At 72.5% G+C, this 57,671-nt stretch carries 49 protein-coding genes, 2 pseudogenes and 1 riboswitch (1 of these 52 running past the window's edge); of the genes and pseudogenes, 2 read left to right on the top strand and 49 right to left on the bottom strand.

The annotated features are described in order from the left end of the window. From argH to pyrR, 36 genes and pseudogenes are all read right to left on the bottom strand, one after another. Nucleotides 1-766, bottom strand: partial view of an argininosuccinate lyase gene (argH, locus tag KBI5_RS09730; protein WP_085015055.1) — the 5' portion only. Its footprint begins 629 nt before the window's first position; 766 of the gene's 1,395 nt are visible here — the first part of the coding sequence; it begins with the start codon at nt 764-766; its stop codon lies off the left edge, out of view. A gap of 77 nt (nt 767-843) precedes the next feature. Next, nucleotides 844-2,046 carry an argininosuccinate synthase gene (locus KBI5_RS09725; protein WP_011437554.1) on the bottom strand — a complete coding sequence of 401 codons (1,203 nt, stop codon included), beginning with the start codon at nt 2,044-2,046 and terminating at the stop codon, nt 844-846. Between the two features lie 165 nt (nt 2,047-2,211). Then, the gene (argR, locus tag KBI5_RS09720; RefSeq protein ID WP_085015049.1) at nt 2,212-2,898 is read right to left on the bottom strand and encodes an arginine repressor; all 687 of its coding nucleotides are present in this window, start codon (nt 2,896-2,898) and stop codon (nt 2,212-2,214) included. Continuing rightward, entirely contained in the window at nt 2,895-3,899 is a 1,005-nt protein-coding gene (gene argF / locus KBI5_RS09715) for an ornithine carbamoyltransferase (protein WP_085015048.1), read from the bottom strand. Before argF ends, argR begins: the two co-directional genes overlap by 4 nt. Further along, complete coding sequence (locus KBI5_RS09710; RefSeq protein ID WP_011437557.1) at nt 3,896-5,230, bottom strand: acetylornithine transaminase; 1,335 nt, start codon at nt 5,228-5,230, stop codon at nt 3,896-3,898. Before KBI5_RS09710 ends, argF begins: the two co-directional genes overlap by 4 nt. Further along, nucleotides 5,227-6,342, bottom strand: a complete 1,116-nt coding sequence (argB, locus tag KBI5_RS09705; RefSeq protein WP_085015047.1) for an acetylglutamate kinase — start codon at nt 6,340-6,342, stop codon at nt 5,227-5,229. Before argB ends, KBI5_RS09710 begins: the two co-directional genes overlap by 4 nt. Continuing rightward, entirely contained in the window at nt 6,339-7,505 is a 1,167-nt protein-coding gene (gene argJ, locus KBI5_RS09700; RefSeq protein ID WP_011437559.1) for a bifunctional glutamate N-acetyltransferase/amino-acid acetyltransferase ArgJ, read from the bottom strand. The genes argB and argJ overlap by 4 nt, the downstream gene beginning before the upstream one ends. A gap of 140 nt (nt 7,506-7,645) precedes the next feature. Then, nucleotides 7,646-8,674, bottom strand: a complete 1,029-nt coding sequence (argC, locus tag KBI5_RS09695) for an N-acetyl-gamma-glutamyl-phosphate reductase (RefSeq protein WP_011437560.1) — start codon at nt 8,672-8,674, stop codon at nt 7,646-7,648. A 64-nt stretch (nt 8,675-8,738) separates the two neighbouring features. Next, nucleotides 8,739-11,285 (bottom strand): phenylalanine--tRNA ligase subunit beta, encoded by a 2,547-nt coding sequence (gene pheT, locus KBI5_RS09690; protein ID WP_011437561.1) that lies wholly within the window; start codon nt 11,283-11,285, stop codon nt 8,739-8,741. A gap of 3 nt (nt 11,286-11,288) precedes the next feature. Then, a complete protein-coding gene (gene pheS, locus KBI5_RS09685) occupies nt 11,289-12,392 on the bottom strand; it encodes a phenylalanine--tRNA ligase subunit alpha (protein ID WP_085015054.1) in 1,104 nt (367 codons plus the stop codon). Nucleotides 12,393-12,557: 165 nt separating this feature from the next. Further along, entirely contained in the window at nt 12,558-13,703 is a 1,146-nt protein-coding gene (locus KBI5_RS09680) for a PAS domain-containing sensor histidine kinase (RefSeq protein ID WP_011437563.1), read from the bottom strand. Continuing rightward, entirely contained in the window at nt 13,703-14,596 is an 894-nt protein-coding gene (locus tag KBI5_RS09675; protein WP_241882784.1) for an RNA methyltransferase, read from the bottom strand. Before KBI5_RS09675 ends, KBI5_RS09680 begins: the two co-directional genes overlap by 1 nt. Nucleotides 14,597-14,616: 20 nt before the next feature. Continuing rightward, nucleotides 14,617-14,997 (bottom strand): 50S ribosomal protein L20, encoded by a 381-nt coding sequence (gene rplT, locus KBI5_RS09670; protein WP_011437565.1) that lies wholly within the window; start codon nt 14,995-14,997, stop codon nt 14,617-14,619. A 125-nt stretch (nt 14,998-15,122) separates the two neighbouring features. Continuing rightward, nucleotides 15,123-15,317, bottom strand: a complete 195-nt coding sequence (gene rpmI / locus KBI5_RS09665) for a 50S ribosomal protein L35 (RefSeq protein ID WP_085015046.1) — start codon at nt 15,315-15,317, stop codon at nt 15,123-15,125. Between the two features lie 97 nt (nt 15,318-15,414). Beyond that, on the bottom strand, nt 15,415-16,005 hold the full coding sequence (infC, locus tag KBI5_RS09660; RefSeq protein WP_085015045.1) for a translation initiation factor IF-3: 591 nt from the start codon (nt 16,003-16,005) through the stop codon (nt 15,415-15,417). A gap of 343 nt (nt 16,006-16,348) precedes the next feature. Next, nucleotides 16,349-17,242, bottom strand: coding sequence for an SseB family protein (locus tag KBI5_RS09655; RefSeq protein ID WP_085015044.1), 894 nt, complete (start codon nt 17,240-17,242; stop codon nt 16,349-16,351). A gap of 10 nt (nt 17,243-17,252) precedes the next feature. Continuing rightward, complete coding sequence (locus KBI5_RS25190; RefSeq protein ID WP_023841501.1) at nt 17,253-18,827, bottom strand: ATPase involved in chromosome partitioning; 1,575 nt, start codon at nt 18,825-18,827, stop codon at nt 17,253-17,255. A 731-nt stretch (nt 18,828-19,558) separates the two neighbouring features. Continuing rightward, nucleotides 19,559-20,041: a 6,7-dimethyl-8-ribityllumazine synthase gene (ribH, locus tag KBI5_RS09645; protein WP_011437570.1), complete on the bottom strand. Its 483-nt coding sequence runs from the start codon at nt 20,039-20,041 to the stop codon at nt 19,559-19,561. Next, nucleotides 20,038-21,559 (bottom strand): annotated as a pseudogene (locus tag KBI5_RS09640) (bifunctional 3,4-dihydroxy-2-butanone-4-phosphate synthase/GTP cyclohydrolase II). Before KBI5_RS09640 ends, ribH begins: the two are co-directional and overlap by 4 nt. Next, nucleotides 21,556-22,272: a riboflavin synthase gene (locus KBI5_RS09635; protein ID WP_085015043.1), complete on the bottom strand. Its 717-nt coding sequence runs from the start codon at nt 22,270-22,272 to the stop codon at nt 21,556-21,558. Before KBI5_RS09635 ends, KBI5_RS09640 begins: the two are co-directional and overlap by 4 nt. A 127-nt stretch (nt 22,273-22,399) precedes the next feature. Beyond that, a riboswitch (FMN riboswitch) is annotated at nt 22,400-22,529 on the bottom strand. A gap of 69 nt (nt 22,530-22,598) precedes the next feature. Then, nucleotides 22,599-23,309: a ribulose-phosphate 3-epimerase gene (rpe, locus tag KBI5_RS09630; protein WP_085015042.1), complete on the bottom strand. Its 711-nt coding sequence runs from the start codon at nt 23,307-23,309 to the stop codon at nt 22,599-22,601. A 33-nt stretch (nt 23,310-23,342) separates the two neighbouring features. Then, nucleotides 23,343-24,818, bottom strand: coding sequence for a transcription antitermination factor NusB (locus tag KBI5_RS09625; protein WP_011437574.1), 1,476 nt, complete (start codon nt 24,816-24,818; stop codon nt 23,343-23,345). Beyond that, the gene (fmt, locus tag KBI5_RS09620) at nt 24,815-25,828 is read right to left on the bottom strand and encodes a methionyl-tRNA formyltransferase (protein WP_011437575.1); all 1,014 of its coding nucleotides are present in this window, start codon (nt 25,826-25,828) and stop codon (nt 24,815-24,817) included. The genes KBI5_RS09625 and fmt overlap by 4 nt, the downstream gene beginning before the upstream one ends. A gap of 293 nt (nt 25,829-26,121) precedes the next feature. Then, nucleotides 26,122-28,353 carry a primosomal protein N' gene (locus KBI5_RS09615; RefSeq protein ID WP_085015041.1) on the bottom strand — a complete coding sequence of 744 codons (2,232 nt, stop codon included), beginning with the start codon at nt 28,351-28,353 and terminating at the stop codon, nt 26,122-26,124. 128 nt (nt 28,354-28,481) lie between these two features. Further along, nucleotides 28,482-29,678 carry a methionine adenosyltransferase gene (metK, locus tag KBI5_RS09610; RefSeq protein ID WP_011437577.1) on the bottom strand — a complete coding sequence of 399 codons (1,197 nt, stop codon included), beginning with the start codon at nt 29,676-29,678 and terminating at the stop codon, nt 28,482-28,484. A 41-nt stretch (nt 29,679-29,719) separates the two neighbouring features. Then, a complete protein-coding gene (coaBC, locus tag KBI5_RS09605) occupies nt 29,720-31,030 on the bottom strand; it encodes a bifunctional phosphopantothenoylcysteine decarboxylase/phosphopantothenate--cysteine ligase CoaBC (RefSeq protein WP_116289883.1) in 1,311 nt (436 codons plus the stop codon). Between the two features lie 18 nt (nt 31,031-31,048). Next, complete coding sequence (gene rpoZ, locus KBI5_RS09600; protein WP_023841498.1) at nt 31,049-31,333, bottom strand: DNA-directed RNA polymerase subunit omega; 285 nt, start codon at nt 31,331-31,333, stop codon at nt 31,049-31,051. Nucleotides 31,334-31,488: 155 nt separating this feature from the next. Next, on the bottom strand, nt 31,489-32,034 hold the full coding sequence (gene gmk, locus KBI5_RS09595; RefSeq protein ID WP_085015052.1) for a guanylate kinase: 546 nt from the start codon (nt 32,032-32,034) through the stop codon (nt 31,489-31,491). A 250-nt stretch (nt 32,035-32,284) separates the two neighbouring features. Then, nucleotides 32,285-32,602: an integration host factor, actinobacterial type gene (gene mihF / locus KBI5_RS09590; protein ID WP_011437581.1), complete on the bottom strand. Its 318-nt coding sequence runs from the start codon at nt 32,600-32,602 to the stop codon at nt 32,285-32,287. A gap of 227 nt (nt 32,603-32,829) precedes the next feature. Further along, entirely contained in the window at nt 32,830-33,654 is an 825-nt protein-coding gene (pyrF, locus tag KBI5_RS09585; RefSeq protein ID WP_085015039.1) for an orotidine-5'-phosphate decarboxylase, read from the bottom strand. Then, on the bottom strand, nt 33,651-37,058 hold the full coding sequence (gene carB, locus KBI5_RS09580) for a carbamoyl-phosphate synthase large subunit (RefSeq protein WP_085015038.1): 3,408 nt from the start codon (nt 37,056-37,058) through the stop codon (nt 33,651-33,653). Before carB ends, pyrF begins: the two co-directional genes overlap by 4 nt. After that, complete coding sequence (gene carA / locus KBI5_RS09575) at nt 37,045-38,265, bottom strand: glutamine-hydrolyzing carbamoyl-phosphate synthase small subunit (RefSeq protein WP_198537613.1); 1,221 nt, start codon at nt 38,263-38,265, stop codon at nt 37,045-37,047. The genes carB and carA overlap by 14 nt, the downstream gene beginning before the upstream one ends. A 35-nt stretch (nt 38,266-38,300) precedes the next feature. Next, complete coding sequence (locus KBI5_RS09570; protein WP_035911615.1) at nt 38,301-39,356, bottom strand: hypothetical protein; 1,056 nt, start codon at nt 39,354-39,356, stop codon at nt 38,301-38,303. Then, nucleotides 39,353-40,729, bottom strand: a complete 1,377-nt coding sequence (locus KBI5_RS09565) for a dihydroorotase (protein ID WP_241882783.1) — start codon at nt 40,727-40,729, stop codon at nt 39,353-39,355. The genes KBI5_RS09570 and KBI5_RS09565 overlap by 4 nt, the downstream gene beginning before the upstream one ends. Beyond that, nucleotides 40,726-41,649, bottom strand: a complete 924-nt coding sequence (locus tag KBI5_RS09560) for an aspartate carbamoyltransferase catalytic subunit (protein ID WP_085015035.1) — start codon at nt 41,647-41,649, stop codon at nt 40,726-40,728. Before KBI5_RS09560 ends, KBI5_RS09565 begins: the two co-directional genes overlap by 4 nt. A 49-nt stretch (nt 41,650-41,698) precedes the next feature. Beyond that, complete coding sequence (pyrR, locus tag KBI5_RS09555) at nt 41,699-42,319, bottom strand: bifunctional pyr operon transcriptional regulator/uracil phosphoribosyltransferase PyrR (RefSeq protein WP_085015034.1); 621 nt, start codon at nt 42,317-42,319, stop codon at nt 41,699-41,701. Between the two features lie 427 nt (nt 42,320-42,746). Here pyrR and KBI5_RS09550 point away from each other — a divergent pair, with 427 nt between their 5' ends. Further along, nucleotides 42,747-43,244 carry a transcriptional regulator gene (locus tag KBI5_RS09550; RefSeq protein WP_011437589.1) on the top strand — a complete coding sequence of 166 codons (498 nt, stop codon included), beginning with the start codon at nt 42,747-42,749 and terminating at the stop codon, nt 43,242-43,244. Between the two features lie 179 nt (nt 43,245-43,423). On the opposite strand, the gene nusB is transcribed toward KBI5_RS09550, so the two are convergent. The 13 genes from nusB to KBI5_RS09485 all read right to left on the bottom strand — a co-directional run bounded on the left by nusB (nt 43,424) and on the right by KBI5_RS09485 (nt 56,682). Beyond that, nucleotides 43,424-43,888: a transcription antitermination factor NusB gene (gene nusB, locus KBI5_RS09545; RefSeq protein WP_085015033.1), complete on the bottom strand. Its 465-nt coding sequence runs from the start codon at nt 43,886-43,888 to the stop codon at nt 43,424-43,426. Next, entirely contained in the window at nt 43,885-44,448 is a 564-nt protein-coding gene (gene efp, locus KBI5_RS09540) for an elongation factor P (RefSeq protein WP_011437591.1), read from the bottom strand. Before efp ends, nusB begins: the two co-directional genes overlap by 4 nt. A gap of 232 nt (nt 44,449-44,680) precedes the next feature. After that, nucleotides 44,681-45,769 carry a 3-dehydroquinate synthase gene (aroB, locus tag KBI5_RS09535; protein ID WP_085015032.1) on the bottom strand — a complete coding sequence of 363 codons (1,089 nt, stop codon included), beginning with the start codon at nt 45,767-45,769 and terminating at the stop codon, nt 44,681-44,683. Between the two features lie 2 nt (nt 45,770-45,771). Further along, nucleotides 45,772-46,449 (bottom strand): shikimate kinase, encoded by a 678-nt coding sequence (locus KBI5_RS09530; protein WP_347272490.1) that lies wholly within the window; start codon nt 46,447-46,449, stop codon nt 45,772-45,774. 78 nt (nt 46,450-46,527) lie between these two features. Next, the gene (aroC, locus tag KBI5_RS09525) at nt 46,528-47,712 is read right to left on the bottom strand and encodes a chorismate synthase (RefSeq protein ID WP_011437594.1); all 1,185 of its coding nucleotides are present in this window, start codon (nt 47,710-47,712) and stop codon (nt 46,528-46,530) included. 99 nt (nt 47,713-47,811) lie between these two features. After that, nucleotides 47,812-48,477 (bottom strand): A24 family peptidase, encoded by a 666-nt coding sequence (locus KBI5_RS09520; protein WP_023841493.1) that lies wholly within the window; start codon nt 48,475-48,477, stop codon nt 47,812-47,814. Nucleotides 48,478-48,479: 2 nt separating this feature from the next. After that, nucleotides 48,480-49,451 (bottom strand): shikimate dehydrogenase, encoded by a 972-nt coding sequence (locus KBI5_RS09515; RefSeq protein WP_108913579.1) that lies wholly within the window; start codon nt 49,449-49,451, stop codon nt 48,480-48,482. A gap of 120 nt (nt 49,452-49,571) precedes the next feature. Then, the gene (gene mltG, locus KBI5_RS09510) at nt 49,572-50,813 is read right to left on the bottom strand and encodes an endolytic transglycosylase MltG (RefSeq protein WP_085015051.1); all 1,242 of its coding nucleotides are present in this window, start codon (nt 50,811-50,813) and stop codon (nt 49,572-49,574) included. A gap of 20 nt (nt 50,814-50,833) precedes the next feature. Beyond that, nucleotides 50,834-51,427 (bottom strand): Holliday junction resolvase RuvX, encoded by a 594-nt coding sequence (gene ruvX / locus KBI5_RS09505; protein ID WP_023841491.1) that lies wholly within the window; start codon nt 51,425-51,427, stop codon nt 50,834-50,836. After that, on the bottom strand, nt 51,424-54,069 hold the full coding sequence (gene alaS, locus KBI5_RS09500; protein WP_011437599.1) for an alanine--tRNA ligase: 2,646 nt from the start codon (nt 54,067-54,069) through the stop codon (nt 51,424-51,426). The genes ruvX and alaS overlap by 4 nt, the downstream gene beginning before the upstream one ends. 123 nt (nt 54,070-54,192) lie before the next feature. Beyond that, nucleotides 54,193-54,585 carry a hypothetical protein gene (locus KBI5_RS09495; protein ID WP_085015030.1) on the bottom strand — a complete coding sequence of 131 codons (393 nt, stop codon included), beginning with the start codon at nt 54,583-54,585 and terminating at the stop codon, nt 54,193-54,195. After that, entirely contained in the window at nt 54,586-55,116 is a 531-nt protein-coding gene (locus tag KBI5_RS09490) for a DUF948 domain-containing protein (protein WP_011437601.1), read from the bottom strand. Nucleotides 55,117-55,260: 144 nt separating this feature from the next. Next, nucleotides 55,261-56,682 carry a replication-associated recombination protein A gene (locus KBI5_RS09485; protein ID WP_085015050.1) on the bottom strand — a complete coding sequence of 474 codons (1,422 nt, stop codon included), beginning with the start codon at nt 56,680-56,682 and terminating at the stop codon, nt 55,261-55,263. 762 nt (nt 56,683-57,444) lie between these two features. On the opposite strand from KBI5_RS09485, the pseudogene KBI5_RS09480 reads away from it, so the two are divergent. Beyond that, a pseudogene (locus KBI5_RS09480) lies at nt 57,445-57,671 on the top strand (GntR family transcriptional regulator); the annotation flags it as partial.

Raw genomic sequence — 57,671 nt, 5'->3', positions numbered from 1 at the left:
CGATCTCCTCGCCGAGCCGCGACAGGTGCACCCCGATCAGGGCCGCCACGAACAGGAACTCGGCGGCGAAGTCCCGGTCGGAGACCGCGTCGAGGGAGTTGGCGAACGCCCGGTCGAACCCCAGCTCCGCGGCCACCCCCTGCGGGTCGAGCGGCAGCGAGGAACCGGCCAGTGCCCCGGCCCCCAGGGCGCTCACCGACGCCCGGACGTCCCAGTCGCGCAACCGGTCGATGTCCCGGACGAACGCCTGCACGTGTGCCAGCAGCTGATGACCGAAGGAGATCGGCTGGGCGTGCTGCAGGTGGGTCATCCCGGGGGCCGGGGTGTYGACGTGCTGCTCGGCAAGCACGACCAGCGCGTGGGACAACTCGGTCAGCCGCGCGGCCACCTCGCGGGCCGAGTCCCGCAGGTAGAGCCGCAGGTCGGTGGCGACCTGGTCGTTGCGGCTCCGGCCGGCCCGCAGCTTTCCGCCCAGCGTTCCGAGCCGTTCGAGCAGACCACGTTCGAGGGCGGTGTGGACGTCCTCGTCCTCGACGGTCGGGCGGAACCGGCCCTGGGCGACCGCGTCGGAGAGCTCGTCCAGGGCGGCGAGCATCGCCGCGAGCTCGTCGGCGTCGAGCAACCCGGCCCGGTGCAGGACCCGGGCGTGCGACTTCGACGCGAGCAGATCGTAGGGCGCCAGCCGCCAGTCGAACTGGACGCTTATCGACAGCCGGGCGAGCGCCTCCGCCGGGCCGCCGGCGAAGCGCCCGCCCCACAGCCGCATCGGCGCCCCGTCACCGGGCGCCCCGTCACCGGGCCCTCTGCGCGTCGTGTCGTTCCCGCCGGGCGGGTGCGTCGCGGTCACGGGTTCAGCCGCTGCTCGCGCGCCGCCCAGACCTTCGTCGGCAGACCCCAGAGCTCGATGAACCCGCGGGCGTCGCGCTGGTCGAACTGGTCGCCGGCGTCGTAGGTGGCCAGTGCGTGGTCGTACAGACTGGCCGGGCTGCGCCGGCCGACGACCTGGGCGACGCCACCCACGAGCCGGATCCGCACCTCCCCGGACACTCCGGCGCTGGCGGAGTCGACGAAGGCGTCCAACGCGCTCTTCAGCGGCGAGTACCACAGACCGTCGTAGACGATCTCACCCCACCGCTGGTCGATGCCCCGCTTGAACCGGGCGACGTCCCGCTCAAGCGTGAGGTCCTCGAGGTCCCGGTGGGCCGTTAGCAGCGTGATCGCCGCCGGGCACTCGTAGATCTCCCGGCTCTTGATGCCGACGAGCCGGTCCTCGATCAGGTCGATCCGGCCCACGCCGTGGGCGCCCGCCCGGACGTTGAGCTCGGCGACGAGATCGGCGAGCGGGAGGGAGCGCCCGTCCAACCCCACCGGGACACCGTCGATGAACGAGATGGTCACCTCGTCGGGGATCCGCGCGACGGTGGGGTCCGCGGAGTAGACGAAGACATCCTCCGGCGGCTGGGCCCACGGGTCCTCGAGGACGCCGCACTCGGCGGTGCGGCCCCACAGGTTCTGGTCGATGGAATACGGCGATTTCTTCGACACGTCGATCGGCAGGCCGCGTTCCTCCGCGAAGGCGATCGCCTTGTCCCGGGTCATCCCCGAGTCGCGCACCGGGGCGAGCACGCTCAGCCCGGGGGCGAGCGCCGCCACCCCGACCTCGAAGCGCACCTGGTCGTTGCCCTTGCCGGTGCAGCCGTGCGCGATGGCGTCCGCCCCGTGCTCGCGGGCCGCGGCGACCAGATGCCTGACGATGACGGGTCGCGACAGGGACGAGATCAACGGATACCGGTCCATGTAGAGCGCATTGCTCTTAATCGCCGGAGCGACGAAGGACTCGGCGAACTCCTCACGGGCGTCGACGACGATCGACTCGACCGCGCCACAGGTGAGGGCGCGCTGCCGGATGGCCTCGAGGTCCTCGCCGCCCTGGCCGACGTCAACCGCCAGCGCGACGACGTCGGCGCCGGTCTCGGCGCCGATCCAACCGATGGCCACGGACGTGTCGAGGCCGCCCGAGTAGGCAAGCACGACGCGTTCGGTCACAGTACTTATCTCCTTATGTCGTTTTATATCAGAATCATGTTGAATTATTGAAAATCACGCCAGGCTGGTTAAAGAAAAACCGATGAGTGCTATTTTTAGCAAAAATTAGCGCTATGTTCATCAAGGATGCCGGGAAGGCCGGTTCACGGCGTCGCCGGCGCACCGCTACGCATCCTGGTCTGGCACGGCGGACGATCCCGTCGACGCTCCCCGCGCCCGGCCGTCGGCGAGCCACAGGAGATGAGCGGCGAGTGCCGGACCCCTCGGACCAGCATGCCCTCCCTGACCAGCGGGATCTCCCGGACCGACCGAACTCTCCGGACGGACCGAGCTCTCCGGACGGACCGAGCTCTCCGGACGGACCGAGCTGTCCGGACGGACCAGGGCCTCGGCTGCGGGAGCCGACCGGCAGACGACGAGCACCGTGTCATCCCCCGCGATCGTGCCCATGACCCCCGGAAGCGCCTCCCGGTCGAGCACCGAGGCGAACAGCTGCGCGGCGCCCGACGGTGTGCGCAGCACGACCAGGTCGCCGTTGGCCTCCGCGGAGACCAGCAGTTCCTCGCAGAGCCGGGTGAGCGACAACCGGACGATCTCCGCCGGCGCGAGGTTCGCCTCGACCGCGTAGACCAAGCCGCCGTCCGGACCGCGCACCTTGGTCGCCCCGATGTCCTCCAGATCACGGGACAGGGTTGCCTGGGTAACCTGGACGCCCTCGGCGGCCAGCAGACGCGCGAGCTCGGTCTGTGAACGCACGCCGCGCTGACCGATCAACGCCGCCAGCCGAGCCTGGCGGGCGTGCTTGGTCAACGGCGCGGCACGCGCGGCCTCCGCGCCTGCTTCCGAGGTCATCGCCCGGTGCCCCCCACCGACGATGCGCCCCCCACCCCGGACGCGCTTCCGGCGGTGCCGGTCGGACCGACGCCCTCGGACAGCAGGATCGACAGCAGGGCCTTCTGGGCGTGCAGCCGGTTCTCGGCCTGGTCGAACACGACCGAACGGGGTCCGTCGATCACCGACGTGGTGATCTCGAGCTCCCGATGCGCGGGCAGGCAGTGCATGACGATCACGTCGGGCGAAGCGGCCTCGACGGCCTTCTCGTCGAGGCGGTAYGGCTGGAACACCAACGCGCGGCTGTCCGACTCACTCTCCTGACCCATCGACGCCCACACGTCGGTGTAAAGCACGTCTGCCCCGGCGGCGGCCTCCAGCGCGTCGTGCATCACCAGCGCCTCCCCCCCGGTCACCATGCCGATCTCATTGGCGTGCCGCACCACCTGCTCGAACGGCTCATAGCCGGGCGGCGAGGCCACGTGCACCCGCATGCCGGCCGACGCGCCGGCGAGCAGCAGCGAGTGCGCGACGTTGTTGCCGTCGCCCAGGTAGGTCAGGGTCAGCCCGGCCAGGCGGCCCCGCCGCTCCCGGATCGTCTGCAGGTCGGCCAGGGCCTGGCAGGGATGGGCGTGGTCGGACAGCGCATTGATCACCGGAACGGTGGCCGCCGCCGCCAGCCGCTCCAGCCGCTCCTGCGCGAAGGTACGCACGACGATCGCGTCGACGTACCGGCTCAGCACGGCGGCGGTGTCCTCGATGGTCTCCCCCCGGCCAAGCTGCGCGCTCGCCGCGTCGATCACCACCGGGTGGCCGCCGAGCTCAGCGACGCCCACGTCGAACGACAGTCGGGTGCGCGTCGACGGCTTCTCGAACAGCAGCGCCACCGAGCGCCCGGCGAGCGGACGCTCCGTCAGCCGGGTGACGCGGCGGCGTGCCTTGAACCCGTCGGCGAGGTCGAGCAGAGCGGTCTGCTCCGCGGGGGTCAGGTCGGTGTCGAGAAGGAAGTGTCGGACCGTCATGCGCTGACCCTAGAGCCCGGGGCTGACGCGGACTGCGCCGACGCGGACTGCGCCGACGGAACCCGGGCGGCGAGCGCGTCGCCGACGATGCCGGGCAGGGCCGCGACGAAGGCGTCCACCTCGGCGGCGGTGAGGATCAGCGGTGGGGCGAGCCGGATGGCGTCGGGGGCGACGGCGTTCACCAGGTAACCGGCCTCGCGGGCGGCCTTCTCCACCGCCGGCGCGAACGGGCCGTCGAGCTCGATCGCCCGCCACAGCCCCTGTCCCCGGACCCCCGCCACGCCGGGCACGCCCGCCGCCCGGATCGCCGCGGCCAGCCGCTCCCCGAGCCGCGACGCGTGTTCAAGCAGGCCCTCGGCGGCGATCGTGTCGAGCACCGCGAGCGCCGCCGCGCAGACGATCGGGCCGCCGCCGAAGGTGCTGCCATGATCCCCCGGGCGCAACAGCGTCCCCGCCGCGCCGATGCCGACGCAGGCGCCGACGGGCAGGCCACCGCCGAGTCCCTTGGCCAGGGTGATCACGTCGGGCAGCACGCCCTCGGCCTGGTGAGCGAACCACGAGCCGGTCCGGCCGATGCCGCTCTGTACCTCGTCCAGGACCAGCAGCGCGCCGGCGGAGTCACAGACAGCCCGCGCGGCGGCGAGGTAGCCGGTCGGCGGCGGCACGACACCGCCTTCACCGAGGGTCGGTTCCAGGAACACCGCCGCGGTCGCCTCGCTGACGGCGGCGCGCAGGGCCGCGCCGTCTCCATAGGGCACGAACCGGACGCCGGGCAGCAGTGGCTCGAACGGTGCCCGCTTGGCCGGCTGACCGGTAATGGACAGCGCGCCCAGGGTCCGACCGTGGAACGAGCCCTCGGTGGCGATAATCTCCGGACGGCCGGTCCGGCGGGCGATCTTGATTGCTGCCTCGTTGGCCTCCGCCCCCGAGTTGCAGAAAAAGACCTTCGCCCCCTCGGGCGGAAGCCCGGGGCTCGGCGCGCCGACCCGCAGCAGCTCGACGAGCCGTTCGGCCAGCAGCACCTGAGGCTCGTTGGCATAGAGGTTCGACACGTGGCCGAGAGCGCCGAGCTGGCCGACGACGGCGTCCCGGACCGCCGGGTGGCAGTGACCGAGCACGCTGACGGCTACCCCGCCGACCAGGTCGAGATATTCGCGGCCGTCATGGTCCCACACCCGGCTGCCGGCCCCCCGGGCCAGGGAGATCGCGGGTCGGCCGTAGGTCGCCATCACGACGGCGTCCCGCCGGGCGATCAGATCGGCGTCCTTAGCGATCTCGGCGTTCACTGGGTTCACTGGGTTCACTGGGTTCTCAGCGATCTCGGCGTTCATGGCGTTCCTCCGGTCGGTTCGCCGGCCGGAACGATCCCGGCCGGGCGCGCGGCGGGTGCGGGGGGCGTACCCGGCTCAGGCGAGGTGCCCGACTCGGCCATGATCAAGGTGCCGATGCCATCGTCGGTGAAGATCTCCAGGAGCACCGCGTGCGGCACCCGTCCGTCGAGCACGTGCGCCTGCGGAACACCGCCACGCACCGCCCGCCGGCAGGCCTCCATCTTGGGAATCATGCCGGCGGTGAGCGAGGGGAGGAGCTGTTCGAGCTCGGTGATGCTCAGCTCACTGATCACCTCGTCGCTCGCCGGCCAGTCCGCGTAGAGGCCCTCGACGTCGGTCAGGACGACGAGCTTCGTAGCCCCGAGCGCGACGGCGAGTTCGGCGGCGGCGGTGTCGGCGTTGACGTTGTAGACCCCGCCGTCGACGCCGCGGGCGACCGACGCGACCACCGGCACCTTCCCGGAGCCGAGCAGGGCGTTGATCGTCTCCGGTCGGACCTCGACGATGTCGCCGACCAGGCCGACGTCGACCTCCCGGCCATCGACGATCGCCGGGCGGCGCCGCGCGGTGAAGAGGTTGGCGTCCTCACCGGACAGCCCGACGGCGAACGGGCCGTGGTCGTTGACGAGCCCCACGACGTCCCGATTGACCTGGCCGAGCAGGACCATCCGCACGACGTCCATGGTCTGTGGGGTGGTGACCCGCAGGCCGCCGACGAACGTTGAGGGGACACCGAGGCGCTCCAGATGCGCGGTGATCTGCGGACCGCCGCCGTGCACGACGACCACCCGCAGCCCCGAGTGGCGCAGGAACACGACGTCGGCGGCGAAGGCCTCGCGCAGCGCCGGCTCCGTCATCGCGTTGCCGCCGTACTTGACGACGATGGTCGCGCCCTGGAACCGCGACAGCCACGGGAGCGCCTCGATGAGGACCTGGGTCTTCGCGAGCGCCGCATGGCCGCGGGCGGTGGCGGCCGGGCCCCGCCCGGTGCCCCCGCCCGGGGCGGCGTCGCCGGTGCTGCCGGTGCTGCCGGTGCTGCCGGTGCTGCCGGTGCTGCCGGTGCTGCCGTGCCCACCGTTCGAAGGCGGCGGCGTCCGGGTCGGGGCGTTCATGTCGAGTACGCCGAGTTCTCGTAGACGTACCCGTCGGTCAGGTCGTTCGTCCAGACGGTGACCTCGGCATCGCCGGCGTGCAGATCGACGCCGATGCGCACCTCACGGCCGGACAGGTCGACGAGGTCGCGGTCCTCGCCGGGGGCCCCGGCCCGGCAGACCCGCACCTCGTTGATGGACACGTCCAGCGCGTCGGGCTCGAAGACGGCCTTCGTGGTGCCGATCGCGGCGAGCACCCGTCCCCAGTTCGGGTCCTTGCCGTACAGAGCGCACTTGAGCAGGTTGTTGCGGGCGACGGCCCGGCCGACCTCCAGCCCGTCGTCCTCGGTCGCGGCTCCGGTCACGGTGATGGCGATGGTCTTCGTCGAACCCTCGGCATCGCCGAGCATCTGCTGGGCGAGGTCGATGCACACCTCGGTGACCAGCCCCGTCAGCTCCGCCTCGGGCAGGCTCACCCCGGCGGCGCCCGAGGCCAGCAGCAGCACGGTGTCGTTGGTRGACAGGCAGCCGTCGGAATCGACCCGCTCGAAGCTGACCCGCGAGGACGCCCGGATCACCCGATCGAGGGTGGCGGCGTCCGCGACGGCGTCGGTGGTGACCACCACGAGCATCGTCGCGAGCGACGGCGCCAGCATCGCCGCGCCCTTACCCATCCCGCCGATGGTGACACCCGGGGTCGTTGACGAGGTGCGGACCGCGGCCTTCGCGACGGTGTCGGTGGTGCGGATCGCCTCCGCAGCCGCGGCGCCGGCGGTGTCGGTGTCAGCGAGGTCCGCCACCGCCTTGGTGGCGCCGGCGAGCAGGTTGTCCATGGGCAGGCGGACGCCGATGAGACCGGTCGAGCAGACCGCGACGTCGCCGGCACCGAGGCCGAGCGCCCCGGCGACGTGCTCGGCCGTGGCATGGGTATCGGCGAATCCGGCCGGACCGGTGCAGGCGTTCGCCCCGCCGGAGTTGAGGATGACGGCGCGCAGCCGGCCGTCGGCGAGGACCTGGCGGGTCCAGAGCACCGGAGCCGCCTGAACCCGGTTGGCGGTGAAGATCCCGGCGGCGGCGTCGGACGGCCCGTCGTTGACGACGAGCGCCACGTCCGGACGGCCGGACGGCTTCAACCCGGCCGCCACTCCGGCGGCGCGGAAGCCCCGTGGGGCGGTAACGCTCAACTCAACCCTCTCCTGTCTCCTGGCCGCGTTGCTGATCGATGTTGCTGATCGATGTTGCTGATCGATGCTCCCGCGTCCTTACCGACCTACCGATCTACCGACCGATCTACCGACCTACCGATCTACCGGGCCGAAAACGGTCAGGGGGCGATGCCCTGAGCGGTCAGCCCGGCGGTCTCGGGCAGGCCGAGCATCAGGTTGGCGCACTGCAGCGCCTGGCCGGCCGCGCCCTTGCCGAGGTTGTCGATCGCGGTGACGACGATCGCCCGGCCGGTCTCCGGGTCGAAGGTCCCTTGCACATGAACGGCGTTCCCGCCGAGCGTCGCCGCGGTGTGCGGCCAGCGCCCCGGCGGCAGCACCCGGACGAACGGCTCCCCCGCGTAGGCGGCCCGCAGCGTCTCGTACACGGCGTCCGCGTCGGTGCCCGGGGTGGCCCGGCCGGTGCTGGTCGCGAGGATGCCGCGGGGAAGCGGGGCGAGCACCGGGGTGAAGGACACCGTCACGGTCATACCGGCGGCCCGGGAGAGGGTCTGCGTGATCTCGGGTCTGTGCTGGTGGGTGCCCACCTTGTAGGCGGTCAGGTCACCCATCACCTCGCTGCCGAGCAGGTTCACCGTGGCCGAGCGCCCCGCGCCGGACGTGCCGCTCGCCGCGACAACGACCAGGTCGGCGGGCTCCACGAGGCCGCCGACCAGCAGCGGCACGAGCCCGAGAGAGGTCGCCGTGGGATAGCAGCCCGGAATCGCCACTCGCCGGCTCGCGGCGATCTCCGCCCGTGCCCAGGGGAGCTCGGGCAGGCCGTAGGTCCAGGTCCCGGCGTGCTCCCCCCCGTAGGCGCGCCGCCACGCCTCCGGGTCGACGAGCCGATGATCGGCACCCAGATCGGCGACCCGCACGGTGTCGGGCAGGGTGGCCGCCACCGCGGCCGACTGACCGTGCGGCAGCGCCAGGAAAACGATGTCCGCGTCGGTCCCGGCCAGCGCGGCCGCGTCCGTGAACACCCGGCCCTCCAGGTCGGGCAGGTGGGGATGCACCTCCGTCACCGGCAGGCCGGCGGACGCGTTCGCGGCCAGCGCACCGATCTTGATTTCGGGATGGGCGAGGAGCAGGCGCAGCAGCTCTCCGCCGCCGTACCCACTCGCCCCCGCAACTGCTACCGTCACACCCATGATTGCAATTTTATACACGCCAACTCATGATCATGCAATGATGCTGGCGTAACCCGTCTCGGCCTCAGGCGCGCAGGGACGCGCCGGTAAGCTCCGCCGCCCGGGCGACCGCCGCGTCCCGCACCGCGTTCGCCTCGGCGGCCGTCAGCGTCCGGTCCCCGGCGCGCAGCCGCAGGCCGAAGGCCAGCGAGCGCTGACCGACCCCGACCTGGGCGCCCTCGAAGACGTCGAAGAGGGTCAGGGACTCCAGCAGGTCACCGGCTCCGGCCCGCAGTGCCGCCGTCACATCGGCGACCGGCACCTCGATCGGCACGACGAGCGCCACATCCCGGTCGGCGGGCGGATAGGTGGAGATCGTCGGCGCGATCATCGGCGGCGCCGCCGACGCGACCTCGATCAGGGCATCGAGGTCCAGTTCCATCGCGCCGGCCCGAGGCGGAAGCCCGACGTCGCTGAGCACCCGGGGGTGCAGCTCACCCGCGTGGCCCACGACCCGGCCGTCGATCGAGAGCTCCGCGAGGCGGCCCGGGTGCCAGGGCATGACATTGCCGGCTCTGACCGTGAGGGTCACGCCCACCGCCTCGGCGACCACGTGCGCGGCGTCCACCGCGTCCGCCCAGTCCGCGTCCCGGGCCGGCGTGGACCAGCCACCTGGCTCACGGCGCCCGGTGAGGAGCGCGGCGACGTGGCGGGGCTGGCCGGGCAGGGTCGAGTCCAGAGCGGCGATCTCCGCGGCGGAGGGCCGACGATCCACCGGCGGGGTGACGACGTCCGTCGGGATCCGTTCGCGTTCCCGGAACACCAGACCGCTCTCGAACAGGGCGAGATCGCGCTGCCCCCGGCCGATGTTGCGCACGGCCGCCGCGATCAGTCCGGGTAGCAGGGTCGTCCGCAGGTAGCCGGCGTCCTCGGCGATCGGGTTCGCGATCCGGACCGCCGCACGCCGCGGGTCGGCCGCGGCCAGGCTGAGCGCGTCGGCGGCGTCCTCGGGTACGAACGGCAGGGTAAGCACCTCGGCGAACCCCGCATGGGCCAGCGCCCGGCCCACCGCGCGGTGCATCCGCTGCGCGGCGGTGAGCCCGCGCCCCGCGGGCAGCGACGGCAGGGTCACCGGGATGGTGTCGTACCCCTCCAGCCGCATGATCTCCTCGACGAGATCGGCGGGCCGGGTCAGGTCGGGACGCCAGGACGGCGGCGTCGCGATCAGAACACCGGGCAGGTCCTCGGTCGCCGACCCGTCAGCCACCGCGCAGCCGACGTCGACGAGCCGGCGCCGCACCACCTCGGCGGGGTAGGGCCGGCCGGCGAGGCGTTCCGGTTCCGTCAGCGGCAGGGTCACCGGCGCCGGGGCGGGGCGGTGGTCCAGGTCGGTCACGCCGGGCTCGGGACGGGCGGCGGCGAGCTCGGCGAGCAGGTCGACGGCCAGCGCCGCGGCGACCGGCGCGAGTGCCGGGTCGACGCCGCGTTCGAAACGCCGCGACGCCTCCGAGGACAGCCGGTGCCGGCGGGCGGTGCGGGCCACCGTGATCGGGTCGAAGTGCGCAGCCTCGAGGACGATGTCGGTGGTCGTCGCGGACACCTCCGTGCTGGCCCCGCCCATCACCCCGGCGAGCGCGATCGGACCGGTGTCGTCGGCGATGACCAGATCCTCGGGGTCGAGAGTGCGGTCGACCCCGTCGAGGGTGCGCAGCGTCTCTCCGGCGACGGCCCGGCGCACAATGATCGCGCCGGCCAGCTTCGCCCGGTCGAAGGCGTGCAACGGCTGGCCGAGGCCCAGCAGCACGGCGTTGGTGACGTCGACCGGCACCGAGATTGACCGCATCCCGGACAGCGACAGCCGCCGCTGCCACCCCAGCGGGGTGGTGGCCCGCGAGTCGACCCCGGTCACCACCCGGGCGACGTAGCGGTCACACGCCGCGGTGTCCTCGACGACGACCGGATAGGCCTCCCTGGCGGGCCCCGGGACGGCTGCCGGGTCCGCCGGCGCGCCCGGGTCCGTGAACGGCAGCGCGAAGGCGGTCGCCGCCTCCCGGGCGATCCCCCGCACCGACAGACCGTAGCCCCGGTCCGGGGTGACCGCGATGTCAAGCACCTCGTCGGCGAGATCGAGCAGCTCGGCGACGTCGGCGCCGATCGGCGCCCGCGGCGCGAGCACCAGGATGCCGTCGGACTCCTCGCCGAGGCCCAGTTCCCGGGCCGAGCAGATCATCCCCTCGCTGACATGGCCGTAGGTCCTCCGCGCGGTGATCTCGAACCCGCCGGGCARCACGGCGCCGGGCAGCGCGACCGCCACCCGGTCGCCGACGGCGAAGTTGTGCGCCCCGCAGATGACGCCGCGCACGCCCTCGCCCCTGGATCCGGCGCTCTCGGCTCCGGCATCCTCGGCTCCGGCGCTCTCGGCGACCCGGACCTGGCACCAGCGGACGGCCTTCTTCTTCGTCTCGACGATCTCGAAGTCGACGATCTCCCCGACGACCACGCCGGAGAACTCGCCCCCGACGCTACGCAGTCCCTCGACCTCGAAACCGGCCCGGATCAACGCGTCGGCGACGGCCCGCGTGGGCGGCAGCCCCGCCACATACTCCCGCAGCCAGGACATCACGATCAGCATGGGTCAGTCCTCGATTCCGAACGGCAGGCTGAACCGGACGTCACCGTCGACGAAATCGCGGATCTCCCGGATGCCATGGCGGACCATCGCGGCCCGTTCCAGCCCCATCCCGAACGCGAAACCGCTGTACCGGGTCGGGTCGACCCCCGCGGCCCGCAGGACGTGCGGGTCGACCATGCCGCAGCCGCCGGCCTCGATCCAGCCCTCGTCCGAACAGACCCGACAGGGCTGGCGGGCCGCCTCCCCGCGGCAGGCGAAGCACTGCACGTCCAGTTCCGCGGACGGCTCGGTGAACGGGAAGAACGACGGGCGCAGCCGCGTCGACAGGCCCGCCCCGAACAACGCCTGGGCGAAGACCTCCAGGGTGCCGCGCAGGTCCGCCATGGTGATGCCCCTGTCCACGGCCAGACCTTCGAGCTGGCCGAAGACCGGCGAGTGCGTCGCATCGATGGTGTCGTTGCGGTATGTCCGCCCCGGGCACACGACGTACACGGGCAGCGGGCGGTTCAGCAGGGAGCGGATCTGCACCGGGGAGGTGTGGGTACGCAGCACCCGGCCCGCCCCGGTCGGCGCGACGTAGAGCGTGTCGTGCTCGCTGCGGGCCGGGTGATCGGGCGCCATGTTCAGGGCCTCGAAGTTGAACCAGTCGTGTTCGACCTCGGGTCCCTCGGCGACCTCGTAGCCCATCGCCACGAACACGTCGGCAAGCCGGTCGGACAGGGCGGTCAGCGGGTGGCGGGCACCACGGCGGCGGCGGTCGACGGGCAGGGTCACGTCGACCCGTTCCTCGCGCAGCACCCGGGCGTCGCGTTCGGCGGTGAGTTCGGCCAGCCGGGCGTCGTAGGCGGCCTGTACGGCCGTGCGGGCGGCGTTGTGCCGGCGACCGGCGTCGGCACGCTCCGCACGGGGCAGGGCACCGARCTCCCGGCGGGCCAGCACCAGCGGTGCGGAGGCACCCTGGATGTGGGCGGTACGGACGGCTGCCAGCGCGTCGAGATCGGCGGCGGCGCGGATCGACTCCCGCGCCGCGTTGACGGCCGCGTCGAGCTGATCGGGGTCGAGGGCGTGGACCCGGGACGGGTCGACAGTCTCTCCAGGGGCGGGCACGATGCTCATCCTCGTCATCGGGTGAAAAGCAGGGTCATCCCGGCGGGAAGCCGGGGTCGTCCGGCCTGCGGCGGGGTTCGTCCGGTCCTGGGGTGTCCGGTCCTGGGGCGGCGGCGCGCGCCTGGCCGCCCGGGGCGCCCACCGGTCGGTTCGCGGTGCTCGGCGTCAGCCGAACACCGGGCCACCGGCGGGCACAAAAAATCGGAACTCGGCGCCGCCACCCGGGGCCCGGCCGACCGAGATGGTGCCGCCGTGCGCCTCGATCAGCGCCTTGGCGATGTAGAGCCCGAGGCCGGTGCCGTTCCCGCGGCTGGCGCCCCGCCAGAACTTCGTGAACACGCGCGCGGCGTTCGATTCGGACACGCCTTCACCCTCGTCGGCCACGCTTACCTCCGTGCCGCTGTCCCTGCCACGCAGCAGTACCGTCACAGTACCCGCACCATGCCGCAGGGCGTTGTCGACGAGGTTGTGCAGTACCTGTTCAATCTTGTCCGGATCGACCCACATCTCGGGCAGTTCGCCCTCCTCGCGGATGAAGAACCGGTCGGCGCCCGCCGCGCCCGAGGCCACCTTGCCGTCCACCACCGAACGCACCCGGGCGGGCAGGTCGACGATCTGCTTGCGGACCTGGATGCGTCCGGAGTCGATCCGAGAGACGTCCAGCACCTCGGTGAGCAGGCGCGTGACCCGGTCGGCGTCGGTGTTGACCGTGTTCAGCATGAGCTTCTTCTGCTCGTCGGTGAACCGGTCCCACTTGGCGAGCAGCGTCGCGGTGAATCCCTTCACACTGGTCAGCGGCGAGCGCAGCTCGTGCGCCACGGTCGCGACCAGGTCCGCCCGGTTGCGTTCCAGCCGCTCGCGGCTGAGGGTGTCGCGCAGGGACAGCGACACCCGCACCAGCCGACCGGCGACCCGGTTGAACCGCACCGTGACGTGGAAGTCACGGTCGTGGACTGGACCCGCGTAGGTCAGGCGCCGCTCCGGCTGCCCGGTGACCCGCGGCAGGTTCCGGCTGGCTGTAGAGCACTCCCACCAGTCGTTGCCCCGCTCGTCCAGCAACGGGAGGACCTCGGTCAGATGCCGGCCGATCGCGGACGGTCCATCCACCCCGGTGAGCTTCGCCGCCGCCCGGTTGAACACCTCGACGACGCCGGCGGCGTCGGTCACGATCACCGAATCCGGTAGCAGGTCGAAGGCGGCGGCAGGCAGTGGGCCGTCCTGCGCGGCCGACACGGCTGAATCGGTGGCATCGGGCGCGCAGCCGGGGCCGGAGGGCGGCACCTGCCCGGATGGCGACGTGACAATGTTCATCACCGTCGACCACCTCCTCCGGTGCCGTCAGTACCGGACCTGCCCGTTCTCTGCGCCCGCGCCGACGCGTAAAGGCACAGGGCGGACGCAACCGCAAGATTCAGGGACTCGGCCTGACCGTACACCGGTACCCGCAGAACCGCGTCCGCGGCGGCCAGAGTAGCCGAAGCCAGCCCATGTGCCTCGTTACCGAACAGCCACGCCGTCGGCCCGTCGAGCTCACCGGCCGCGACGGCGGTGTCAATGTCGCGATCCGCGGCTCCGGACGTCGCCACGATGCGGCAACCCCGGGCCCGCAGCCGGTCCAGCACCCCGGCCAAGGCTGGTTCCACGATCACCGGGAGGTGAAAGTGGCTGCCGGCCGAGGAGCGCACGCACTTGCCCCCGAAGGGGTCGACACCGCTCCCGGTGAAGACGACGGCGTCCGCTCCGGCCGCGTCCGCGCTGCGGATCACCGTGCCGGCGTTACCCGGATCGCCCGCGCCGATGCACACCGCGACCAGCCGGGGGGCGTGCAGGTCGGCGAGCCGATGAGCGGGCAGGGCCGCGACCGCGACGAGGCCCTGGGGGGTCACCGTCTCCGACAGCGACGCCACGGCCTCGTCCGTCACGACCCGGACCGGCACCCGGACCGCCCTCAGCAACTCCTCGTGCCGGGGAGTCGCAGAGACTCCGACGAACACCTCAAGCAGCTCGCCGACGGYCAATGCCGCGCCCACCGCCTGCACCCCCTCGACCAGGAACCTGCCCTGCTCGCGCCGGGCCGCGGGCCGCTTGAGGCGACGCGCGGCGCCGACCCGCCCGGAGCGCGCTCCGGCGATCGGCGCCGGCCCCGGCGAAGGGGCGTCCGGCGAAGGGGCGTCGGTCGTGGAGGACACGCGGGAGGCGGGCACGGGCCGACGTCGCGACGGGCTCAGGCGGCGGTGGGCTCCGGCGCCGCCGCCAGCGCGGCCCGTGCCACCTCGACCAGGGCGGTGAACGCGACCGCGTCGTTGACCGCGAGGTCGGCCAGGATCTTGCGGTCGACTTCGACGCCGGACAGCTTCAGACCCTGCACGAAGCGGTTGTAGGTCAGACCGTTCGCCCGCGCCGCCGCGTTGATCCGAGTGATCCACAGCTGCCGGAAGTCGCCCTTGCGCGCGCGGCGGTCCCGGTAGGAGTAGGTCATCGAGTGGAGCATCTGCTCCTTGGCCTTGCGGTAGAGCCGCGAGCGCTGGCCCCGGTAGCCGCTGGCCTGCTCGAGGACCGTACGGCGCTTCTTCTGGGCGTTGACCGCCCGCTTCACGCGTGCCATGAGGGCACCTGTCTCCTTCGTTCGGGTGCGTCCGGCGGCCCGGGCCGGAGTCGGCCGCCAACGGCGGGCCGACCGCGACCGGCGGGCCCGCCGCAGTCGGGGCCGGAGTCGTCAGCGGGCCACGGTCAGCGGGCGAGCAGACGCTTGACGCGTCGGTTGTCCGCCTTCGTCAACGGCACCACGCCATCCAGTCTGCGGGTGAGGCGGCTGGTCTTGTGCTCCAGGTAGTGGCGGCGGTTGGCCCGCTGGCGCAGCACCTTGCCGGAGCCGGTGACCCGGAACCGCTTGCTCGCACCGCTGTGGGACTTCTGTTTGGRCATGTTGACATCCTGACGGGTTACGTGGGTGATCGAACAACCGGCGTGGCGAGATCCGGAACCGGTGGCGGCGCCACCGCGCGGACTGCCCGCCCTCGAGTCAGACGTGGCCGGCCGGTTCCGGCACCCGCTGCGGCTTCGAGCCCTTGTGCGGGGCCATGACCATGGTCATGTTCCGGCCGTCCTGCTTGGGCTGAGCCTCGACATAACCAAGGTCGGCCACGTCGGCGGACAGCCGTTGGAGCAGGCGGATGCCGAGCTCGGGCCGGGACTGCTCCCGACCGCGGAACATGATCGTAATCTTGACCTTGTCGCCGGCCCGCAGGAAACGCACGACGTGACCCTTCTTGGTCTCGTAGTCGTGCGGATCGATCTTCGGCCGCAGCTTCATTTCCTTGATGACGGTCTGGACCTGGTTCTTCCGAGCCTCCCGACGCTTCTGGTCGGACTCGTACTTGAACTTTCCGTAGTCCATCAGCTTGCAGACCGGGGGACGAGCGGTCGGCGCGACCTCGACGAGGTCGAGATCGACCTCCTGCGCCATACRCATGGCCTCACCGATCGAGACGATGCCGATCTGCTCACCCTCCGCGCCGACGAGGCGAACCTCGGGGACGCGAATCCGGTCGTTGATACGGGACTCTGTGCTGATGTGTTTCCTCCGTTGCTCGACGCGCGGGCATGACCTCACCGCAGCGGAGCACCGAGCCTGGTACACCAGGCTCCCGGCCGACGACCGCGGAAACGGCTCGGCCGACCGGCGACCCGGCCACCGCGGCCCCCAGCCGGAACTCCGGCCTGAGGACCTGCTGACGTCCCGGGGTGGCGACATCAGTGCTGACATCGGGTGGAGGGCGAACCCCCGCTTGGTCCTGCCGATCAGGCTCCGCGCCGTGCCCTGGCTGCCTGGAAACGGCAACGCCAGCGGACGGAACAAAACCAGCCGGCAGGCGGTCTGCGGCCCAGCGTAGCACCAGACCGGGCGACACGACGATCACATCATCGTCCGGGCGCTCCGAAAGGGCCGGCTGCGCTCACCTCGCGAACCGCACCGGCCATCGGCGCGTCGGGCGCAGGCCCCGCCCCAGATGGCGGCGCACCGCCTCGGCCTCCCGCGCGCTCACGAGCAGCACGGCCGGGCCCGAGGCCCGCTCCTGCTCCCGCGCCTGCGCCGGGGCCGGGGCCGGATCGGTGGCGAGCAGCCGGGACAACCGCCGGGCAAGCAACTCCCCGGACCGCGYGTCCGCATCTCCGCCCTGACGTACCGCGACGGCGAGCACCGGGCGTGGGGCGCCGGCACCCGGGAGGAGCAGTTCCGCCGGCCACACCTCGACCCGCTCAGTCACGGTCCGCAACGCCTCCCGAACCCGCCGCCGGGATAACGGACCATCCGGATCGGACGGACGGCGCAGGGCGGTCACCCTCAGCTTGTCGAGGTCCGCGGCTTCGGTCACGCGCGGCGTGTCGAGGGTTCCGGACGGCGCGTCGGAGCCGGATCCGCCGGGCACCGGCGCGGGACCGCCCGGGCCGACGTCCAGACTGGCCGAGCGCGGACCGGCCACGTCGATCACCACCGCTCCGAGCCCCAGCCGGACCGCCTCCGTGCAGGCGTCCACCGCGGCGACCGGAACCGGCCGGGCCGAGGAGCGCCAGGCGGTGAGCGCGCTGACGCTGGAGAAGATCGGTAGCGCGGTCGCGCCGGACGGGGTGCGCAGGGTCGTCAGCGCCATCTCGCTGGTCTTGTCCGCACCGGTGACGGCGTCGGCGGCGGTGAGCCGAGCCTCGACTCCGACGAAGACCCGGGCCTGGCGCAGCGCGGCGGTCAGAACGGCGGGGTCGACCGGGTTGGCGGCGAGCGCTCGGGTGAGCGACTCGTCGGCGCGGCCGTCATCGCCCTGACCAGACGGAGTCAGCAGATCGCGTGCCATTCTCGCCAGCCTAGGGCCCAGGCGGCGCGGCGGGCCGGTACCGGATCGGGTCCGTGGCGTTCACCATGGCCCGGACGGGCCCGGGCCATGGTTGAGGGCCCCGACCGGGGGCTGCGATGGCGGGCCGGGCCAGCACGGTGGCCGGTTGCGACCCGGGAAGCGGGGCGGTGGCGACCGCCCCGGCGAGACGCTGGAAGGCAAACCTGGTCCGGCGACGCAGGCGGTACCAGCTGATCGGACGGCTGTCGGCGAGCGCCGCGTCGAACGGCACCGGCACCGTCATGTAGGCCCGGTCCTCGAGATGTTCGAGACGCAGCCGCGCCCCGCGGCTCAACCGGGAGGGATACGTCTCGACGACGGCCACGATGACGGTGGCAGCGAGATCTGGCCGACCGGCCGCGGTCAACGCGCTCAACGCGTCGTCCGCACCGGCGATCTCCGTCTCGCCGGCCCGGATCGTCAACACGACGAGGTCCGCCCGCGCCAGCAGGGTGGCCGGCACCGGCTGGCTCCACCCCGGTGGGGCGTCCGCGACGACGACCGGATACCAGTGTCCGAGCAGGTCGAGTGCCCACGCCAGCTCCTCGGGAAGCAACCCCGGCCCGGTAAGATCACGCAGTCCGGCCAGCACCTCCAGGCCACCGGAGCCGTCGGAGGCGACAAACCGGCGCACGTCCTCCAACGAGGACACCGGTGGCCGCGCCGTGGCCAGCTCCCGCAACCCCACGCCCGGTGACATGAGGCCGACCCGGTGCGCAAGCAGCCCGGACTGGTCCGGGGATGCGTCCACGGCCATCACCCGATGACCGTGGTGCTCCGCGATCGCCAGTCCCAGACCCGCGGCGACCGTCGTCCGGCCGCCTCCGCCACCGAATCCCCCAACCAGCACCCGCCGCCCACCGGCCCGCGCCCGCGCGACCGACGAACCGCCCGTTCCCGCGACGGCCGGGACCACCGCCCGACCACCGGACGGCGTCACCGCGGCCACCGCCGCCCGGACGGGCAGGGAAGGGGCCAAGCCGGACCGCCGCGCCGGCAGGTTCGCGGGGACCGGGATGGACCAGGCTGGCTCCAGACCAGGCGTTTCGACCGCCTGTCGGCCGACCGTGGGTCCGCCCAAGGAGTCGGCGTCGGGCCACGCCTCCGGCACCGGCCAACCCGGGTCAGCCGCCGCGGACGGGGGAAGCCGCCCGGATACGGGCCCGGCACCGGGCGAGCCGTCGGGGGGCGGCGCGGTGGCGGCCCGGGAAACGGGGACGACCGGCGTTCCATCCGGGAGGTTCACCGGCTGCCCGGCCGCGGGGACCAGCACCGCGATGTTCTCCCAGGTCTCCCCGGGCGGCGGGACGGCCGGGAGCGGTGGGGAAACCGCCGGGGGCGGCGGCGCACCGGGCGGTGGATCCGGTGGCGTCGGGTACGGGTCCACCGGGTACGGATCCGGACCGGTCGGGTCCGGGTCCGGCGGCCCGGCCGCCGACGTCGCGGCGGCGAGGTCGGGCGTCCACCCCGCTCCGCCGGACACGGTGAGCGAGGCACCGGGCCAGGCGGAGCTCGGGCCGGGCGGCGCGGTCAATGGAAGGCCCACGGGGGGGGCGCTCCGGCCCGGCGGGAGCAGTGGCGCGGGCGGCGGGAGCAGTGGCGCGGGCGGCGGGGCCGGTGGCACGGGGGTGGGCGGCGGGGCTGCCGTGCTCCCGCGCCCCCCGGAGGGGCCCCCTGTCCGACCGGTAGCGGGCTCCGAACGGGTCCCGCCCGGACGTGATCGGGCGGGACGACGGGTAACCAGCGCGTTATGGGGCGCCTGAGGCTCGGTCAGTCGTAGGCCAAGCAGCGAGATGGGGCGCGCGTCCCCGCCACCACCCGGTTCGGTCGCGTCGGGATCCCGCCGGCCGGGGCCGGCCGCGACCCGTTCCCCGGCCTCCGGATTCCCCCCGACCGGGCCGGTCGACGCCGACGCCTCGTCACCGTTCCAACTCCCACCGTGACTTACCATCCGCGCCACCCCCGCCCCCATGTGTGCCGGCCGACGGGACCTCCGCCGATCCCACCGCGAAGTATGACGCCAGAGCGCAAGGGCACCGATACGACGTGAGACCACAGTCTCGTGTAACCGGCCGTCCCGACAAGAGCACCGGACTGATCGGGACAGCCGGAATCAGAGCCACGAGCAGCGAACACACGACCGGCACACCCGATCCACTTCGAATCGCCATGTGACGGCAACACCATACCGAGAGCATGTCACGCGGACGGATCGGCCTCGCACCGTGTGTGTGAACTCCTGATGCGGAACGTTTCGGTCGGTGACGGCGTGGGAGCTCAGCCGGCGAGTTCCAGATCGCGCAGCACCGCGGCGGTGTCCAGCGCGGCCAGGGTCGCCTCCCGGCCCTTGTCCTCGCTGGACCCGGGCAGCCCGGCGCGGTCCCGGGCCTGCTCGACGGTGTCGCAGGTGAGCACGCCGAAGCCGACGGGGACGCGGGCGTCGAGGGTGACGCGGGCGAGCCCCGCGGTGACGAACTGACAGACGTAGTCGAAGTGGGGGGTGCCGCCCCGGATGACGACACCGAGGGCGACGACGGCGTCATGCCGCGCAGCCAACGCGGCGGCGATCACGGGAAGCTCGACCGCACCGGAGACCCGCACGACGGCGGGTGCCGCCGCGAGGCCCGCGTCCTTCGCGGCGCGCAGCGCGCCAGCGAGCAGCGCATCGGTGATCTCGGCGTGCCACCGGGTGGCGACCACCGCCAACCGCATGCCCGCGACGGGCGGAAGCACCTCCGCGGGAGCCCCGAGGCCGCTCACAGACCCTCCCCCTCGGCACAGTCGACCCCGGCGGACGTACCCGGGCCCGCGACGGCCGTGCAGMCGGAGGTGACGGGTACCCTCGGCGCCCTCGGCGCCCCCGGGATCCAGCGCGAGCCGGCCGGCTCGTCCTCGCCCACGGCCCTAGGCAGATCGGACAGGCCGGGTGGACCCGGAAGGCCGGGTGGACCCGGAAGGCCGGGCGGACCGGGAATGCTGGGCAGACCGGGAATGCTGGGCAGACCGGGAATGACGTGTCCCCATCCGGTCCCGCTTGGTGGTCAGGTAGCGCAGGTTCTCCGGCGTCTGGGTGACCGGCATCCCGATGAGTTCGACGATGCGCAGGCCGTAGCCCTCCAGCCCGGCCCGCTTCGTCGGATTGTTGGACAGCAGCCGGATGCCGCGCACGCCGAGGTCGACCAGGATCTGGGCCCCGGTGCCGTAGTCACGGGCGTCGGCCGGCAGACCCAGCGCGAGGTTGGCGTCGACGGTGTCGTGGCCGGCGTCCTGCAGCTGGTAGGCCCGCAGCTTGTGCATCAGGCCGATGCCCCGGCCCTCGTGGCCCCGCATGTAGAGCACCACTCCGCGTCCCTCGGTCGCGATTATGCGCAGTGCCGCGTCGAGCTGGGTTCCGCAGTCGCAGCGCCGGGAGCCGAAGACGTCCCCGGTGAGGCATTCGCTGTGCACCCGGACCAGCACGTCCGCGCCGTCACCGAGCTCGCCGCGGATCAGCGCGATGTGTTCGACGCCGTCGAGGATGTTGCGGAACCCGACCGCCCGGAACGCCCCGTAACGCGTCGGAAGCGACGCCTCCGCGACCCGCACCACCTGCTTCTCGGTCCGCCGACGGTAAGCGATGAGATCGGCGATGGAGATCAGCAGCAGCCCGTGCTCGCGGGCGAACTCGGCGAGCCGGGGAAGCCGGGCCATCGTCCCGTCGTCGTTCACGATCTCGCAGATCGCACCGGCCGGCCGCAGCCCGGCGAGCCGGGCCAGGTCGACCGCGGCCTCGGTGTGGCCGGGGCGGCGCAGCACCCCGCCGTCCTTGGCCCGCAGCGGGAAGATGTGGCCCGGCCGGCTCAGGTCGCCGGGCGTGGTCCGCGGGTCGGCCAGCAACCGGATGGTGCGGGCCCGGTCGGCGGCGGAGATCCCGGTGGAGACGCCGTCGCGGGCGTCCACGGTGATGGTGAACGCGGTGCCCATCCGCTCCGTGTTGTGCGGGACCATCTGGTCCAGTTCGAGCCGGTCGGTGTCGGCGGCGTCCATCGGCACGCAGATCACACCGGAGGTGTACCGCGTCATGAACGCGACCAGCTCGGGTGTCGCGGCCTCCGCCGCGAAGATCAGATCACCCTCGTTCTCCCGGTCGGCGTCGTCGACGACGACGAGCGGGCGGCCGGCGGCGATCTCGGCGAGCGCGTCCTCGATGGCGGCGAACCGCACGTCGGCGTAGCCGGCGGGAAGGGCACCGGCGGGAAGGGTGGCCGTCGAGGAGGCGCCGGCCGCGGATGTCGTCATCGGTGTCGTCCGTTCGGTTCGATGGGGCCGGCATGCAGCTTCTCGACRTACTTGGCCAGCACGTCGACCTCGATGTTGACCAGGGAACCCGGCGCACGGCGACCCAGCGTGGTCAGTTCGAGCGTGGTGGGGATCAGGCTGACCGTGAAGGTGGCCGGTGAGTCGCCACCGGCCGGCGAGATGTCGACGACGGTCAGGCTCACCCCGTCCACCGTCACCGAGCCCTTCGCCACGAGGTAGCGGTCGAGCCCCTCGGGGAGCGCGACGCGCACGAACTCCCAGCCCTCACCGGGCTGCCGGTCGAGGACCGTGCCGACGCCGTCGACGTGCCCCTGGACCAGGTGGCCTCCCAGCCGGTCCGCCAGCCGGACGGGACGTTCGAGATTCACCCGGTCACCGACGGCGAGCTTCCCAAGAGAGGAACGCACCAGCGTCTCTCGCATCACGTCAGCAGTGAACGCCGACGGGCCGTCCGTTGTGCCGGGTGGGCCGGGTGGGCCGGGTGGGCCGCCGGCCGTACCGGTCTCGGCGCCCCCGTCGAGCCCCGGGCGGGCGAAGGAAGTCACCGTGAGACAGACACCGTTGACGGCGATGGACGCGYCGTGACTCACATCACCCAGAACCGTCTGACAGGCGATGGTGAGTGCCGCCGACTCCGACCGCGCATCCACCGCGGTCACCACGCCAAGTTCTTCAACGATGCCGGTAAACATCCGACCCGTGCCCCTCGCTCCCGGGCACCCGCACCCTGGGCGAGGAAAAACCACGCGGGACCACGCCGGCACGCTCACGCCGACACGCGCCCGCGAGCGGTCAACGACCACCGCGGGCACTCGGCCCGCGCGCGTCCTCCCATCCGGACTTTCACCGTCGGTCCCGGAATTCCACCGGGTCAGCCGTCCCAGTACCTGCGGACGGGTCGCGGACTGTCACCGCCGGTTCGGAATTTCACCGACCCCGGAGCGCGCGTGCTGCTGGTTGTACTGCCTCAAGTCTGGCATATGAAGCCGCCGGACGCCGGTGAAGCCACCGGACGCGGTCACRCCGGCCCGACCGCCGAGCGTGGCGCGGGCGGGGACAGCCGGGGCGCCGCCCGCAGCGCCTGCTCACGCAGCCGCTCGACGGCCTGGCCCGGATCGGCCGCCCCGAAGACGGCCGTGCCGGCGACGAACACGTCCACACCCGCCACCGCGGCCCGCTCGATCGTCCCGGCGTTGACCCCGCCGTCGATCTGCAGCCACAGGTCCAGCCCACGGGCGTCGAGCAGGCGCCGGGCGGCCTCGATCTTCGGCAACACCTCGGTCATGAACGTCTGACCGCCGAAACCCGGCTCGATGGTCATCAGCAGCAGCAGGTCGAACCGGTGCAGGTCGTCGAGATAGTGCTCGACCGGGGTGTTCGGCTTCACAGCGAGGCCGGTGCGGGCCCCGGCCGCCCGGATCGCCCTGGTGGTGCGGGGCAGGTCGGACACGGCCTCGGCGTGAATGGTGACGTTCGCCGCGCCGCGCTCGGCGTACCCGGCCGCCCAGCGGTCGGGATCGTCGATCATGAGATGGCAGTCAAGCGGAGTATCCGTCRCCGCGCGCAGGGCCGTCACCGTGTCCGGCGCGAACGCCAGGTTCGGGACGAAGTGGTAGTCCATCACGTCGACGTGCAGCCAGTCGGCCTGCCCCTCGACCGCCAGGGCCGCGTCGGCGATCCGGCCGAAGTCGGCGGCGAGCAGGCTGGGGTAGATCTGCGCGGTGGCCATTTCGCGAGGGTATCGGCTCCCGGGTCCGACGCCTCAGCTGTCGACCCGGCGCAGCAGGGCGACGAACATCGCATCCGTGCCATGGAGATGCGGCCAGAGCTGGACGAACGGGCCGTCACCGAGCCGGTCGACCTCCGGCAGGGTCAGGCGGGCATCGAGGATGGAGGTGTCGGCGCGTTGTCCGGCCACGCCACGCACCACCTCGACGGTCTCGGCCGGGTGCGGGGAACAGGTCGCGTACGCCACCACCCCGCCCGGGCGGACCAGGTCGAGCGCGGCGACGAGCAGCGCACGCTGGAGCGGGACGAGCGCGGCCACATCGGCCGAGGTCCGCCGCCACCGGGCCTCCGGCCGGCGCCGCAGTGCTCCGAGGCCGGTGCAGGGGACGTCGACCAGCACCCGGTCGGCTCCATCGGGCCGCAGCGGCACCGCCCGGCCGTCGGCGCGCACCGTCCAGGCCCGCGCCGCGTCGCCCAGGGACCGGGCCACCATGGCCGCCCGGGTCGCCCGGGGCTCGACCGCGATCAGGGCCGGCCTGTCCGGTGGACCCGGCCTGTCCGGCAGACCCGGCCCGTCCGATGGGGCGGAGCCGCCGAGCAGCGCGGCGAGCAGGGCCGCCTTCCCGCCGGGGCCCGCGCACAGGTCGACGGTCAGCCCGAGGTCACGGCCCACCGTCGCCGCGCGGGCCAGGGCCAGGGTGACGAGCTGGCTGCCCTCGTCCTGCACGGCGGCCGCGCCCGCGGCCACGGCGGGCAACCCCGCCGGGTCCCCGCCGTCGAGGCGTACCGCATACGGCGAGTAGGGGCCGACTCGGGCGGTCAGACCTGCCTGCGCGGCCTCGGCGAGCAGCCGGTCACGGTCGACCCGGCCCGGACGGGCGACCAGGTGTACCGCGGGTCGGACGTCGTCTGCCTCCAGCGCGGCGCGGGTCGCCGTGAGGTCGCCGGCCAGGGCCTCCGCGACGACCTCGACGATCCAGCGGGGATGCGTCGTCACGACCGCCAGGTGACCGACAGGGTCGACGTCGAACCGCGGTGCGGACAGCATCGTGGCGAGATCGCCGCCGGTCTCGGCCACCCGGGCGGCCACCCGACGCAGCACGGCGTTCGCGAAGCGGACCGGGCGCTCGCCACTCGTCGTGCGGACCAGCTCGACGGTGCTGGCCACGGCCGCGTGGGCCGGGACCCTGGTCCGCAGCAGCTGGTAGGCGCCCAGGCGCAGCGCGTCGCGCACCGGCGGGTCGATGGTGTGGACGGGTCGACTCGTCGCCGTGTCGAGCACCCCGTCGAGGGTGCCCTGCGCACGCAGGGAGCCGTAGGCGAGCTCCGTGACGAACCCGCGGTCCCGGGCGGACAGCCCGCTGCCCGCCAACAGGGACGGCAGCAGCAGGTTGGCGTAGGAGCCGCGCTCGTCCACCGCCCGCAGCACCTCCCAGGCCAGCAACCGCGGCCGGTCGACGCTTGACGCTGGCCGGGGCCCACGGGTGCCCGGCGAACCGGCCGATCTCACGACGTTCCTCCACTGACCGGCATCGCGCCGATCGCGCCGAGGGTCTCCCCCTTGGCGATCCGGACCCCGCGGGCCCAGGCCGCGGCCGCCATCGGGCCTCGCCCCTCGGGACGCACCTCACCGAGGAGCACCGGGCTCGTGCCCGTGCCGACCGCCACGTCCCCGCCGGGGAGCACCATGATCTGCCCCGCCGGCAGCCCCCCCGCCGGCAGCCCGGCGGGCAGCGCTACCGGCCCGGCCGGCCGACCGGACACCGCACCGAGGCGCACCGGACCGATCTTGAGCCGCCGGTCGCGAAACGTCGTCCAGGCTCCCGGCGCGGGAGTGGCGGCCCTCGCCAGCCGATCCACCGCGATCGCCGGCTTCGTCCAGTCGATCCGGGCCTCCTCGGCGGTCAGCTTCGGCGCGAAGGAGATCCCCTCGGCGGGCTGGGCCACGGGCCGCACCGTCCCGTCGGCGATGCCGTCCATCACCGCGACCAGCAGCCCGGCGCCGGCCTCGGCGAGCCGGTCCAGCAGGTCACCGGAGGTGTCCGTCGGCCGAACCCGCTCGGTGAGGACACCGTAGACCGGACCGGAGTCCATCGCCGGTTCGATCTGGAAGACGCTCGCGCCGGTCAGGTCGTCCCCGGCGAGCAGGGTGCGCTGCACCGGAGCCGCCCCGCGGTAGGCCGGCAGCAGGGAGAAGTGCAGGTTCACCCAACCGTGGCGGGGAATGGCGAGCGCCGCGGGCGGTAGCAACGCGCCGTAGGCCACCACCGGGCAGCAGTCGGGCGCGAGGCCAGCGAGCGTGGCCAGGAACTCCGGGTCCCGGGGCCGGTCCGGGCTGAGCACCGGGATGCCGGCCTCGTCGGCCAGGACGTGGACGGGGGGCGGCTTCACCTTCCGCCCCCGCCCGGAGGGCCGATCGGGCCGGGTGACAACCGCGACCACGTCATGGCGCGGGCTGTCGATCAACGCCCGCAGGCTGGGCAGAGCCACCGCCGGGGTACCGGCGAAAACAAGACGCATACGCGAAGCACCGATCCGTCGCGACGTCATTGCCGACGCCGTGACCGTCTCCGGGGGTCATCGATCCGAGGTGTCCGACCGGGCCGGGAGCATCCCGCCGTTCTCCGGCCGGGGAGTATGGGCTGACGTCCACAGGCCTGTCGCCGCCGACRACCGTACCCCGCCGACGCTCGGAGGTGGCGGACGGCTGCGGTCCGGACCGGGCCCGCGGCCGAAGATCATGATCCATGACGCGTACCCGGGCCGTGGTATGCGGGGCCACGCCATGCGGTGCGAACCAGACCATGCCGGCGCTACCCGAGGATCAGGGGATCGAGCTGGATCCGTAACCGGCCGGTGGTTCGCCGGGTCGCGAGGACGCCGCGAGCGGATCGCAGCGAGGCCGCGAGGGCCGCACCGCGCTCGCGCCGGACCCGGATCAGGACCCGTTCGATCTCCTCGGGGCCGGAGGTGGCGCCGTCGGGGCCGCGCCGCCCGGCACCCACGGCAGACGAATCGCCCTGGTTCGCGCCGTCGGGAACGGCCCGCGCGGACGGTGCGGGGGGCAGCGGTACCGGCCCGAGCACATCGGCGCCGTCGGGAAGCTCGACGGCGGCCAGCAGCTCCGCGACCGCCGCGGCGGTGCCCGCTACGGACGCCATCCGGGTCGCCGGCGGGAACCCCAGCTCCGCCCGCTCGTCGGCTTCCCGGGCAACGAACGTGCCGGGATCCCAACGGACGAGCGCCTGGACCGGCCCTAGTCCGGCATCGGCCGCGACGATGACCCGCCCCCCGCGAGCGGCGGGCCGGGCGAGCGCGGCGGCGGCGGTCCACCGGCGCAGAGTCTCCTCCCCCGCGCGCAGGTCGGGACGGCCCAGCAGAGCCCAGCCGTCGAGGAGCAGCACCGCCCCGTAGCCGCCGTCCGCCACGGGCTCCGCCCCCGGGGTCGAGATGACAAGGGCCGGTTCTGCGGGCACGGTGGCGAGCACCCCGCCCCGGCCGGAGGTGCGGACCGGAACGCCCGGAAAGGCCCGCCCCAGTTCCTCCGCCGTGCGACGATCTCCCGTTACCGAGGCGCGCAGCCGCGGGCCCGAACAGGACGGGCAGTGCCAGACCGCCGCGGCGACCGGACGGCCGCACCACCGGCAGGAGAGCGCACCGCCGCCCGCCGCCCGGCCCAGCGGCCCCTGACAGTGCGGGCACCGGGCGGGCCGTCGGCAGTCCGCGCAGGCCAGTGACGGCTGGTATCCCCTCCTCGGCACCTGGACCAGTACCGGCAGACCGGCCGCCAGCGCATCCCGGGCGGTCCGCACCGCGAGGGAGGGCAGCCTCGCCGCCCGGGCGGCGGGGTCACGGGCGTGTTCGAGGTCGGAGCCGGTGGCCTCGACCCGGGGAGCCAGCGCGCGCACCTGCTCCCGGGGCGGCACCACCGGGTGCGCCCACCCCGTGCGCACCAGCGCCTCGGCATCCGTCGACGGGCAGAACCCGCCGATCACGAGCGCGCACCCCTGGAGCCGGGAGCGCAGGACGGCGACGTCTCGGGCGTGCGGGTACGGGGCCAACGGCTCGGCATGCAGGTCGTCACCGTCATCCCACACCACCACCAGGCCAAGCTCGGCCACGGGCGCGAACATCGCCGCGCGGGTACCCACCACCGCCCGCGCCTGTCCGCGGCTGACCGCGAGGAACGCGCGATATCGCCGGGCCGGGCCGAGATCGGCCCGCAGTGCGACGGTGGTCTCCCGACCGACCGCGGCGACCATCGCCGCCTCGACCCGGTCGACATCACGATGATCGGGTACGACGACGAGTACGCCGCGACCGGACACCGCCGTGGCGGCGGCCGCGGCGGCGATCATCTCCGGCCAGGCGGGGCCGGGCGGGGCCCACCAGACCGCCCTTGGTGACCTGCCCGCCGCCAGGGCGGTGAGCAGCGACGGCCCCGTGGGATAGCGGCCCCACTCGCCGGGTTCCGGCGGCACGGCCTCAAGCCCCGGTGAGACAGCCGCAGGCCCCGGCGAAACGACCTCGGGCCTCGGTGAGGCGGCCTCCGCCCGGCCGTGGCGGGGAGRCACGGCGAGCCGGAGGACGTCGGCCAGCGTGCCGGCGTAACGATCGGCAACCGCGCGGGCGAGTTTCGCGACGGGCTCGGACAGCACAGGCTCCGGCGAGATCGACCGGGCCAGCGGCGCGAGCTGACCGGAATGGTCGGAACTCTCGCGACGCTCCAGCACGAACCCGTCGACCAGCCGGCCCGCGAACCGGACCCGGACCCGGGATCCCGGCACCGCCAGGTCAGCCAGGTCCGCCGGCACGAGGTAGTCGAAGGGACGGTCGAGATGGGCGAGCGCAGTGTCGACGGCAACCCGCGCCACCGGCAGCCGCGCGGCGAGCGGCCGCGGCGAACCGGAACCCGCGGAGCGCGAAACCCCCGACCGGGCACCCCCCGGCCCGGCCGCTGCCCGGCCGGCCGCTGCCCGGCCGACCTCTGCCCGGCCGACCTCTGACGGGCTGAGGCCGGGGAGGGTGCCGGGGTGCTCGGTCATGACGGCATTCGTACCAGCCGCCTACGACATCCTCCATCCCCGTTCCCTCGCCGGAACAGCGACCGGCGGGACAGGGGCCCCGGGAGGGGCCGGGGAGATCCCACGGGGGCCGAGGGAGGAGCGTCGGGTCAGCCCTTGACGGCGCGCTGGAGAGCCTCGGCGCGTGCGGTGGACTCCCAGGTGAAATCGAGCTCGGGGCGACCGAAGTGGCCGTAGGCGGCCGTCTGGGCGTAGACCGGCCGCAGCAGGTCCAGATCCCGGATGATCGCGGCGGGACGGAGGTCGAACACGCTCGTCACCGCGTCCTGGATCTGGATGTCCGGGACGGTTCCGGTGCCGAAGGTCTCCACGAACAGGCCGACCGGCTGCGCCTTGCCGATCGCGTACGCCACCTGGACCTCGCAGCGGCTGGCGAGACCCGCGGCGACGACGTTCTTGGCGACCCAGCGCATCGCGTACGCGGCGGAGCGGTCGACCTTGGATGGGTCCTTGCCGGAGAAGGCACCACCGCCGTGGCGGGCGTAACCGCCGTAGGTGTCGACGATGATCTTACGGCCGGTCAGGCCGGCGTCACCCATCGGGCCGCCGATCTCGAACCGGCCGGTCGGGTTGACCAGCAGCCGGCGACCCTCGGTGGCGATCTCGAGCAGGGCCAGCTCCGGCTCGACGACGTACTCGGCGATGTCCGGCGCGAGCAGGGTGTCCAGGTCGATGTCGGCGGCGTGCTGCGAGGAGACGACGACCGTGTCGAGCCGGGCCGGCTTCCCGTCGACGTACTCGATGGTCACCTGGGTCTTGCCGTCCGGGCGCAGGTAGCCGATCTGGCCCTCCTTGCGGACCGCGGACAGCCGCCTGGCGAGGCGGTGCGCCAGCGCGATCGGCAGCGGCATGAGCTCGGGGGTCTCGTCGCAGGCGAACCCGAACATCAGGCCCTGGTCGCCGGCGCCCTGCCGGTCGAACTCGTCGTCGGCGGAACCCTCGACGCGAGTCTCGTGCGCCGTGTCGACGCCCTGGGCGATGTCCGGGGACTGCGCGCCGATCGACACGCTGACGCCRCAGGACGCGCCGTCGAAGCCCTTCTTGGAGGAGTCGTAACCGATCTCCAGGATGCGCTCGCGGACGACGGAGGCGATGTCGACGTAGGTCTTCGTGGTGACCTCGCCGGCGACGTGGACCTGACCCGTCGTGATGAGCGTCTCCACGGCGACCCGGCTCTTCGGGTCATCCTTGATCATGGCATCGAGAATCGAGTCGCTGATCTGATCGGCGATCTTGTCCGGATGCCCCTCGGTGACGGACTCGGACGTGAACAGGCGCGTCGCCACTGGACTAACCCCCTGGGTGATCCGGCTGATTCCGACGAAGCTTACCGAGGTGCCGCGAGGGGTACACGTAGCGCCTCCGCGGGCGTTCCATCGGTCCGATCGGCCGTGAGGCCGACCACGAGGTCGAGGATCCGATGCGCGAGGAGGTCCTTGCTCGTGTGCTCGATCGCCGTCTCGCCACCGCGGGGGTCCAGTACCACGGCGGCGTTGTGTTCCACCTCGAATCCGAGGCCGGCGCCGACCTCGTTGACCACGAGCAGGTCGACCGGCTTGCGCGCCAGTTTGGCCCGGGCGTGGTCGAGTACCCCACCGCCGGGACCGCCGGTCTCGGCCGCGAAACCGACGAGGACCTGACGGGGCCGGCGGTTCGCCAGCAGCTCGGCCAACACGTCGGGATTCGCCACGAGCGGGATGGAGCCCGGGGCCGCGGACTCCTTCTTGATCTTGTAGGCCTGCGGCGCCCYGGGGCGGAAGTCAGCGACCGCGGCCGCCATGACGACCACGTCCGCCGAGGGCGCGACCTCGTGGACCCGATCGCGCAGCTGCGCCGCGGAGGTGACCGGGATCGTGCGGGCGCCGGCGACCTCGGGCAGCGCGACGTTCGCCGCCACCACCGTGACGGAGGCTCCCCGCACCACGGCAGCCCTGGCCACGGCGTACCCCTGACGGCCGCTCGAGGCGTTGCCGAGGAACCGGACGGGGTCGAGGTACTCCCGGGTGCCGCCGGCCGTGACCAGGACATGCCGGCCGGCAAGATCGGGCCGCACCCCGGCCGCACCCCGGGCCAGCACCGCCATGCCGAGCGCGGCGATCTCCGCTGGCTCTGGCAGGCGACCCGGACCCGAGTCGGCGCCGGTCAGCCGGCCCACCGCCGGCTCAACCACCACCGCTCCCCGCGCCCGCAGGGTCGCCACGTTCGCCCGGGTGGCCGGGTGCTGCCACATCTCGGTGTGCATCGCCGGCGCGTAGACGACCGGGCAGGTCGCCGTCAGCAGGGTGCCGGTGAGCAGGTCGTCGGCGCGCCCGGCGGCCGCGCGGGCCATCAGGTCCGCGGTGGCTGGCGCGACGAGGACGAGGTCGGCCTCGCGGCCGATCCGGACATGGGCGACCTCGTCCGCATCGTCCCACACGTCCGTGGTGACCGGGTTTCCCGACAGCGCAGCCCAAGTCGTCGCGCCGACGAACCGCAGCGCCGACGGCGTGGGCACCACCCGGACCTCGTGGCCGGACTCGGTGAACCGGCGGAGCACCTCCACCGCCTTGTAGGCGGCGATGCCGCCCGCCACACCGAGCACGACCCGGGGACGCCGAGGGTCGGACAACCCGGTGCCGGAGCGCTCCGCATCGGGCATCTCGGTCATCGTCCTACATCAGGAGACCGGCGGGAGGCTGTCGGCGACGGTCTCGTGGGTGAGCAGGCCGGCGTTGATCTCACGCAACGCGATCGACAGCGGCTTCTCCTGCGCGTTGGTCGTCTCGACCAGCGGGCCGACGTACTCCAGCAGACCCTCGCCGAGCTGCGAGTAGTAGGCGTTGATCTGACGAGCTCGCTTCGCCGCGTAGATGACCAGGCTGTACTTCGAGTCGGTCGCCTCGAGGAGCTCGTCGATGGGGGGGTTGGTGATGCCTTCGGGATGGGCGGCGGTACCGGCCACGATGTCCTTCCGGAATGGGACGTCCAAGGCGGCTGCGCCGTCCGGACAGTGCGGAGCGCAGGCTACGCGGGGGCAGGGCGGGCTGCGCGGAGGAGGCTGTACGGCATGTGGGCTGTACGGAGATGCCGGCTGCGCGGGCGACCGGTGGGCCGGACCTACGAGCCGATCATCAATGCTACCAAGCGGGCTRCCGCGGACCGCACGTCGTCGTTCACGATCACGTCGTCGAACTCCGTCTCGGCCGCGAGTTCGATGCGCGCCCGGTCCAGCCTGCGGGCGATGACCTCGGGTGACTCGGTCCCCCGACCGGTCAGCCGACGGACGAGCTCGTCGAAGGTGGGCGGGGCGAGGAAGACGAAACGGGCCTGTGGCATCGCCGAGCGCACCTGCCGGGCGCCCAGCAGCTCGATCTCCAGCAGGCAGGGCACACCCGCGGCGAGCCTTTCGAGAAGCGGACGGCGGGGGGTGCCGTAGGCGTGTCCGGCAAACATCGCGTGCTCGACGAACTCCCCGGCCTTGACCATCCGGGCGAACTCCTCGGCGTCGACGAAGTGGTACTCGACACCGTCAGTCTCACCCGGACGCGGTGGCCGCGTGGTGGCGCTGACCGAGACCCAGACCTCGGGGTGACGTTCCCGGACTGCCGCGACGACGGTGTCCTTCCCGACTCCGGACGGCCCGGACAGCACTGTAAGACCCATGGGCACCACGATAGGACCTCTCAGTCAGTCGGCGCGCACCCGGTCATCAGTCCCCAGAGGACACGAGGACGGGACTGGTTTCCCGGGGACGGCCGGATCGGGGGAGGTTAAAGAAATGCCGCCCCCCGATCCGACCGGAAGGAAGGGYAACATCGCCGGAAGAATGTGAGTGACGCCACCCTCCCGTCAACGCCGCTACCCGCCGTAACCATGATCCGGGCTGGCGGAGTGGTTTTCCCACTCCACCGGATCAGGCCATGCCGAACTCCTCGAGGAGTGCGGCACGCTGCTTGGCGCCGAGTCCTCGCAGTCGGCGGGTCGGACTGATCCCGAGCCGTTCCCGGATCTTCTGGGCGCGTACGCGCCCCACTCCGGGAAGCGACTCAAGAACAGCCGAAACCTTCATCTTGCCGACGACCTCATCAGCCTCGGCCTGTTCCAGGACGGCGGCCAGCGTGGTCTCCGCCTTCTTCAACCGCTCCTTGAGTTCCGCACGCTGCTTACGAGCCAACGCTGCTTTCTCGAGGGCGGCGGCCCTCTGCTCGGGCGTTAGGGGCGGCAGGGGCACGGGTACGCCTCCTCAATTCGGTGATCGCGCCGCGCAAACTAGCGAGGAAGGGACTCCTCAGTCCAGCCTTGGCCATAACACTCTGATGCGAACATATTGTCAGCACAAGAGAAGGCTTTGACGGACGAAAGGGGTGGCCCACTCGTGCCGCACCCTTTCGGTCTACGGCGGCCCCACCGTACCGCTTCGTACCGCACCAGGACGAACACACCCTGGTCCCATCGGCGTCACAGCAGGTCAGCAGCCCTGCCGGCAGCRCTGAGACCTGCGGCGATGGCCCTCGCGGCGACCCCGGGGTCGGGCGCACCGGTGATCGGGCGACCCACCACGACCAGGTCAGAACCCCCCACAAGGGCAGCTTCCGGCGTCGCGGTTCGGGCCTGATCGCCGGTTTCCGACCCCGCCGGTCGCACGCCTGGAGTGATGAGAGTCACATTGCTACCAAGCTCCATACGGACCATTCGAACCTCCCGCGGACTGCACACCAGGGTGCGCGCACCGGCTTCGACCGCAAGCACGGCGAGCCTGYGGACGGCGTCGGAAGGGGGTCCGGCGAGCCCGATCGCGCTGAGCGCCGCCACATCCAGCGAGGTGAGTACGGTCACGACGGCTACCTCGACATCCGGGGCCGCCTCGATCGCCGCACGTATCATCGCCGCCCCCCCAGCCGCATGCACGGTCACGAAACGAGGGCCCAACGGGGTGATTGAGCGCATTCCCCCGGCGACCGTGGCGGGAATGTCGTGCAGTTTGAGATCGAGGAACAACTCCGGGGCACTCCCGGTGCCGCCCGCGGCGACCGCCGCGCCGCCGGCCCCGGCGAGCACGCCGGCCGCGCGCAGCGCCGTCACGATTGCCGGGCCCTCCCGGTAGAACAGCTCCAGACCGATCTTCAGCACGGCCACGGTGGGGGCGACCGCGGCGGCCCAGCGCAGCGCGGTCGCGGCGTCCGGGGCATCCAGCGCGACCGCCAGCGGCGCCCGGCCCCGCGGCGGGGTGAAGCGGGGCGCGGCCGCGCTCCTCCCGCCGGAGCTCCTCCGGCCGGCGCTCATCCGCTCCTCCTGGCCGCCGGTCCGAACACGGCGGACTCAGGCGCCGCGGACTCAGACGCCGCGGACTCAGGCGCCGCGGACTCAGACGCCGCAGAGCCGGAGGATTCGGGCGGCGAGCCGCCCGGTTGTCCCCCGCCCCACGCCTGCCGCAGCGCCGCGTGGTATTCCTGCAACGATCGGACCCCCAGCTCCCCCCGTACCAGCGCTTCCACGCCCTGCACGCAGGCCGCCGCACCCTGGATCGTGGTKATGCACGGAACCCCGGCACTCACGCAGGCTGTGCGGATCTCATAGCCGTCCAGGCGCGGGCCGACGCCCCACGGGGTGTTGATGACGAGGTCGATCTGCCCGGATGTGATCATCTCGACACAGTCGAGTAGCCCCTCGGTGGGGGCCCAGTGCTTGCCGAGGACGACCGCCTTGACCCCGTTGCGCCGCAACACGTCCGCGGTCCCCTCGGTGGCGTAGACGACGAAACCGAGATCCGCGAGCCGCTTGATCGGAAAAACCATCGCCCGTTTGTCCCGGTTGGCCACGGAGACGAACACCCGGCCGTAGGTGGGCAGCGAGGCGTACGCGGCGGCCTGGGACTTGGCGTACGCCGTGCCGAAGCCGTCGTCGATGCCCATCACCTCACCGGTCGACTTCATCTCCGGCCCGAGGACGGTGTCGACGCCGCGGCCACCGGCGTCACGGAAGCGCCCGAAGGGCAGCACGRCCTCCTTGACCGAGATGTGCGAGTCCAGCGGCAGGGTGCCACCGTCGCCGGAGCGCGGCAGCAGGCCCTCGGCCCGCAGCTCGTCGATGGTCGCGCCGAGCATCACCCGGGCGGCGGCCTTGGCCAGCGGCACCGTGGTGGCCTTGGAGACGAACGGCACGGTCCGCGACGCCCGGGGATTGGCCTCCAGGACGTAGAGCACATCGGACTGCAGGGCGTACTGGACGTTGAGCAGACCCCGCACCCCGACGCCCTTCGCGATCGCCTCGGTGGACGTCCGGATACGGTCGAGCTCCGAACGGCCCAGCGTGATCGGCGGCAGGGCGCAGGCCGAGTCGCCCGAGTGGACCCCGGCCTCCTCGATGTGCTCCATCACCCCGGCGAGGTAGAGCGTCTCCCCGTCGTAGAGGGCGTCAACGTCGATCTCCACCGCGTCGTCGAGGAACCGGTCGACGAGCACCGGATGTTCCGGGGAGATGGCGGTGGCCCGATCGATGTAGTCGCGCAGCATCGTGTCGTCGTAGACGATCTCCATGCCACGCCCGCCGAGCACGTAGGACGGCCGCACCAGCACCGGGTACCCGATCCGCTCGGCCACCGTGCGCGCCTCGGCGAAGGAGGTCGCCACCCCGTGCGGCGGCGAGGGCAGGCCCRCCCGGGCCAGCACACGCCCGAACAGCCCACGGTCCTCGGCCAGATGGATCGCCTTGGGCGGGGTGYCCACGACGGGCACGCCCGCCTCGGCGAGCGCCGCGGCGATGCCGAGGGGGGTCTGCCCGCCGAGCTGGACGATTACCCCGGCGAGCGGCCCGGCCTGCTGCTCGGCGTGGACGACCTCAAGCACGTCCTCGACCGTCAACGGCTCGACGTAGAGCCGGTCGGCGGTGTCGTAATCGGTGGACACCGTCTCCGGGTTGCAGTTGACCATGACGGTCTCATAGCCGGCGTCGGAAAGCGCCATCACCGCATGACAACAGGCGTAGTCGAACTCGATGCCCTGGCCGATGCGGTTGGGCCCGCTGCCGAGCACGATCACCCGCGGCCGTTTGCTCGGCGCGACCTCGGTCTCGGCGTCGTAGGCGGAGTAGTGGTACGGGGTCTCGGAGGCGAACTCCGCCGCGCAGGTGTCGACGGTCTTGAACACCGGCCGGATGCCGGTGCGGTGGCGGAACGCCCGGACCACGTCCTCGGAGGTGCCGAGGATCTCGGCGAGCTGGACGTCGGAGAACCCGGCTCGCTTGGCCCGCCGGATGCCCGCCGGATTGCGGCTGATCATCGCCGCGGTCTCGTTGAGGAAGACGAGCTGGTCGACGAACCACGGGTCGATCCCGGTGACCCGGGTGACCTCGTCGGGATCCGCGCCGGCAAGCAGCGCCTGCTGGACGGTACGCAACCGGCCGTCGTGGGGAACCCGCGCGGCTTCCAGCAGGTCGGCGGCGTCCGCCTCGGGCGGGACGAAGGAGAACACCGAGCCCGGGGCCTCCATCGAGCGCAGCGCCTTCTGCAGCGCCTCGGCGAAGCTGCGGCCAACCCCCATCGCCTCGCCGACGGACTTCATCGTCGTCGTGAGCGTCGGGTCGGCACCGGGGAACTTCTCGAACGCGAACCGCGGCACCTTCACCACGACGTAGTCCAGCGCCGGCTCGAAGGCCGCGGGCGTGGTGCGGGTGATGTCGTTGGGGATCTCGTCAAGGGTGTATCCGAGCGCGAGCTTCGCCGAGATCTTCGCGATCGGGAAGCCGGTCGCCTTCGACGCCAGCGCCGAGGACCGCGACACCCGGGGGTTCATCTCGATGACCACCTGCCGGCCCGTCGCAGGGTCGACGGCGAACTGGATGTTGCAGCCGCCGGCGTCGACGCCGACGGCCCGCATCACCGCGATCGCCATGTCCCGCATGCGCTGGTACTCGCGGTCGGTCAGGGTCATCGCCGGCGCCACCGTGATCGAGTCGCCGGTGTGCACCCCCATCGGGTCGACGTTCTCGATCGAGCAGACCACGACCACGTTGTCCGCGCGGTCGCGCATCAGCTCGAGCTCGTACTCCTTCCAGCCGAGGACCGACTCCTCCACCAGCACCTCGGTCGACGGGCTCGCGGCCAGTCCGTCCGCCGCCATCCGGCGCAACTCGCCGGAATCATGGGCGAAGCCGCTGCCGGCGCCGCCGAGGGTGAAGCTGGGTCGCACGACCACCGGGTAGGAGAACTCCTCCCCGGCGGTCAGGCACTCGGCGACGGTGTGGCAGATGGCGCTGCGCGCGGTCTCGCCGCCGACCGCGGCGACGATGTCCTTGAACGCCTGACGGTCCTCCCCGGCGCGGATCGCGTCGATATTCGCGCCGATCAGACGGACCTCGAAGCGGTCCAGGACACCGGCGTCGTGCAGGGCGACGGCGGTGTTCAGCGCGGTCTGGCCACCCATGGTGGCCAGGATCGCGTCGGGCCGCTCCCGTTCGATGATCTTCGCGACGATGTCCGAGGTGATCGGCTCGACGTAGGTCGCGTCCGCGATCTCCGGATCGGTCATGATTGTCGCCGGGTTGCTGTTGACCAGGATGACCCGCAGGCCCTCCGCGCGCAGCACCCGGCAGGCCTGGGTACCCGAGTAGTCGAACTCGCACGCCTGGCCGATCACGATCGGCCCGGAGCCGAGGACCAGGACGCTGCTCAGATCCTCATGCTTCGGCATGACCGGCCTCCCGCACAGATCGCTCACTCCGCTCCCGGYCACCCTCCCGGGTGTCCGCCATCAAAGCGCGGAACCGCTCGAACAACGGGGAGGCATCATGCGGCCCCGGCGCGGCCTCCGGATGGAACTGCACGCTGAAGGCCGGCACGTCCAGACACTCCAATCCCTCGACGACGTTGTCGTTGAGGCCGCGGTGGCTGACCACCACCCGGCCGAACGGGGTGTCGGTCACCCCGGTGAGCGGCGCCCGCACGGCGAAGCCGTGGTTCTGGCTGGTGACCGCGATCCGCCCGGTCGCCATATCCCCGACCGGCTGGTTCACGCCGCGGTGGCCGTAGGTGAGCTTGTACGTCTCGAAGCCAAGAGCGCGGGCCAGCAGCTGGTGCCCGAAACAGATCCCGAACACCGGGACACCGGCCCGCAGCACCGTCCGCAGCGCGTCAACCGCATAGTCCGCCGCCGCCGGATCGCCGGGACCGTTCGACAGGAACACCCCGTCCGGTTCCAGCGCCAGCAGCTGTTCGCCGGTGGTGCGGGCCGGCAGCACATGCACCTCGCAGCCCAGCGCGGCCATGGCGGCCGGCGTCGCGCGCTTGATGCCGAGATCGAGCGCGGCGACCTTGAACAGCGCGGCGCCCGCCACCGCCTCCACCACATAGGGGGTAGGGGTGGAGACCCGGGGCGCGAGATCCGCGCCGAGCATCTCCGGGGAGGCGCGGACCCGGTCGAGCAGGGCGTCGAGCGCCGCCGCCCGCTCGCCGTCCGCGCCGGAACCCGGGCCCGGGCCGACCGGGCCACCGTCGGCGTCGGCGTCGGCGTCGAGCACGCTGCTGATCCCGCACCGCATCGAGCCGAGCTCACGCAGGTGACGGGTCAGCGCCCGGGTGTCGATCCCGCTGATCCCCACCACACCGGCCGCGGCCAGCTCGTCGTCGAGCGTGCCCCGGGCGCGCCAGTTGGAGGCCCGCCGGGCGGGGTCACGCACGACGAACCCGGCGACCTGGATCCGCTCGGACTCGTAGTCCTCGTCGTTGACGCCGGTGTTGCCGATGTGCGGGGCGGTCATGATGACGACTTGGCCGTGGAACGACGGATCGCTCAGCGTCTCCTGGTAGCCGGTCATCCCGGTGGAGAACACGGCCTCGCCGAAGGTCTCGCCGATCGCCCCGTACGCCTCGCCGACGAAGCTGCGACCGTCCTCCAGCATCAGGACCGCTCGCGTCGGCGTCGTGGTGGGAGTGCTCACCGATCCTCCTTCAGCCTGTTGACCTCACCGAGCGGTGAGGTCAACGGGTCGACCGACGACCAGCCGGGGTCAGACTGATCAAGCTGTCCCGGGTCCACCCACCCGGGGTCCGATTCCGGATCCGCCGGCCACTGATCGGGATGACGCCGCTCGGGGTGGCGCGGGTCGGAGCGGCGCGGGTCGGGGTGACCCTCATCCTGGTGTCGCCGATCGGGGAGTCGCTGGTCCGAGCGCCACCGCTCCGCGTAGAGCCGCCGGTCGGCGGGCACCGCCCGCTCGCCGCGGGCCTGGGCCCGCTCCCCCCGGGAACGCAGCCGAGGGCCGGTCCGGATCGCCGGCATCTCCTCGGTCGGTTGTCCGGAACCCGGCCGCTGCCCGGACCGGCCCACCGGCCCGGGGCCGGGCGCGACGGCCCGGGGCCGGATCCGCGGGCGGATCCGCGGTACCGCGTGCGGCGAGGTGACGTCGCCCGGTGCCAGATGCGCGGGCGGGGGGCCGATCAGGTCGTGGACGGCGCGCACCACCTTGGGCTGGCGGGCACGGTCCTCACCGCGGAAACCGGTCTCCAACTCGTGCCCGCCGAACGACCACGCGATGACGATCAGACGCCCGGGGGCGGAGACCTTGCCGGCGTGCGCCCGCTCCAGGCGGGCACCGCGGACGGCCTCGCGCGGGATCCAGAACGCCTCGCCGGGGCGGTCCACCCGCACCCCGGTCTCGTACACGCTGACGTAGCCGCCGGCCCGCCCGCCCAGCCCGCGGGCGGCGATCCATTCCAGCCAGTGCCCGGCGTCGACGGTGCCGAGGTACATCCCGCGCAGCGGAGCGGCGAACACCGTGCCTGGTTCCGCCGGCGGGACGGGCAGCTCGGGAAGGTCCTCCTCCTGACGCTCGGCCCGGTTGCGCCACGCCCGTCGCATCGAACCGACCGCCGCGACGAACACCAGCAACAGGCCAAGCAGGAGAAGCAGGTGCAGCCCCAGGCGATCCGGCGCCCGGTCCAGGGCGACGGCGGGCCCGGCGGCCGACAGGGCGGCGCGCGAAACAGTCATACGATCTTCCCGTCGAGCACGGTGGGCCGTCCCCGCAGGAACGTGGCGCGGATCGTTCCCGGCAGCGACCGGCCCGCATAGGGCGTGTTGCGGCTGCGGCTGGCGAGCGCGTCCGGCTCGACCATCCGCCACGGCGCCGGGTCAAGCAGGGTGACGGTCGCGGGCGCGCCCACTGCTATGGAACTCCACACCTCGGCCGCGGTTCGCGGCAGGCCACCGATCCTTGCCGGGGCCAGTGCCATCCGCTCGGCGACCCCGGCCCAGTCCAGCCGGCCCGGGATGACCATCGTCTCGATGACCACCGACAGCGCCGTCTCGAGACCGAGCATGCCGGGACGCGCGGCGGCCCACTCCGTCTCCTTGTCCTCCAGCGCGTGCGGAGCGTGGTCGGTGGCGACGCAGTCGATCGTGCCGTCGGCGAGCCCGGCGCGCAGCGCGGCGACGTCCTCGGCGGTGCGCAGCGGCGGGTTGACCTTGTAGACCGGGTCGAACGAGCAGACCAGGTCGTCGGTGAGCAGCAGGTGGTGCGGGGTCACCTCGGCGGTGACGTTCCAGCCCTTCGCCTTGGCCCACCGGATGATCTCTACCGATCCGGCGGTGGAGACGTGACAGACGTGCAGTCGGGAGCCGACGTGCCCGGCCAGCAGCGCGTCCCGGGCGATGATCGCCTCCTCGGCGACCGCGGGCCACCCCGGCAGCCCCAGCCTGGCAGYCACCGTGCCCTCGTTCATCTGGGCGTTCTCGGTCAGCCGCGGTTCCTGCGCATGCTGGGCGATCACCCCATCGAACGCCTTGACGTACTCCAGCGCCCGGCGCATGAGCAGCGCGTCCGACACGCAGTGCCCGTCGTCGGAGAAGACCCGCACGCCCGCCGCGGAGGAGGCCATGGCGCCGAGTTCGGCGAGCCGCTCGCCGGCAAGTCCGACGGTGACCGCGCCGACCGGCCGGACATCGCAGTGACCCGCGTCCAGGCCGAGCCGCCACACCTGCTCGACGACCCCCGCGGTGTCGGCGACCGGATTGGTGTTCGCCATCGCGAACACGGTGGTGTAGCCACCGAGGGCCGCGGCGCGGGTGCCGGAGGCGACCGTCTCGGCGTCCTCCCGGCCGGGTTCCCGCAGGTGGGTGTGCAGGTCGACCAGGCCGGGGAGCAGGATCAGCCCGTCCGTGTCCAGCACGGTGGTGCCGGCGGGCAGTCCCCCGGCCCCGGCGTGCGTGGAGCCGGCCGGTCGCCAGGCGGCCACCACCCCGTCCGCGAGGACGACGTCGACGGGGTCCCCGCCGAGCGGGCGGACCCGCCGCAGGACCCAGGAGGTCCCCGCCGACCTCCCCACCGGCGTTTCCTCCGACGTTTCCGCCGCGGGCGTCGTCATGAGACCTCCCCGGAACCACCCAGCAGCAGGTACAGCACGGCCATCCGCACGCTCACCCCGTTCGCAACCTGTTCCACGACTGTCGACCGGGCGGAGTCGGCGACCCGAGAGGCGATCTCCATCCCGCGTACCATCGGGCCGGGATGCATCACCAGGGCGTGGTCGGGCAACATCTCCGCCCGGTCGGCATCCAGCCCGTAGCGCCGGCTGTACTCCCGTTCGGTCGGGAAGAAGGCCGCGGACATCCGCTCCCGCTGGACCCGCAGCATCATCACCACGTCGCTCTTGGGCAGCACGGCGTCGAGGTTGTACGACACCTCGACCGGCCACGAGGAGATTCCGAGGGRCACCAACGTCGGCGGGGCCACGACGGTCACCGTCGCGCCCAGCGTGGCGAGCAGCCACACGTTCGATCGCGCCACCCGGGAATGCAGCACGTCGCCGACGATGGTGACGGCGAGGCCGTCGATCCGGCCGAGCCGGCGGCGCATGGTGAAGGCGTCGAGCAGGGCCTGGGTCGGGTGCTCGTGAGTGCCGTCTCCCGCGTTCACCACGCTGCCGCGTACCCAGGAGGCCAGTCGGTGCGGCGCGCCACTCGCGGCATGCCGGCAGACCACGGCGTCGGCACCCATCGCCTCAAGGGTCTGCGCCGTGTCCTTCAGACTTTCGCCCTTCGACACGCTTGACCCGCGCGCCGAAAAATTGATCACATCGGCCGACAGTCTCTTGGCGGCTACCTCGAAGGACGTACGGGTGCGGGTGGAGTCCTCGAAGAACAGGTTGACGACGGTGCGGCCCCGCAGGGTCGGCAGTTTGCGCACCGACGCCTCGGCGACCCGCGCCATCCGTTCGGCGGTGTCCAGCACCAGCAGCGCGTCGTCCCGGTCGAGATCCTCAGTCGACAGGAGATGGCGGTTCACGCCCGTCCCCCGAACCCGGCTTGTGCTCCCCACACGGCACTTCCCCCGATCATGGCTGGTTCCCGGGGGGCGCGTCGTCGGCGCCGTCCCCCCCGGCGGCCGAGAGGATCAGCACGCCGTCGGCGCCGTCGATCTCCCGCAGCCGGACTGCCACCGACTCCCGGCGCGAGGTCGGCATGTTCTTCCCGACGTAGTCGGCGCGGATCGGCAGCTCGCGATGGCCCCGGTCGACCAGGACCGCGAGCTGGACGGCACGCGGCCGGCCGTAGGCGGCCAAGGCGTCCAGCGCCGCCCGCACCGTGCGCCCGGAGTAGAGGACGTCGTCGACGAGGATCACCACGCGGCCGTCGACACCACCCTCGGGAATGTCGGTCACCTCGAGGGGACGCACGCCGCGCAGTCGCAGATCGTCGCGGTACATGGTCGGGTCAAGGGAGCCAACCGGGAGACGCACCCCCTCGACGGCCTGCACCCGCTGTGCCAGCCGGTGCGCAAGGGGTACCCCTCGGGTGGGTACTCCGAGCAGGACGACCCCGGCGCCACCGGAGGTCTTCTCGAGAATCTGATGCGCCATCCGGCTGACGATCCGGGTGATGTCGTCTGYGGACAGTACTGCCCGGGCGGTGCCGGGACGGCGCGATGCGGGGTCGCTCGCGGCAGCCGGGGCCACGCGGCATCCCTCCTTCCCCGCCTCACGGGACGGTCCTTAAAGGAGTGGTCCCAGCGACGTTACCAGGGCCCTCAGGACGTGTGAGGATCTCGCCGCCGGACGCCGACGCCCCTGGCGCCCGGCGCGACGACGGGTCGCCCACCGGTCCGGACAGCGCGGGACGTTATTGCCGCGCCAACCACGCAGCATCATGTTGTCACTACTTGTCACTGGGTTCGATGCCGTCGCCACAGCGGTGGCGGCATCCGGAAGTTCCCACCGCTCAGGCGTAGGGCGCAACCAGAGGGCTACAGAAAGTGGTACAAAGAAAGAGGCGACACGACCCCCCGGGTGTCGAGCGTCAACCCGGCGGGCACTACTATCGGTAACCGCCGGCGGCACGAGCCCCGGTTCCAACTGATCGACCACGACAGGAGTGGRCACTCCGATGTCCGACTATGCGAAGGCGCTCGGTGCTCGGCTGCGCGCGATACGCACCCAGCAGGGGCTCTCGCTTCATGGCGTCGAGGAGAAGTCGCACGGTCGGTGGAAAGCCGTCGTCGTGGGTTCCTACGAACGTGGGGACCGCGCCGTCACCGTGCAGCGCCTCTCCGAGCTCGCGGAGTTCTACGGCGTTCCRGTGGGGGAGCTTCTTCCCGAGGGTTCCACCGTCGCTCCGCTGGAGCAGTCTCCTCGGATCGTTCTCGACCTCGAGCGTCTCTCCCAGGTTCCCAAGGAGCAGGGTGGTCCGCTCGCCCGGTACGCRGCGACCATTCAGAGCCAGCGCGGCGACTACAACGGCCGGGTGCTCTCGATCCGGTACGAGGACCTGCGCTCGCTCGCGGTGATCTACGACACCTCGCCGAGCAAGCTCACCGAGCAGCTCGTCTCTTGGGGCGTGCTGTCTCCGGAGCAGGGCGCGGACGCCGCGGCGACCGACGTCTAGCCTCGCTCCGGTATCGCGGTACCGGTACCGCGATACCGGTACCACAATCCGCCGGCTCGCATCCGCGCCACCCGCGGCACACGTATCCGGGGAAGGACCCGGTACGTCGCCTGGGCGACGTACCGGGAACGCCGATCCCGGTTCCCTCCCGGCAACCGGGCAACCCCGGTGGACCGCCGCTACGACGGCTGGCCGGGAATTGAATCCACCGCCGATCCCCGTCCGGTCGACTCGGCCGGGGTGGCCAGGCCCTTTCCCTCGACCAGACTCGCGAGCAGCCCGTTGACAAACGCCGGCGACCGGTGGGTGGAGAGGTTCTTCGCCAGTTCCACGGCTTCGTCGATGGCGACCCGATCCGGGACGTCGGGACGCCAGAGCAGTTCCAGCACGGCAATCCGCAGAATGTTGCGGTCGACCGGCGGCATCCGCTCCAACGTCCAACCCTCGGCGTACCGGGCGATCCGCTCGTCGATCTCCCCGCGGYGCTCGACGACCCCCTCGACCAGCTCGACGGCGTATTCCGACACCGGTGGATCGGACTGGGCCAGCCGGGCGGCGAGGATCTCCGGCACGGCGCTCGCGCGCACGTCCGCTTCGTAGAGGATGTCCAGCGCCCGTTTACGGGCCTTGGACCTGGCGCTCAGCTCGTCACCCGGCCCAGGTACCGGCCGTCACGCGTGTCGACCTTGACCTTTTCCCCGCTGGTGATGAACAGCGGCACGTTGATGGTGGCGCCCGTCTCCAGGGTGGCCGGCTTCGTCCCGCCGGTCGAGCGATCGCCCTGCACCCCCGGGTCGGTCTGCGAAATGGTCAGCTCGACGCTGGCCGGCAGTTCGACATAGAGCGGGGCGCCGTCATGTAGCGCGACGGTGGCCACGGTGTTTTCCAGCATGTAGTCGGCCGTCCCACCGACGACATCCGGCGGGATCGGGATCTGATCGTAGGACTCGCTGTCCATGAAGACGAAATCGGCACCGTCCCGGTAGAGGTAGGTCATCTCGCGGCGGTCGACGGTCGCGACGTCAACCTTGACCCCGGCGTTGAAGGTGCGGTCGACGACCTTCCCGGTGAGCACGTTCTTCAGGGTCGTGCGGACGAACGCCCCACCCTTACCCGGCTTGACGTGCTGGAAGCCGACGACGTTCCACAACACCCCGTCGATGTCGAGCGTCATGCCGTTCTTCAGGTCGTTGGTGGTCGCCACTGCGCGCGTTCTCCGTTTCCATCGCCGTACGCCGACGGCGGGTGTGGTCGTTCCCCGGACCCTCGTGCGAGGACCGCGGTGCTCTCTCCCCAGGCCATCCCCAGGCTCCCCAGGCCATCCCCAGGCCGCTTCCATCCTCAGGCCGCTTCCGGACCCCGCCACCGGGCGAACGCACCGGGCGCGGACACCGGGCGCGGACGTGGCGGCGATCCTACAAACCGCCGCGACGAGTCTACCGACCCTCGGCGACAGTGGTGAACGCCGCGATCAGCAGGCCAGCGTCCGGATTGTCCAGGATGACGGTGCGGCCCTGCGCCTCGAGGCCGACGAAACGCATCCGCCGTCCCCGCGCCTTCTTGTCGACCCGCATCGCGTCGAGCAGCGCCGCCCACCGGTCGTCCCGGTAGGTCACCGGCAGGCCGATGCGGGTCAGCAGCTCACGGTGCCGGTCGGCGGTGGCGTCGTCGAGGCCGACGACGAGCCGGGACAGCTCCGCCGCGAACACCATGCCCACCGAGATCGCCGCGCCGTGCCGCCAGCTGAAGTGCTCGACCTTCTCGATGGCATGACCGAGGGTGTGACCATAGTTGAGGATCTCCCGCCGGCCGTCCTCCCGCGGATCGCCGGAGACCACCTCGGCCTTGACCCGGRTGGACCGCTCGATCAGCTCGGGCAGATGCGCGGCGCCGGTCGGATCGGCGTCGAGCAGATCGAGGATCGCCGCGTCGGCGATGAAACCGGTCTTGACGACCTCGGCGAGCCCGGCGCGTACCTCGACGGCCGGCAGAGACTCCAGCGCCGCCAGATCGCACAGCACGCCGAGCGGCTGGTGGAAGGCCCCGACCAGGTTCTTGCCCGCGTCGATGTCGATGCCGGTCTTCCCGCCGACCGCCGCGTCGACCATGCCGAGCACGGTGGTCGGCACCTGGACGACGTCCACCCCGCGCAGCCAGCTCGCGGCGACGAACCCGGCCAGGTCTGTCACGGTGCCGCCGCCGAGGCCGATCACCATGTCGTCCCGGGTGAAGCCGATCCGGCCGAGCACGTCCCAGCAGAAGCCGGYGATCCGCAGCTGCTTGGCCTCCTCGCCGTCGGGCACCTCGATGGCGTGCGCCTCCACGCCCGCGTTCTCCCGCAGGTCGGCGACGACGGCGTCCGCGGTGGCCCGCAACGCCCCGGGATGGATCACCGCGGCGCGGGTCCGCCCGACGACGGTCTCGGCGAGCTCGCCGAGCAGGCCCACCCCGAGCACGACGTCGTAGGGACGCCCGCCGCCCGGCCGTACCGGGATCCGCACGATGTCGGAGGCCTTCACCTGCATACTCACCGTTTGCCCCCCGCGGCGTCCGCCGCCTCGTCCGGTTCGCTGCCCCCCGCGGCGTCCGCCGCCTCGTCCGGTTCGCTGCCCCCCGCGGCGTCCGCCGCCTCGTCCGGTTCGCTGCCCCCCGCGGCGTCCGCCGCCTCGTCCGGTTCGCTGCCCGCCGCGAGCAGCGGGCCCAGGGCCGCCGCCAGCAGGTCGGTCACCTCGTCCGGCTCGTGCCCCGCGGTGTCGATGACCACCGTCGCCACCTCGGCGTAGAGCGGCCGGCGCGCCCTGAGCAGGGCGGCGAGCCGCGTGCGGGGCCCCTCGACCAGCAGTGGACGGTCCCGGGCGAGGCCCACCCGCCGCACCGCGTCGGAAACTCCCACCTCAAGATAGACGACCCGGTGCCCGGCCAGCAGGGTCCGGGTCTCGGCGTCGAGCACCGCTCCCCCGCCAAGGGCCAGGACCCCCCGGTGATCCGCGAGCGCGGCCGCCACTGCCCGGCGCTCGGCCAGCCGGAAGTACTCCTCACCATGATCGAGAAAGATGTCCRCAACGGTGGTGCCGAGCGCCGCCTCGATGTCGGCGTCGGTGTCGCGGAAACCCACCCCCCACCGCCGCGCCAGCTGGGTGCCCACCGTCGTCTTCCCCGCTCCGGGCGCTCCGACCAGCACCACCATCGGCCCCGTCCAGGCCATCGGCCCCGTCCACGCGTCCGTCGCCGGCTCCCCCACGATGATCCTCTGTCTTCGCCGCCTGCCGATTCCCGCCGCCGATCAGCGGATGACCAGGGACTTCAGGTACCCCTCGTAATTACGCCGGGTCTCCTCCACCGAGTCCCCCCCGAACTTCTCCAGCGCCGCGTCGGCGAGCACGAGGGCGACCATCGCCTCCGTCACCACCCCGGCCGCGGGCACCGCGCACACGTCGGACCGCTGGTTGATCGCGACCGCCGCCTCGCCGGTGGACACGTCCACCGTGGACAACGGCCTGGTCAGCGAGGAGATCGGCTTCATCGCCACCCGCACGCGCAACGGCTCGCCCGTGGTCATGCCGCCCTCGACCCCGCCGGCCCGGTCAGTCGCCCGCCGCACCCGCCGGCTGCCGGCACCGGCCGGCTCGATCTCGTCGTGCGCCCCGGAACCCCGCCGCCGCGCGGTGGTGAAACCGTCCCCGAACTCGACGCCCTTGATCGCCTGAATGCCCATCAGCTCGCCCGCGATCCGGGCGTCGATGCGCCGGTCGCCGTGCACGTAGCTGCCGAGCCCGGGCGGGCAGCCGTACGCCAGCACCTCGACGATGCCGCCGAGGGTGTCCGCGTCGGCGTGGGCCACGTCGATCTCGGCGACCATCCGCACGCTGGTCGCTTGGTCGGCACAGCGGACCGGGTCCGCGTCCACCGCCGCCAGCGACGTCGGGGCGGGCACCCCCGGGGGCACCTCGACCGCGCCGATCGCGACGACATGCGAGATCACCTCGATGCCGTAGGCCTGCCGCAGCAGTGCCTTGGCCGCGGTGCCGAGCGCGACCCGCGCGGCGGTCTCCCGGGCGCTGGCGCGCTCCAGCACGGGCCGGGCGTCGTCGAACCCGTACTTCTGCATGCCGGCGAGATCGGCGTGGCCGGGCCGGGGCCGGGTCAGCGGGGCTGCGCGGCCCAGGCCCGCCAGCGCCGCCGGATCGACCGGGTCGGGCGACATGACCCGCTCCCACTTGGGCCACTCGGTGTTGCGGACGACCACGCTGACCGGGCCGCCGAGGGTGACGCCGTGGCGGACTCCACCGAGCAGCTCGACCTCGTCACGCTCGAAGCTCATCCGCGCGCCGCGACCGTGCCCGAGCCGGCGGCGGGCCAGCTCGGCGGAGATGTCGGAACTGGTCATCCGGATCCCGGCGGGCAGCCCCTCGACCGTCGCCACCAGGGCGGGACCATGGGACTCCCCCGCCGTCAGCCAACGCACCATGACCCCAGTCTTTCACGCTCACCGCCCCTGTCACGACCGCGCTCAGGCAGGACAACCGGAATCAAACGGAACTATCAGTATCAAGTAGGACAAACGAGATCAGCCGGCGCGACCGAGGACGGCGAGCAGCGTCCCGGCGAGCAGAAAGGGACCGTAGGCGATGCGGTCATGCCGGCCGACCCGGCCCGCCACGAGCAGCGCGCTCGCCCAGAGCCCCCCGAGGACGATGCCGGCGAACAGCCCGAACACCACACTCGGCCAGCCGAGCCAGCCCAGCGCACCGCCCAGCAGGCCGGACACCTTGACGTCCCCGCGCCCGAGCCCCGCCCTCGGCAGGCAATGCACCCCCAGGAAGATCACCCAGACGGCAGCCGCGGCCATCCCGGCGCGCAGCAGACGGCCGGGCTCGCCGGTGAGCAGCGCGGCGAGGCCGAACAGCCCGGCGAGCACCGGATAGGACGGCAGTACCAGATGGTCGGGCAGGCGGTGCACCCGAAGATCGATCACGGCCAGCCAGACCCCGACGACCGCCAGATACACATAGGCCGGCAACCAGCTCGGATGATCGTGCAGGGCGACGGTCACGGCCGCGGCGACCAGCACCGTCACGGCACCGAGCGCCGCCGCCCCGGGCGCCTCCCGGTGCGGGGCCTGCCCGGGCAGCGCCGGCACGCCGGCCACGATCCGGCGACCGAACGGCAGGGCGGCGAGCGCAGGAAGGGCGATCAACGTGCTGAGCGCGCCGCCCGGCACCACTCCCGGCACCGCTATCCGCCGGCAGGTCCACCGCGGCCGCGGGGACCGCTCCCCGCGAGACCGTGGCCGCCCGGCACGCCGACCTCCACCGCCGGGGGCCTGTTCCCCCGCGTCCGCTCGTCCAGCGCGGCCTGACCCGCGGCCAGCAGAACGCTGGTGGGAACCACCTGCCCGGTGAAGTGCTCGACCTGCCCCACGGCCTGGGCGGCGAGGATCTCCAGGCCACCTGCGACCCGGGCACCGGCCCGGTAGGCCGCGGCGGCCAGCGCCGTGGGCCAGGGATGATAGAGCAGTTCTACGAGCTGGCAGGCTGGCGGCCACGGTCCGGTGGCGAGCCCGTCGGTCGCGCCGGCGGGCGTGGTGGAGATGACCAGATCCGGACCGGCAGGCAGGCCCGCGGCCAGCAGCTCCCAGGGCAGCGCGGTGACCTCGACGCCCAGCCGCGACCCGATCTCCGCCACCTCCGCCACGGCGGCGGGCCGGCGGGCGACGACGCCGAGGCGGGTGCAGCCCGCCGCGGCGACCGCCGCGACCGCGGCGCGGGCCGTGCCACCGGCACCGAGTACGAGCGGCTGGCCTGGGACCGCGCCGCGCATCACCCGGCGCAGCGCCATGCCGATGCCGTCCACGTCGGTGTTGTAGCCACGCAACCGGCCGGCGGGCCCGACGACGACCGTGTTGACGGCGCCGATGACCGCCGCCGTCGCGTCCACCTCGTCGAGCAGGTCGAGCGCGACGGTCTTGAGCGGCATGGTCAGGGACAGCCCGACCCAGCCCGGATCCGTGCGGACCCGGGTGAGCATCGCGGCGAGCCCGGTCTCGTCGCAGTGCACGGCGGTGTACGTCACCGCGAGACCGAGCTTGGCGTAGGCGGCGGCATGCAGCAGCGGGGAGAGCGAATGGTCCACCGGTGCCCCGAGCACGGCGGCGCGGGTGGGGCCCGACGGCGGCGCGGTGGCCGCGACGGTCGCCGGCGGTTCCATGGGCCGACGACGGCACTCAGGGGGCCGACGGCGGGCCGGGGTAGTGCCGGCGGGAACGATCTCCGGCACTACCGGGCCCTCCTCATGCTTGCGGGCCTCATGCTCGCGGCTTCCCTCGCACTACTCACGACCTCCTTCACGCCGGTACTGGGCCTCTGCCTGCTCCCACTCCCGCTCCGTGGTGGCGAAGACCGTCACCTTGCTCTGCGGCATGGAGACGAAATAGAACCACGATCCGTCGGCCGGTTCCAGTGCCGACCGCAGCGCCCAGACGCCGGGGTTGGAGATTGCGCCCGGCGGCAACCCTTTCACGRCCCGCGTGTTGTACGGGTTGTTCTGGGCGAGTTGTTCCTTGGTCAACGGCCCCTCGTACCCGTCCGTGGCGTAGCGGGTGGTCGAGTCCATGTCGAGCCGGCCAAATCTTCCCGATGTGTCCCTGAGCCGATTGTAGATCACCCGGGCCACCTTCGGACCCTCGTCGCGGTTGGCCACCTCCTTCTCGATGATCGAGGCGATGGTGACGATGTCCTTCGGCGGGACCCCGAGCGCGGCGGCCCTGCCCTCCAGATCGATCGCCGCGGTCTCCCGCTTGAAGCGGTCGACGAAGGAACGCAGCAACTGCTCGGGCGTGGCCCCGGGCACGAGGTCGTAGGTAGACGGGAAGAGATAGCCTTCCAGCAGGTTCGGCGGCGCGTAGGACGGCAGGCCCAGCTGGGCGGGGTTCTTCGCGATCGCCTCCAGGTCCGCCATCGACGTGCCCGGGAGGCGTTCATGCAGTGCCGTGAGGACCTCACGGACGGTCATGCCCTCTTTGATGACGAACTTGAACGGCGCGGACGAGGCAGGGTCGAGCAGGGCCTCGAGCGCCGCGGCGGCGCTCATCCTGGTGTGCAGACGGTAGGTGCCCGGCTGGATGCCCAGCGACTTCGGATTCGCGGTGGCGGCCTTGACGAACGCGGCGACACTCGCGGTCACGTTCGCGTCGTGCAGCTCCCCGGCGATCTCCCGGGTACTCGCCCCGGCCGGGATCTGGACCATCGCGATGCCCTCGCCGGAGCCGGAGTAGTCGGCGGGCTCGCCAGCCGAGATGTGCCCGACGACCTTCCCCACCCCGTAGATCCCCAGTCCCAGCAGGGCGGCGACCACGACAAGCACCGCGATGAGCTTCGGCAGCGCGCGACCGCGCCGGCCGCCGTCGGGACCGGGCTCGTCCCAGCCGCCGCCGTCRTCCCAGGCGCGGTGGTCCCAGTCGACCCCGGCACGGTCGTCCGGGTACTGATCATCGGCGTAGTGTTCATCCGAGTAACGATCACCGCGCTGGCGGRCCCGACGGCGACGCGAGTAGGGGTCCTCGTCGAGCATCTCGTCGAGGTCGCCGCCGGTCACCTCTCGTCCGACGGCGGGACAACACCGTCCGGAGCCCGGGGGCCGTCTCTCGGAGCCCGGACCACGCCGTCCGGACCCGCGGCCGGGGCGGCACACCCGATCACGCCGGGCGCGGCGCTCCCCCGGCGGCTGTCCAGGTCGTGCTGCAGGATCTGCACGGCTGCCTCCTGATCCACGAGACTCCGGCGGGCACGCGAACGAACGCCACGCTCGGCCATCCTGCGATGAGCCGCAACCGTGGTGAGCCGCTCGTCCACAAAACGCACGGGGACGGGTGCGATCCGCTCGGCGAGTACCTCGGCGTACTGCCGCACCAGCCGGACCGCCCGGCCTTCCTGCCCGGACATCTGTCTGGGCAGGCCGACCACGACCTCTACAGCCTGCCGCTCCCGGACGATGAGGACGAGCTGATCTATGTCCGCATTACCCCGTCTGTCCCTGGCCAGGGTAGTCACCGGAACCGCGAGCACGCCGCCCGGGTCGCTCGCGGCGACCCCGACCCGCACCGAGCCGACATCGACCCCGATCCGCACCCCGGGCCGAGAATCCCCGGGCCGAGAATCCCCGGGCCGGGAGCCCGAGCCGCTCACCGCGAGGCGTGCTCGGCCACCAGCCCCCGCAGCCTGGCGAACACCGCCGGCACCAGCTGTGGGTTCCCCCCGCCGCCCTGGGCCACGTCCGGCTTGCCGCCACCCTTGCCACCCAGGCTCGCCCAGGACTGCCGCACCAGGTCACCGGCGCGCAGCCCCCGGCCGCGCGCGGCGTCGTCGGTCACCACGACGATCGACGACCCGTCGGCCTTGGCCACGGCGACGACGGCGGGCCGCCCCGCCAGCCGCCCACGCACGTCCAGCGCCAGCAGCCGCACGTCGTCGGGGGCGGTGCCGGCGGGCACCTCGGCGGTGACCACGGCGACGCCAGCCACCTCCTCGGCACCCTCGGCCAGCGCCCCGGCCCCGGCGAGTACCGCGGCGGCCCGCAGTCGTTCCAGCTCCCGCTCGGCGTCGCGCAGCCGGCCGACGATGTCGGTGACCCGGTCCACCAGCTCATCCGGACGGGCCTTCAGCGCGGTGGACAGCTGCGACACCAGGAGATGCTCGCGCGCCAGGTAGCGGAAGGCGTCGAGGCCGACCAGCCCCTCGACTCGGCGGGTGCCCGCGGAGATCGACGCCTCCGACAGCAGCTTCACCGCGCCGAGCTGCGCGGAGCTCGCGACGTGCGTGCCACCGCACAGCTCGCGGGCGTAGTCGCCCACGTCGACGACCCGCACGGCGTCGCCGTACTTCTCGCCGAACAGCGCCATCGCGCCGAGCCGGCGGGCCTCCTCCTGCGTGGTTACGAAAGCCCGCACCGGCAGGTCACGCAGGGCAACCTCGTTGATCTCGTCCTCGACGTCGGCGAGCACCGACGGCGGCACCGCGCCGAGGGCGTGGAAGTCGAACCGCAGCCGGCCCGGGGAGTTCAGCGAACCGGCCTGGGTCGCGCCCTCGCCCAGCGCGCGACGGAACGCGGTGTGCACGAGATGGGTGGCGGTGTGCGACCGGGACACCGCGCGGCGACGATCGGCATCCACCTCCGCGAACACCTCCACGCCGAGCCGCAGCTCGCCGCCGAGCACCCGCACCCGGTGCAGGACCAGGTCGGGCACGGGCCGCTGGACGTCGAGCACCTCGACCTCGCCGCCGTCGAAACGCAGCCGACCGAGGTCGGGCTCCTGGCCGCCGCTCTCGGCGTAGAAGGGGGTCGCGTCGAGCACGACCCCGACCTCGGTGTCCTCCCCCGCCGCCGCCAGCCCCGCGCCGTCGGCGATGCCGACGAGGCCCACCACGCCGGAGGTCCGGCTGAGCTCCTCGTACCCGGTGAAGGTCGTCGGGCCGGAACGGGCCAGGATCGGCCGGAACGCGGACAGGTCGACGTTGCCGATCCGCCGCGCGGCCCGGTCCGCCTTCGCGGCCTGCCGCTGGCGGTCCATCAGCCGGCGGAAACCCGCCTCGTCAACGGAAAGGCCCGCCTCAGCGGCCATCTCCAGTGTCAGGTCGATCGGGAAGCCGTAGGTGTCGTGCAGCTTGAAGGCCGCCTCGCCGCCCAGCGTGGTCGAGCCCAGGGATCGGGCCTGGCGCGCCGCGGTGTCGAAGATCGTGGTACCGGTGCGCAGCGTCTCGGCGAACGCCTGCTCCTCCGCGACGGCGACCCCGGTGATCGTCTCGGCATTGTCGAGCAGTTCGGGGTAGATCGTCCCCATCGCCGACCCGACGACCGCGAACAGCTCGCTCATCACCGGCTCGTGGGCACCGAGCAACCGGGCGTTACGGATCGCCCGGCGCAGCATGCGGCGCAGCACGTAGCCGCGCCCCTCGTTGGAGGGGACGACGCCGTCGGAGATCAGCATCGCGGCGGTGCGGGTGTGGTCGGCGATCACTCGCAACCGCACGTCATCGGCGGGGTCCGCGCCGTAGCGCCGCCCGGTCAGCCGGCCGGCGGCGTCGAGCACCGGCCGGGAGATGTCGATCTCGTAGAGGTTGTCGACACCCTGGAGGATGGTCGCCATCCGCTCCAGGCCCATCCCGGTGTCGATGTTGCGGGCCGGCAACTCACGCTCGATCGGATAGTCGTACCCGGCGCCCTCGCCCCGCTCGTACTGCATGAAGACGAGGTTCCAGACCTCGAGGTAGCGCTCCTCGTCCGCGATCGGACCGCCCTCACGGCCATAGGCGCAGCCGCGGTCGAAGTAGATCTCGCTGCACGGCCCGCACGGCCCGGGCACGCCCATCGACCAGAAGTTGTCCTCCTTGCCGCGGCGCTGGATGCGCTCGGCGGGCAGCAGCTTGCGCCAGATCCCCTCGGCCTCGTCGTCGTCGAGGTAGACCGTCGCCCACAGGTCGTCGGCCTTGAAGCCGAACCCTTCGGTGAGCAGCTCGAAGGCGAACGGGATCGCCTCGGCCTTGAAATAGTCGCCGAACGAGAAGTTGCCGCACATCTGGAAGAAGGAGGCGTGCCGCGCGGTGTGCCCGACATTCTCGATGTCGACCGTCCGGACACATTTCTGCACGCTGGCCGCCCGCGGCCACGGCGCCGGGAGATCCCCGAGAAAATAGGGCTTGAAAGGCACCATGCCGGCGTTGACCAGCAGCAACGTCGGATCCTGGGCCACCAGTGAGGCGCTCGGGACGACGGTGTGCCCGCGCCGGGCGAAGTGGTTGAGAAAGCGGCTACGGATCTCGGCCGTGTCCATCGGGTTCACGTCGTCCAGACTCGTGGGAAGAGGTTCGACATCCCGGGGTGGCGTGCTGTGGTCGGGCGCGCCTTCCGGGCTGCGGTGAGGGCGGGTGCCCCCGGCCCGCGGGCAAGGGAGTCCTCAGGGCCGCCGGGCGCCGGGGACGAGCCGCATCGTGCGTTCGGCGTCGTCGAGGTCAGCGGGGTAACGCGGCGCGCCGGAGCCGGCGACCCGCGCCGCGGTGTCCCGGGGCGGGGCAGCCCCGACCGCGTCGCCTCGATCCGCTTCGTCGCCTCGATCCGCTTCGTCGCCTCGATCCGCTTCGTCCGGATCACCGTCGAGGCCGAGCGCGACACGGATCTCCTCCTCCCGCTCGGCCGCGGCCTCGCGCACGTCCGCGAGGAACTCCTGTACCGACTGTACGAGAGAGCCGGCCAGACTCGTCGGTGTCAGGGAGGCTGCGGCCTTAGCCACCTGGCGCACCACCACGACGCCGGCCGCCGCCCCGAAAGCGAGATAGAAGATCCTCGACATCTACCGGCCTCCCCGACGCCCGCCCGCCGCGCCGGCGGCCGTGGACACCGACGGGGTCTTCTCGCCCGCGGGCTGCGGGCCGCCGCGCCCGGCCGGCCGCCGCGCCGCCTTCTCGGCCTTCATCTGGGCCGTCACCCGGGACTCGACCTCCGAGCGGGTCCGCTTGGCCGCCGCCTTGCGCACGCCGTAGCTGAACGCCGCGACGCGCACCATCGGGCCGCCGAGCGTCGCCGCGAACAACGACGTCAGCGAGGAGACGTTGGTCGTGATCGACTGCACGTTCGCCGTGATCGCGTCGACCCGGTCGAGTTCCTTGTTGACATGCGAGAGCGCCAGATTGACCTCGTCGACCGTCGCGCCGGCCTGCCTGACCCGGGCGGTTCCCTCGTCGAGGGCGAGACCGGTCTGACGTACCCGGGCCGCGGCCTCATCGAAGATCTTACCGAGCTTGAGCAGGACGTAACAGCCGAAGAGGACGAGCACCGCGAACGCGCCCGACGCGATCAGGCCCGCGACCGCACCACCGGACATATGTGCTCCTGCCTCCATCGTCGTTGGGCCGGTCCCACCCCACCCGATTCGATCCGCCGTGCCGCGGGCGCCACCCAGCCGACGCTCCTGGAGTGACCTTACCGAGACGGCTACCGGGGCCACGGGTAGCCCCCACGAGAGGAGTCAGGACGGCGAGGAGGGCGGTGGGGAGGGCGGTGGGGACGAGCCCGGGGACGGCGGTGGGTCACCGCGCACGACGCCACGCAGCTCATGGACCCGATCGGCCGCGCGGCGCTCGAAGCCGTTACCGCTCGGCTGGTAGTAGTCGGTCGAGGTCAGCCCGTCCGGCGGGTACTGCTGACGCACGACGTTGCCGGGGGCCTYGTGCGGGTACCGGTAGCCCGCGCCGTGGCCGACCCGCCGCGCGCCGCGGTAGTGGGCGTCGCGCAGATGCGCGGGCACCGGTCCGGCCCGCCCGGCACGAACATCCGAGGTGGCGGCGTCGATCGCCCGGATCACCGCGTTCGACTTGGGCGCCAGCGCCAGGTGGATGACCGCCTGCGCGAGCGCCAGGCGGGCCTCGGGCAGGCCAACGAACTCCAGCGCCTGGCTGGCCGCGACCGCGACACCGAGCGCGCCCGGATCGGCCATGCCAATATCCTCACTGGCAAGGATGATCATCCTCCGGGCGACGAACCGGGGATCCTCGCCGGCCTCCAGCATCCGCGCGAGGTAGTGGAGGGCCGCGTCGACGTCGCCGCCCCGCATCGACTTGATGAAGGCACTGATCACGTCGTAGTGCTGGTCCCCGGACCGGTCGTAGCGCACTGCGGCTCGGTTGACGGCCCGCTCCAGCAGGTCGAGATCGAGCCGTGGCCGCGGGTTGACGAACGCCTCGGCGTCTGCCCCGGCATCGGCACCCGCTCCGGCCTTCCCACCCGGTCCGGACTCGCACTCATGGGCTTCGAGCAGCGCCTCGGCCCCGGCCTCCAGGGTGGTGAGGGCCCGGCGGGCGTCACCTCCGGCAAGGCGGACCACGTGCTCGCGGGCCTCGTCGGACACCGACAGCCGCCCGTCGTACCCACGCGGGTCGCGCAGYGCCCGGGTCAGCACCCCGCGGATGTCGTCGTCGGTCAGCGGCTCCAGCGTCAGCAGCAACGACCGGGACAGCAGGGGGCTGACCACGGAGAAGAAGGGGTTCTCGGTGGTGGCGGCGACCAGAGTGACCCAGCCGCGCTCGACCGAGGGCAGCAGCGCGTCCTGCTGCGTCCGGGTGAACCGGTGCACCTCGTCGATGAACAGCACCGTGCGCGCACCGGACGTTGACAGCGTCTCGCGAGCCTCGTCGATGACGGCGCGGACATCCTTCACGCCGGCGGTGACCGCGGACAACTCCCGAAAGCGTCGCCCGGTCGCCCTCGACACGATGTGCGCCAGCGTGGTCTTGCCGGTGCCGGGCGGTCCCCACAGCACGACCGAGGTGGTTGCGCCCCCCTCGACCAGCCGGCGCAGCGGGCTTCCCGGCCCGAGTAGATGCCGCTGGCCCACGACCTCGTCCAGGGTCCGTGGCCGCAGCCGGGCGGCGAGCGGAGCCGCGCGGTCCACCCCCGGACCGCCGCCACGCCGATCCCGGAGAGCGGCGAACCCCGAGGCGGAGCGGGACGCCGTCCCGGCCTCCGACGCGTCGGACGCCCCGGCACCAGCCCCGGCACCAGCCCCGGCACCATCGGAGAGATCGGCGTCGAACAGGCTCACCCGTTCACCGTACGACCGTCGTACGACCGCTGGGAGGCACGATCAGCCCGGAGCACGGCAGACGGCGGCCTCCGACGGCGGCCTCCGACGGCGGCTCACCGAAGCAGGCATATTACATACAACGGTATAAGTGTCTTAAATTGGCCCTTAAGCCTACGCCCATTCCCCCGACCACACTCGGACCACCAGAGCTTCATTGCCGATGCACCGGAACGCGGCCAATGCGCCGGAACGCGCGGCGAACGGGTAGTGCACCGCGCGCCATCCGGAACAATCCCCCGAGAGACCACGCTTCGTTCACGTCGGACACCGGACCTCAATGGCGCGCGTATTATCATTCAGCTAGTCCGTTCAGCTGCTCGACTGAGCACATGTGCCGCCTTCGTGGTAATGCACGGTGTTCCGGACGGAACCGCGCCCGAAACCAGGCCGGGAACCGGGCCGGATTACGAAATCGCCCTGACCAGCCCAGATCGCAACGACGGGCTACCGCCCCTCACCCGGGGCGGGTGCCCGCAGAACCCACCCTCGCCACGGCACAGCCACACCACACCGTCAGAACCGACCAGCTCACCCGGAGACCGAAACCCTGCCCCGGAGAGGTGTCATCCGATGACCGTGCTACAGCCGCCCCGCGCCCTCGGAAACCGTGCCGCCGCATCACGCGGGCACCGCTTCGACAAGAACAGCGCGATACCCGAAGCTCCGATCGCATCAGCCGAGCCGACCGGGCATCCGGTTCGGCTGGCCCGCCCGGGGGAGACGGACGACCGCGAGTCGCGCCCCGCCCGGGACACCACCACGACAATCACCCGAACCGGCACCCCCGGCATCGGCGG

The organism is Frankia sp. KB5, from assembly GCF_002099325.1.
GTDB lineage: Bacteria > Actinomycetota > Actinomycetes > Frankiales > Frankiaceae > Frankia > Frankia casuarinae.
This window is presented reverse-complemented; position numbering and strand designations above follow the sequence as displayed.

Bases quoted from the DNA above. Each gene is read 5' to 3' on its own strand.
- argC (WP_011437560.1), bottom strand. From the start codon at position 8,674: ATGGGTGTGACGGTAGCAGTTGCGGGGGCGAGTGGGTACGGCGGCGGA.
- KBI5_RS09495 (WP_085015030.1), bottom strand. From the start codon at position 54,585: ATGTCGAGGATCTTCTATCTCGCTTTCGGGGCGGCGGCCGGCGTCGTG.
- aroC (WP_011437594.1), bottom strand. From the start codon at position 47,712: ATGGTGCGTTGGCTGACGGCGGGGGAGTCCCATGGTCCCGCCCTGGTG.
- argB (WP_085015047.1), bottom strand. From the start codon at position 6,342: ATGAACGCCCCGACCCGGACGCCGCCGCCTTCGAACGGTGGGCACGGC.
- KBI5_RS09515 (WP_108913579.1), bottom strand. From the start codon at position 49,451: ATGGAACCGCCGGCGACCGTCGCGGCCACCGCGCCGCCGTCGGGCCCC.
- fmt (WP_011437575.1), bottom strand. From the start codon at position 25,828: ATGCGTCTTGTTTTCGCCGGTACCCCGGCGGTGGCTCTGCCCAGCCTG.
- alaS (WP_011437599.1), bottom strand. From the start codon at position 54,069: ATGGACACGGCCGAGATCCGTAGCCGCTTTCTCAACCACTTCGCCCGG.
- KBI5_RS09680 (WP_011437563.1), bottom strand. From the start codon at position 13,703: ATGAACATTGTCACGTCGCCATCCGGGCAGGTGCCGCCCTCCGGCCCC.
- KBI5_RS09490 (WP_011437601.1), bottom strand. From the start codon at position 55,116: ATGTCCGGTGGTGCGGTCGCGGGCCTGATCGCGTCGGGCGCGTTCGCG.
- rplT (WP_011437565.1), bottom strand. From the start codon at position 14,997: ATGGCACGCGTGAAGCGGGCGGTCAACGCCCAGAAGAAGCGCCGTACG.
- argR (WP_085015049.1), bottom strand. From the start codon at position 2,898: ATGACCTCGGAAGCAGGCGCGGAGGCCGCGCGTGCCGCGCCGTTGACC.
- KBI5_RS09710 (WP_011437557.1), bottom strand. From the start codon at position 5,230: ATGAACGCCGAGATCGCTGAGAACCCAGTGAACCCAGTGAACCCAGTG.
- KBI5_RS09570 (WP_035911615.1), bottom strand. From the start codon at position 39,356: ATGACTGTTTCGCGCGCCGCCCTGTCGGCCGCCGGGCCCGCCGTCGCC.